At 66.4% G+C, this 57,671-nt stretch carries 50 protein-coding genes and 1 pseudogene (2 of these 51 cut by a window edge); 23 read left to right on the forward strand and 28 right to left on the reverse strand.

The annotated features are described in order from the left end of the window. Together AC4D2O_RS00550 and AC4D2O_RS00555 are read right to left on the reverse strand one after the other, a co-directional pair. Positions 1 to 1,132: the 5' portion of a fatty acid desaturase family protein gene (locus AC4D2O_RS00550; RefSeq protein ID WP_490904518.1), read on the reverse strand. Its footprint begins 32 nt before the window's first position; 1,132 of the gene's 1,164 nt are visible here — the first part of the coding sequence; the start codon lies at positions 1,130 to 1,132; the stop codon falls past the left edge of the window. Positions 1,133 to 1,284: 152 nt separating this feature from the next. Continuing rightward, positions 1,285 to 1,587: a hypothetical protein gene (locus AC4D2O_RS00555; protein ID WP_490904520.1), complete on the reverse strand. Its 303-nt coding sequence runs from the start codon at positions 1,585 to 1,587 to the stop codon at positions 1,285 to 1,287. A 230-nt stretch (positions 1,588 to 1,817) separates the two neighbouring features. Here AC4D2O_RS00555 and AC4D2O_RS00560 point away from each other — a divergent pair, with 230 nt between their 5' ends. The 4 genes from AC4D2O_RS00560 to AC4D2O_RS00575 all read left to right on the forward strand — a co-directional run bounded on the left by AC4D2O_RS00560 (position 1,818) and on the right by AC4D2O_RS00575 (position 6,209). Continuing rightward, complete coding sequence (locus tag AC4D2O_RS00560; protein ID WP_490905159.1) at positions 1,818 to 2,531, forward strand: TetR/AcrR family transcriptional regulator C-terminal domain-containing protein; 714 nt, start codon at positions 1,818 to 1,820, stop codon at positions 2,529 to 2,531. A gap of 135 nt (positions 2,532 to 2,666) precedes the next feature. After that, positions 2,667 to 2,978, forward strand: a complete 312-nt coding sequence (locus tag AC4D2O_RS00565; protein WP_490904522.1) for a hypothetical protein — start codon at positions 2,667 to 2,669, stop codon at positions 2,976 to 2,978. A gap of 221 nt (positions 2,979 to 3,199) precedes the next feature. Next, positions 3,200 to 4,156, forward strand: coding sequence for a GAF domain-containing protein (locus AC4D2O_RS00570; protein WP_490904524.1), 957 nt, complete (start codon positions 3,200 to 3,202; stop codon positions 4,154 to 4,156). Positions 4,157 to 5,573: 1,417 nt separating this feature from the next. Continuing rightward, positions 5,574 to 6,209: a PAS and ANTAR domain-containing protein gene (locus AC4D2O_RS00575; protein WP_490904526.1), complete on the forward strand. Its 636-nt coding sequence runs from the start codon at positions 5,574 to 5,576 to the stop codon at positions 6,207 to 6,209. A gap of 248 nt (positions 6,210 to 6,457) precedes the next feature. Here AC4D2O_RS00575 and AC4D2O_RS00580 read toward each other — a convergent pair whose 3' ends face one another. The 5 genes from AC4D2O_RS00580 to AC4D2O_RS00600 all read right to left on the reverse strand — a co-directional run bounded on the left by AC4D2O_RS00580 (position 6,458) and on the right by AC4D2O_RS00600 (position 9,849). Further along, positions 6,458 to 6,721: a WGxxGxxG family protein gene (locus tag AC4D2O_RS00580; RefSeq protein ID WP_490904528.1), complete on the reverse strand. Its 264-nt coding sequence runs from the start codon at positions 6,719 to 6,721 to the stop codon at positions 6,458 to 6,460. Positions 6,722 to 7,261: 540 nt separating this feature from the next. Further along, positions 7,262 to 7,927, reverse strand: coding sequence for a GAP family protein (locus AC4D2O_RS00585; protein WP_490904529.1), 666 nt, complete (start codon positions 7,925 to 7,927; stop codon positions 7,262 to 7,264). Then, positions 7,924 to 8,430 carry a TetR/AcrR family transcriptional regulator gene (locus AC4D2O_RS00590; protein ID WP_490904531.1) on the reverse strand — a complete coding sequence of 169 codons (507 nt, stop codon included), beginning with the start codon at positions 8,428 to 8,430 and terminating at the stop codon, positions 7,924 to 7,926. The genes AC4D2O_RS00585 and AC4D2O_RS00590 overlap by 4 nt, the downstream gene beginning before the upstream one ends. A gap of 106 nt (positions 8,431 to 8,536) precedes the next feature. Next, positions 8,537 to 9,001, reverse strand: a complete 465-nt coding sequence (locus AC4D2O_RS00595) for a recombinase family protein (RefSeq protein WP_490904533.1) — start codon at positions 8,999 to 9,001, stop codon at positions 8,537 to 8,539. 437 nt (positions 9,002 to 9,438) lie between these two features. Continuing rightward, a complete protein-coding gene (locus AC4D2O_RS00600) occupies positions 9,439 to 9,849 on the reverse strand; it encodes a hypothetical protein (protein WP_490904534.1) in 411 nt (136 codons plus the stop codon). A 255-nt stretch (positions 9,850 to 10,104) separates the two neighbouring features. Between AC4D2O_RS00600 and AC4D2O_RS00605 the strand changes: the two genes are divergently transcribed. After that, positions 10,105 to 10,329 carry a hypothetical protein gene (locus tag AC4D2O_RS00605; RefSeq protein WP_490904536.1) on the forward strand — a complete coding sequence of 75 codons (225 nt, stop codon included), beginning with the start codon at positions 10,105 to 10,107 and terminating at the stop codon, positions 10,327 to 10,329. Here the strand turns inward: AC4D2O_RS00605 and AC4D2O_RS00610 are convergent. Then, positions 10,308 to 10,787: pseudogene (locus AC4D2O_RS00610) on the reverse strand (transposase); the annotation flags it as partial. The gene AC4D2O_RS00605 and the pseudogene AC4D2O_RS00610 overlap by 22 nt on opposite strands. 306 nt (positions 10,788 to 11,093) lie before the next feature. After that, complete coding sequence (locus tag AC4D2O_RS00615; protein ID WP_490904538.1) at positions 11,094 to 11,888, reverse strand: hypothetical protein; 795 nt, start codon at positions 11,886 to 11,888, stop codon at positions 11,094 to 11,096. A 329-nt stretch (positions 11,889 to 12,217) separates the two neighbouring features. Between AC4D2O_RS00615 and AC4D2O_RS00620 the strand changes: the two genes are divergently transcribed. The 4 genes from AC4D2O_RS00620 (at position 12,218) to AC4D2O_RS00635 (ending at position 16,942) form a co-directional block, all read left to right on the forward strand. After that, positions 12,218 to 13,087, forward strand: coding sequence for a DUF389 domain-containing protein (locus tag AC4D2O_RS00620; RefSeq protein WP_490904540.1), 870 nt, complete (start codon positions 12,218 to 12,220; stop codon positions 13,085 to 13,087). A gap of 357 nt (positions 13,088 to 13,444) precedes the next feature. Further along, positions 13,445 to 14,986, forward strand: coding sequence for an arylsulfatase (locus AC4D2O_RS00625; protein WP_490904542.1), 1,542 nt, complete (start codon positions 13,445 to 13,447; stop codon positions 14,984 to 14,986). Beyond that, a complete protein-coding gene (locus tag AC4D2O_RS00630) occupies positions 14,983 to 15,912 on the forward strand; it encodes a formylglycine-generating enzyme family protein (protein ID WP_490904543.1) in 930 nt (309 codons plus the stop codon). The genes AC4D2O_RS00625 and AC4D2O_RS00630 overlap by 4 nt, the downstream gene beginning before the upstream one ends. 31 nt (positions 15,913 to 15,943) lie before the next feature. Next, a complete protein-coding gene (locus AC4D2O_RS00635; protein ID WP_490904545.1) occupies positions 15,944 to 16,942 on the forward strand; it encodes a haloacid dehalogenase-like hydrolase in 999 nt (332 codons plus the stop codon). A gap of 50 nt (positions 16,943 to 16,992) precedes the next feature. On the opposite strand, the gene AC4D2O_RS00640 is transcribed toward AC4D2O_RS00635, so the two are convergent. Then, a complete protein-coding gene (locus tag AC4D2O_RS00640; RefSeq protein WP_490904547.1) occupies positions 16,993 to 17,925 on the reverse strand; it encodes a YdcF family protein in 933 nt (310 codons plus the stop codon). Positions 17,926 to 18,282: 357 nt separating this feature from the next. Between AC4D2O_RS00640 and AC4D2O_RS00645 the strand changes: the two genes are divergently transcribed. Beyond that, the gene (locus AC4D2O_RS00645) at positions 18,283 to 19,233 is read left to right on the forward strand and encodes a phosphatase PAP2 family protein (RefSeq protein WP_490904549.1); all 951 of its coding nucleotides are present in this window, start codon (positions 18,283 to 18,285) and stop codon (positions 19,231 to 19,233) included. A gap of 569 nt (positions 19,234 to 19,802) precedes the next feature. Next, positions 19,803 to 20,258 carry a DUF1254 domain-containing protein gene (locus AC4D2O_RS00650; protein WP_490904551.1) on the forward strand — a complete coding sequence of 152 codons (456 nt, stop codon included), beginning with the start codon at positions 19,803 to 19,805 and terminating at the stop codon, positions 20,256 to 20,258. 108 nt (positions 20,259 to 20,366) lie between these two features. Here the strand turns inward: AC4D2O_RS00650 and AC4D2O_RS00655 are convergent, their stop codons facing one another. Continuing rightward, positions 20,367 to 20,915 carry a GNAT family N-acetyltransferase gene (locus AC4D2O_RS00655; RefSeq protein WP_490904553.1) on the reverse strand — a complete coding sequence of 183 codons (549 nt, stop codon included), beginning with the start codon at positions 20,913 to 20,915 and terminating at the stop codon, positions 20,367 to 20,369. 439 nt (positions 20,916 to 21,354) lie between these two features. Here AC4D2O_RS00655 and AC4D2O_RS00660 point away from each other — a divergent pair, with 439 nt between their 5' ends. Beyond that, entirely contained in the window at positions 21,355 to 21,492 is a 138-nt protein-coding gene (locus tag AC4D2O_RS00660) for a VOC family protein (protein WP_490904554.1), read from the forward strand. A 66-nt stretch (positions 21,493 to 21,558) separates the two neighbouring features. Here the strand turns inward: AC4D2O_RS00660 and AC4D2O_RS00665 are convergent, their stop codons facing one another. Then, on the reverse strand, positions 21,559 to 22,086 hold the full coding sequence (locus AC4D2O_RS00665; protein WP_490904556.1) for a MarR family winged helix-turn-helix transcriptional regulator: 528 nt from the start codon (positions 22,084 to 22,086) through the stop codon (positions 21,559 to 21,561). 89 nt (positions 22,087 to 22,175) lie between these two features. On the opposite strand from AC4D2O_RS00665, the gene AC4D2O_RS00670 reads away from it, so the two are divergent. Continuing rightward, positions 22,176 to 22,751, forward strand: coding sequence for an NADPH-dependent F420 reductase (locus AC4D2O_RS00670; RefSeq protein ID WP_490904558.1), 576 nt, complete (start codon positions 22,176 to 22,178; stop codon positions 22,749 to 22,751). An 82-nt stretch (positions 22,752 to 22,833) separates the two neighbouring features. Then, a complete protein-coding gene (locus tag AC4D2O_RS00675; protein WP_490904560.1) occupies positions 22,834 to 23,268 on the forward strand; it encodes a DoxX family protein in 435 nt (144 codons plus the stop codon). A 788-nt stretch (positions 23,269 to 24,056) separates the two neighbouring features. Here AC4D2O_RS00675 and AC4D2O_RS00680 read toward each other — a convergent pair. Beyond that, positions 24,057 to 24,203 carry a cupin domain-containing protein gene (locus tag AC4D2O_RS00680; protein ID WP_490904562.1) on the reverse strand — a complete coding sequence of 49 codons (147 nt, stop codon included), beginning with the start codon at positions 24,201 to 24,203 and terminating at the stop codon, positions 24,057 to 24,059. A 239-nt stretch (positions 24,204 to 24,442) separates the two neighbouring features. On the opposite strand from AC4D2O_RS00680, the gene AC4D2O_RS00685 reads away from it, so the two are divergent. Further along, positions 24,443 to 25,096 (forward strand): NAD(P)H-binding protein, encoded by a 654-nt coding sequence (locus AC4D2O_RS00685; RefSeq protein ID WP_490904564.1) that lies wholly within the window; start codon positions 24,443 to 24,445, stop codon positions 25,094 to 25,096. A 133-nt stretch (positions 25,097 to 25,229) separates the two neighbouring features. Here the strand turns inward: AC4D2O_RS00685 and AC4D2O_RS00690 are convergent, their stop codons facing one another. From AC4D2O_RS00690 to AC4D2O_RS00705, 4 genes are all read right to left on the reverse strand, one after another. After that, positions 25,230 to 26,111: an ABC transporter permease gene (locus AC4D2O_RS00690; protein WP_490904566.1), complete on the reverse strand. Its 882-nt coding sequence runs from the start codon at positions 26,109 to 26,111 to the stop codon at positions 25,230 to 25,232. Between the two features lie 2 nt (positions 26,112 to 26,113). After that, positions 26,114 to 27,070, reverse strand: coding sequence for an ABC transporter ATP-binding protein (locus tag AC4D2O_RS00695; RefSeq protein ID WP_490904568.1), 957 nt, complete (start codon positions 27,068 to 27,070; stop codon positions 26,114 to 26,116). Between the two features lie 214 nt (positions 27,071 to 27,284). After that, on the reverse strand, positions 27,285 to 28,040 hold the full coding sequence (locus AC4D2O_RS00700) for a MerR family transcriptional regulator (RefSeq protein WP_490904570.1): 756 nt from the start codon (positions 28,038 to 28,040) through the stop codon (positions 27,285 to 27,287). 110 nt (positions 28,041 to 28,150) lie between these two features. Further along, the gene (locus AC4D2O_RS00705) at positions 28,151 to 28,675 is read right to left on the reverse strand and encodes a small multidrug efflux protein (protein WP_490904572.1); all 525 of its coding nucleotides are present in this window, start codon (positions 28,673 to 28,675) and stop codon (positions 28,151 to 28,153) included. 363 nt (positions 28,676 to 29,038) lie between these two features. Here AC4D2O_RS00705 and AC4D2O_RS00710 point away from each other — a divergent pair, with 363 nt between their 5' ends. Beyond that, entirely contained in the window at positions 29,039 to 29,446 is a 408-nt protein-coding gene (locus AC4D2O_RS00710) for a RidA family protein (RefSeq protein ID WP_490904574.1), read from the forward strand. Positions 29,447 to 29,542: 96 nt separating this feature from the next. On the opposite strand, the gene AC4D2O_RS00715 is transcribed toward AC4D2O_RS00710, so the two are convergent. The 4 genes from AC4D2O_RS00715 to AC4D2O_RS00730 form a co-directional block, all read right to left on the reverse strand. Further along, positions 29,543 to 30,310 carry a type 1 glutamine amidotransferase domain-containing protein gene (locus tag AC4D2O_RS00715; protein WP_490904576.1) on the reverse strand — a complete coding sequence of 256 codons (768 nt, stop codon included), beginning with the start codon at positions 30,308 to 30,310 and terminating at the stop codon, positions 29,543 to 29,545. Between the two features lie 60 nt (positions 30,311 to 30,370). Further along, entirely contained in the window at positions 30,371 to 31,168 is a 798-nt protein-coding gene (locus AC4D2O_RS00720; RefSeq protein ID WP_490904578.1) for a hypothetical protein, read from the reverse strand. A gap of 15 nt (positions 31,169 to 31,183) precedes the next feature. Further along, entirely contained in the window at positions 31,184 to 36,895 is a 5,712-nt protein-coding gene (locus AC4D2O_RS00725; RefSeq protein WP_490904580.1) for a DUF6531 domain-containing protein, read from the reverse strand. A 293-nt stretch (positions 36,896 to 37,188) separates the two neighbouring features. Beyond that, the gene (locus AC4D2O_RS00730) at positions 37,189 to 37,470 is read right to left on the reverse strand and encodes a pyrophosphorylase (RefSeq protein WP_490904581.1); all 282 of its coding nucleotides are present in this window, start codon (positions 37,468 to 37,470) and stop codon (positions 37,189 to 37,191) included. Between the two features lie 218 nt (positions 37,471 to 37,688). Between AC4D2O_RS00730 and AC4D2O_RS00735 the strand changes: the two genes are divergently transcribed. The 4 genes from AC4D2O_RS00735 to AC4D2O_RS00750 all read left to right on the forward strand — a co-directional run bounded on the left by AC4D2O_RS00735 (position 37,689) and on the right by AC4D2O_RS00750 (position 48,545). Further along, positions 37,689 to 40,775, forward strand: a complete 3,087-nt coding sequence (locus AC4D2O_RS00735) for a hypothetical protein (protein ID WP_490904583.1) — start codon at positions 37,689 to 37,691, stop codon at positions 40,773 to 40,775. Further along, positions 40,772 to 42,118 carry a hypothetical protein gene (locus AC4D2O_RS00740; RefSeq protein WP_490904585.1) on the forward strand — a complete coding sequence of 449 codons (1,347 nt, stop codon included), beginning with the start codon at positions 40,772 to 40,774 and terminating at the stop codon, positions 42,116 to 42,118. Before AC4D2O_RS00735 ends, AC4D2O_RS00740 begins: the two co-directional genes overlap by 4 nt. A gap of 61 nt (positions 42,119 to 42,179) precedes the next feature. Then, the gene (locus AC4D2O_RS00745; RefSeq protein ID WP_490904587.1) at positions 42,180 to 46,478 is read left to right on the forward strand and encodes a type VII secretion EssC family protein; all 4,299 of its coding nucleotides are present in this window, start codon (positions 42,180 to 42,182) and stop codon (positions 46,476 to 46,478) included. Positions 46,479 to 46,565: 87 nt separating this feature from the next. After that, complete coding sequence (locus tag AC4D2O_RS00750) at positions 46,566 to 48,545, forward strand: serine/threonine-protein kinase (protein ID WP_490904589.1); 1,980 nt, start codon at positions 46,566 to 46,568, stop codon at positions 48,543 to 48,545. Between the two features lie 19 nt (positions 48,546 to 48,564). Here the strand turns inward: AC4D2O_RS00750 and AC4D2O_RS00755 are convergent, their stop codons facing one another. From AC4D2O_RS00755 to AC4D2O_RS00780, 6 genes are read right to left on the reverse strand one after another with little or no spacing between them, the layout of a single operon-like run. Continuing rightward, positions 48,565 to 49,473 (reverse strand): phosphodiesterase, encoded by a 909-nt coding sequence (locus tag AC4D2O_RS00755; protein ID WP_490904591.1) that lies wholly within the window; start codon positions 49,471 to 49,473, stop codon positions 48,565 to 48,567. 5 nt (positions 49,474 to 49,478) lie between these two features. Next, positions 49,479 to 50,615 carry a glycosyltransferase gene (locus AC4D2O_RS00760; RefSeq protein ID WP_490904594.1) on the reverse strand — a complete coding sequence of 379 codons (1,137 nt, stop codon included), beginning with the start codon at positions 50,613 to 50,615 and terminating at the stop codon, positions 49,479 to 49,481. Further along, positions 50,605 to 51,945, reverse strand: coding sequence for a family 1 glycosylhydrolase (locus AC4D2O_RS00765; RefSeq protein WP_490904596.1), 1,341 nt, complete (start codon positions 51,943 to 51,945; stop codon positions 50,605 to 50,607). The genes AC4D2O_RS00760 and AC4D2O_RS00765 overlap by 11 nt, the downstream gene beginning before the upstream one ends. Further along, positions 51,942 to 52,193 carry a hypothetical protein gene (locus tag AC4D2O_RS00770; RefSeq protein WP_490904597.1) on the reverse strand — a complete coding sequence of 84 codons (252 nt, stop codon included), beginning with the start codon at positions 52,191 to 52,193 and terminating at the stop codon, positions 51,942 to 51,944. Before AC4D2O_RS00770 ends, AC4D2O_RS00765 begins: the two co-directional genes overlap by 4 nt. Then, positions 52,190 to 53,719, reverse strand: a complete 1,530-nt coding sequence (locus AC4D2O_RS00775; RefSeq protein WP_490904599.1) for a class I SAM-dependent methyltransferase — start codon at positions 53,717 to 53,719, stop codon at positions 52,190 to 52,192. Before AC4D2O_RS00775 ends, AC4D2O_RS00770 begins: the two co-directional genes overlap by 4 nt. Then, the gene (locus AC4D2O_RS00780) at positions 53,716 to 55,176 is read right to left on the reverse strand and encodes an SDR family NAD(P)-dependent oxidoreductase (RefSeq protein ID WP_490904600.1); all 1,461 of its coding nucleotides are present in this window, start codon (positions 55,174 to 55,176) and stop codon (positions 53,716 to 53,718) included. Before AC4D2O_RS00780 ends, AC4D2O_RS00775 begins: the two co-directional genes overlap by 4 nt. A gap of 268 nt (positions 55,177 to 55,444) precedes the next feature. Here AC4D2O_RS00780 and AC4D2O_RS00785 point away from each other — a divergent pair, with 268 nt between their 5' ends. Further along, complete coding sequence (locus tag AC4D2O_RS00785; RefSeq protein ID WP_490904601.1) at positions 55,445 to 55,900, forward strand: 23S rRNA (pseudouridine(1915)-N(3))-methyltransferase RlmH; 456 nt, start codon at positions 55,445 to 55,447, stop codon at positions 55,898 to 55,900. A gap of 75 nt (positions 55,901 to 55,975) precedes the next feature. On the opposite strand, the gene AC4D2O_RS00790 is transcribed toward AC4D2O_RS00785, so the two are convergent. Then, on the reverse strand, positions 55,976 to 56,344 hold the full coding sequence (locus tag AC4D2O_RS00790; RefSeq protein WP_490904603.1) for a hypothetical protein: 369 nt from the start codon (positions 56,342 to 56,344) through the stop codon (positions 55,976 to 55,978). Here AC4D2O_RS00790 and AC4D2O_RS00795 point away from each other — a divergent pair. Both AC4D2O_RS00795 and AC4D2O_RS00800 read left to right on the forward strand, forming a co-directional pair. Further along, a complete protein-coding gene (locus AC4D2O_RS00795; protein WP_490904604.1) occupies positions 56,334 to 56,738 on the forward strand; it encodes a DUF4232 domain-containing protein in 405 nt (134 codons plus the stop codon). The genes AC4D2O_RS00790 and AC4D2O_RS00795 overlap by 11 nt on opposite strands. A gap of 201 nt (positions 56,739 to 56,939) precedes the next feature. Beyond that, positions 56,940 to 57,671 carry the beginning of an Lhr family helicase gene (locus AC4D2O_RS00800; protein ID WP_490904606.1) on the forward strand. 4,230 nt of this gene lie beyond the right edge of the window, so 732 of the gene's 4,962 nt are visible here — the first part of the coding sequence; its start codon is at positions 56,940 to 56,942; its stop codon lies off the right edge, out of view.

Here is a 57,671-nt window from a genome sequence, read left to right on the forward strand (position 1 = left end):
AGTCGAACGGGTCGCGGGCGGCGAGGCCCACCCGGTTGAGGTAGGACACGACGGCGCCGTACGACGCCGCGACGCCCACCTCGGTGTACGGCACGCGCAGGCGCTCGCAGTGCTCGCGGACGATCACGGCGGCGCGGCGCAGGTGCGGGCGGGGCATGTCAGGGAAGAGGTGGTGCTCGATCTGGAAGTTGAGCCCGCCGAACGCGTTGTTGACGAAGGATCCGCCGCGGATGTTGCGCGAGGTCAGCACCTGCTTCTGGAAGAAGTCGAGCGTGCTGTCCTTCGGCACCACGGGCATGCCCTTGTGGTTGGGCGCGAAGCTCGCCCCCATGTAGATGCCGAAGACGGCCAGCTGAACGCCGAGGAACGCGAACGCCATGCCCACGGGCAGGAACCAGAACAGGACGCCGAGGTACGCACCGAAGCGGGCGCCCAGCAGGGCGAGCTCGACCCATCGACCCTTGATGGTGCGGCGGGCGAAGAGTGTGCTGATGGAGCGGGCATGGAGGTTGATGCCCTCCATGGTGAGCAGCGGGAAGAAGAGGTAGCCCTGGCGGCGCGTGATCCAGGCCTGGACGCCCCTGGCCTTCGCCGCGTCCTCCTCGAGGAACGAGATGGTGTCCACCTCGATGTCCGGGTCCTTGCCGCGGGTGTTGGGGTCGTTGTGGTGGCGCGTGTGCTTGTCCATCCACCACGCGTAGCTGATGCCGACCACCCCGGCGGCGAGGATGCGTCCGGACCAGTCGTTGGCCCCGCGGGTCCTGAAGATCTGGCGGTGGGAGGCCTCGTGGGCGAGGAACGCGACCTGCGTGAGCACGACGCCGAGCACGGCGGCGACGAGGAGCTGGAACCAGGTGTCCCCGAGGAGCGCGAACCCGGTCCACGCCACACCCATCGCGAGGACGAGGATCGCGAACACCGAGACGTAGAACCGGCGACGACGCGTCAGCAGGCCCTCCTTGCGGACCTGCTTCAGCAGCACGGAGTAGGAAGCGACGACGTCGTTCGGCCTGGAGACACGAACAGAGCGCGAGGCCGGCGGCACTGCCTGCCCCAAAGCAGCAACAGGGGCAGCAGCAGGGACAGCAGCAGGGACTGAAACTGGGACGGCAGGGGTGGCGAGATCGCTCATGAGTGTCCTTGGTGCTATCGGGAACTATCGGGAGGTGTGTGCACTATCGGTATAGGTGCTGATCGAACGAACTTGGGGTCGGCTAGATCATCCGGGTACACGTCATCCCCGTACCGGAGTGGGTGGCTCCGGTACGGGGATGACAGGGATTGCTAGACGTTGTAGTACTCGCGGCTGCCGGACTTCGCCAAGCCGCGGGCCACCATGTAGCCGATGGTGAGGAAAGTGATCAGTTCCATGCCCTGATGGGCGTTGAACATGTCGATGCCGTCCTCGCCGTCGCCGTCTCCGACGACCAGCGCGGTCACGACGGTTGCGATGACCATGGCGATGTAGGCGAAGAACTCGGTGGTCTTCGTCGAGGCTTTCGTCTCGGTGGAGCGGCGGGTCTCGACCCGGTTGCCGGCGTCGTTGTGGTCACTGTGGGCGTTGCTGTGCGTGGTGCTGTTAGCCAAGGGTTTCTCCTGAAAGATGTGGAGCCGAGATTCGGCAGGTGAAGGCCCGAACCGGGCGACTTCAGAGATGTGAGCAGAAGGTCGCGGTGTACTCCACGACTTCTCTACGCTGTAGACTCTACGGTGTAGAGGTAAGAATAGCAAGCAGGCTTACAAGCGCCCAACCGAGAGTGGTGTTCAGGATCGCCAAAAACCGGAACAATCGACCCAGTGATGCCCCGTCCGACGAGGTGGCGGGCCAAGCAGCGGATACGACACGACGAGGAAACACGCGGGGCTCCCTGAATCGGGAGGCGGTCCTGCAGGCCGCCCTGGACCTCGTGGATGAGGACGGGCTCGATGCCCTGTCCATGCGACGCCTGGGTGCGAGGCTCGGTAAGGATCCGATGGCTCTCTACAGGTACGCAGCCAACCGGGACGCCCTTCTGGACGGGCTGACCGAACTGTTGCTGGATCAATGGACGATTCCCGCACCCGATGCGACCACCGATGCCTGGCAGGACCAACTCCGTCTGGCTGCACATCGGTTCCGTGAGTTGACCCTGCAGCATCCCCACCTCGTGCCGCTGCTGGTCACGCGCCCCCTGTCGACCCCCCTTGGGCTGCGCCCCCTCGGCGCGCTGCGACCGCTCGAAGGCATTCTCACCATCCTTCGAACGGCTGGTTTCGATCCGCCTGGGGCCCTTCATGCCTACCGCGCCTACTACGGATACCTCTTAGGGCACCTCCTCAATGAACTTGAAGAGGTTGTGGTCAACCCAGACGAGGACGAAGTGGGACTGCGCATGGGACTACACCGACTTCCCAAAAGGGACTTCCCCCACCTGCGCGACTTGGCGGCACTGCTGCTCAACTACGACGGTAAAACCGAACTCGACCAAGGCATTACCATCCTGCTCGAAGGACTCGACGCCCAGCTACGCCCTCCCCCGCCTACTAACTAGAAGAGTTCGAGCAACTCCGAACGCTACGTTGCATCACTGCCGCCATCCTTCTGCAACGTCCGTGAGCACGGCACCCGTGGCACCACTGGCAGCACTCAAGGACGACCCCCATGACGAAGATTGGACGATCAACCGATGAATAGCCTGACCCCGGAGGCGCCTTTCCCTGATGACCTCGAAACCTTACCCACTGAGGATGTCGAGATACTCAACAGCAAGGTGCACCGCGAGCTGGAGTTCGAGTACGAGCACAACCTTGAAGCAGCACCCGAGACCGAGTTCCGGTTGGAGAACCTGCACGATGAACTCGACGTTCGCGAACTCCTTGATGACGCCCTGTCAACGGTGAGACATCCTCTTAGCGGCTTTCAGAATCCGTTGGGTGCCACCCCTGAGCAAGCATCTGATGACGAACCCGGCGCCGAGCCGGAGCGCCTTCGAAGCTGAACGCCAAAGGTGCCAGGCGTTACACGCGCGGGCTGACCGACCTCACGGTGATGATGCGTCTGCCCTTGGGTCATACCTACGTCGCTCTGTCCACGCCCCGTCCTGTCCGGGCGTGATTAGGACTCTTCCTCACGGAGCAGATCCTGGCGCCTAAGGTAGACGGCGGACGTGATCCGGCTCCTTCCATGCCGGGAACGAAAACAGCCAGAAAAGGAAACGCCGTGCTCGACAGACATGTGCAGCAGTGGAGTGCCCTGCAGACCCTACGAGCGGCGAAGCTCACCACCGACCATGTCATCCACGAGTACTTTGATGCCGGTGGCGAAGCCGACGAGATCGACATCTGGGGCTACCTTGCTGCCGTGATCATGCTGCCCACAGCGGAGCGTGACCTGGTTGCGCAGGCAATCAATGAACTGCTTGACCTCAACGGTTCACTGGCAGACGGCGCCCATTACAGCACCGACGAGGTCGCAGCGGCCTCCGGGTACGCCGACTACCTACGCGCCCTCATCCTTTCCCCTGACGCCTACGACTTCGTCGCCGCCCCTGTCGGAGACATGAGCACCAGCACGGACCGCGCACCTGGAGCCTTTGGCAACACCACGTCACGCCCCGGATCATCGATGGCTCTTCTCGGTCTGCCCGATGGGCAGGACGGTGCTGACGGTACCTATGGTGCTGATGACGTCGACGCCTTCGGGAATGACGATATCGAGATCCAGCGGTGCCACGCCCTGTACGAGTCCGGGCTGCTCGACGCCGGAAGTGAGGATCGCTTCGATCAAATCACCGCGCGGGCACGGGAGCACTTCGGAGTGAGCTCCGCGTCGATCGCGTTCATCACGGAAGACTTCCAGATCATCAAGTCCGTCGTCGGGCCTATCGGTCAGGACCTTCCACGGCACCTGGCCTTGTGCGCGACGACGATCGAAACAGACAGAACTTTGGTCATCCCCGACGCCAGCACGAGCCCAGATTGGCGGAACCATCCCCTGGTCACCGCGGGTCCGAAAGTGCGCTTCTATGCCGGTCACCCCCTGTCCACGGTCGATGGGTGGCGGATCGGCACTCTCTGCCTCATCGATGACAAGCCACGCGTATTCACCGAGGACGACCACACCACCCTCCGGGCCCTCGCACACCAGGCCCAAATCCAGATATGGGTCGGCCGTTGAACAACATGGGTGTCTCGTACTGTAGCGCTAAGGCTCTGGTGGCCTTCCGCGGAGCCCAGCCGCAGGTGTAAGTCCACTCGTTTCCCTTCCATGTCGAAGTGGTTACTGTGCGAAGGACGCCGGGTTTTGAAGCAGGCCGTGGTTCTGACAAGCACAGGAATGCTCATGAAAGATCTACTTCACCCCGCCCAGAATCCCGCGGACTTCACGCCCACTGACGACCTCCTGGCCGCAGGCGCTCCGCGAGCACAGAAACGGCCCGCTCCTGGCTCGATGACGCCGTATCGCTGGAAGACCTCACATCCCCGTCGAACCGGCAACTGCGCATCATGTCGAACCATCTGTTCAAGGTCCTCGACGCGGACTTCCCCCTACCGGCGCAACGAACCAGTACGAGGCCGTCACTGAGGAACTCAAGCTACCGGGACAGACGGCACGGGAACGGGCGCCTCAACAAAAGGCCAGAGAGTCCTTCCGCGACAATGTCCTGTCCTGCAGGTTCGAGCTCTTCGTCGACGGCGACCTCGCCGTGTACATGAAGTACACGATGACCGGCGGGCAGGTGAACCTGATCGACGGCGTCGAGCAACCCACTCACCGCGACCTCGGCTCCGACACCACACCAATGCGTCATGTGATGCTCAACGCCCACAAACGACGCCTCAGCATCATTCCCCACTCCACCATGGCCTTCGCGTTCCTGGCCAACAACTCTCAGTACCAGTTCCTGGCCTCACAGCACCGACCATATGCCAACGTTCCAACGGAAGGAGGGGCGAACCACGTGCTCCACCCGTCCCCCATCACTGTCGCGCTAAGGGACTCCGTAATCTTCTCCGCGGCGGGTATGCAGCGGCTTTGTTGGCCTAGTGGTGGCCGACTTCCGTAGTACCGAACACGAGGATCCCCCGCTGCACGTCGCAGCAGCTGAGGGTGGAAGAAGCAGGATCATGATTGGTGCGGTGCTCGGCGTTTGCGTGAGCGTGTAGCACGAAGTTGTACGTCAGACGCACGAAAAATGCCTCACCTCAAATCTTGACCTTCCCCTGCTACCCCATGATCAACTGATCAGTAGGCTTAGTAGTTGGTCAAGAAGCCGGCTGATGCTACGCCTGTCGGGCAGGGGTCGGTGTTTCTCGATGAGTCAGCCCGACCCCTGCCCCCTATCGTTACTCTTCACTCGTTCCAGGCTGTGGCGCGTTTGATGTAAGAGGTTGCCGCGCAGCTGGGTACAACGTCTACCAGCTGGGCTTCCTTGTGTCCGATGCTGAGTATCCGAGCGTTTGATGGTTTCTGTTAGTGTGCTGTTCTAGGTTCGGGTTAAGACGCTAGCCCGTTCCCCTTTTCGTCGAATGGCTTACGTATGCCCTCCACCGCTGGGACTTCCCCCTCATCCGGATCCGAGCCCGCTGTACCTGTGTCCGGGGCCGTGTCCAGCGTCGAGCACTTCATTGACTGCCCGACTGGCACCGTCGAGCACTACTTCGCCGACGACACCTACAACTGGTCCGATGAGCTGTACCGGATCCACGGCTACGAACGCGGCGACGTCGTCCCCACCCTCGAACTCGGCATGTCCCACATCGATCCGGCCGACCGGGACGCCGTCCGGGCGTTCTGGACCAAAGTCACCACCACCGGGGGCCCATCTTCTGTCTACGCGTCCCTACGCGATCTGCACGGGCATACACACAAACTTCTGATCTCCGCGGATCTCATCCACACCGAGGACGAGCAGCCCGTTGGGGTATGGGCCCTGGTCGTGGATCTCACCCACTCCATCCACGTCGACACACACAAGATCGCCAACGAAGCCGTTGCCGCGTCCGCACTCAGTAGGGCCGTGATCGAACAGGCCAAAGGCATCCTCATCGGCCGCGCCGGCCTCAACGCCACCGAAGCGTTCAAACGCATCAACTCCTACAGCCAGCACACCAACCGCAAAGTCGTCGTCATCTCTCAGGAGATCATCGACCGGGCGCTGCACCTGACCCGCCAGCACTCCCACCAATCCTCACCCGATGCGATGATAGAGCTCTTCAAAGCGCTCTAACCCATAAGAACCCCGGTAGAACCCCACTGCCGGTGCTTGGCCCCGCGGGGAATCACCATCGCGGCGGTGATAGTCGCTACTGGTGATCCTGGTGATTTTTGCAGGACTCTGGATATGACAAAGGCTCCTCATAGGAGCGGGCCTTTGTCATTGCCCAACACTGCTGATGAAAGCAGCGCCGCCAGAGGAATTAGCATCTAAGCGCGCTGGTCTGTGCTGGCCGTGGCGCTGACTGGTGCTGGTCGGAATCAGTGTCCGGGGCCATTGACGTCATTCACGCGACTCGCGCCGGCGGGACGGACGTGATCGACGTGCTCCTTCTTGTTCCGCTTCAGGAGACCGGCCAGGCCGAAAAGGCCGAGAAGGCCCCACAGACCGGCGTCACCGTTGTCGTCGGCCTCTTGGGTCTGCTCGGTGGCAGGCGCTGTTTCATCCGCGGCCGCGGCAGGAGCTGCCACGCCCATCAGGGCGGCGAAGGACAGGGCTGCAGTAGCTGCGCTTTTGCGAATCATTGCTTCTCCTTGAGACTCGGGCAGGATCCCCTGATGGAGGCCCAATTAGTAAGCCTACTTCCTATCCCGGGCCTTAAGGAGGAATTTCTCACGAGCGCCCACTCCAAGACTGTTCTTACGCGGCCTGGTGCTGACCATAACGACGTCATACAGACGACCGTCCATGAGACATCTGGGACAGCTGCTTTCAGAACGGTGGGTCGTGTCTCACGGGTCGTGTCCGAGAACTACATACCGCACCCCCTGTCTGCGGCACGCGGTCGTTTCACACCTACATAGCCAAGATCTTCACAGTGTCTTGCAAATCTAAGCTTCCTGAGACACTTAAACGGCTCGAGCACCACGCAACTACTCCCTTGTAATTACAGGCCTGCCTCTGTGTCGGAATCTGTCTCGCCGCCACTCGTCTCAAAAGTCCTCGTACTCGGGGTACCTACGACCCCCTTGTGGCCACTTTCTATCCTCGCCTTCGAGGACATGAGCGGAATCGCGAGATTCGCCGTAGGCCCATGCGTCGCACGTCCCTGAAGGGCGACCGACCTACGGCCAGAGTGCGATGGTGAGAACTGCGGCGGCGAGGAAGAAGAGTGTCATCGCGATCGGCAGGGAGCGCCTGATCGTGCCGGTTGAGAACCGATTGAGGACCTTCTGCAGGCGGGCCCTTACCTTCTTGCCGTGCGCCATGCCGAGGACCAGGAGTATCAGGCACGGCAGGCAGTACACGAGGGAGTAGGCGGCGAGGACCAGAAGCCCAATTGGAATGCTGATGTCCGCGTCGACCATGCGCTCGATCGCGATGAAGTACGGGAAGGCATTGGGAAGGTCAGCGCCGGTGACGATGATGCCGAGGGGAAATGCCGTCCACACACCGAACCAGGACGGAAGTGCTATGCCCTTCCTTTCCCGGTCCTTGAACCTGCGCGTGCCGGCGATCACGAGGGCGATCGCGGCAACGAGGAACACACCACGGCGCAACCAGACCAGTCCTTCCCCGACGGCATCAGCAGCGGCGCTGGCCCCCAGAAAGATCGCCATACCGAGGATGAAGACAGTGCTCATCGCACCCAGAACGAAGGTCAGAGCAGAACTGACAGGACGATGCCGGACCGTGAGAAGGATGAGGGTGATGACCACGATCGTCGCCGGATTCAAAGCATCCGCCAATGCAAGACCGGTGATGCCAGCCAGCAAGGGCCCACTGATCACGTTGTGAACCTGCGATTGAGCCAGCTGAGGATCCCGTCGACGTCCTGAACAGTGTCGTCGGCGACACTGTTCAGCAGCAACCCGTCCCCCAAAAGACGGACAACCGTCGCGGTCACACGATCACCTGTCTCGGCGGCGAAAAGCCCCTCCCACTTCTGCGTGAACTGCACCGCCTGCTCCAGTAGCGCACTCGTGCTGGATGAAGAGTCCGTGAGGATGATCGACATCGCCCGGTACAAAGCCGCATCCTCCCGGGACGTCGACAGTCGCAACCACGTCTCCACCACTACTCCCTGACTGGCCGCCGTCACCAAAGCGACGTCCATGTCCTGCATCGCCTCCAAAGCCAGGCCTTCGACCAGGGCTGCACGGGACGCGAAATGGTGCATCATCCCGCCCTTGGACACGCCCGCCGCCCGCGCAATGACATCCATTGACGGCACCACACCAGATTCGATCGTCAACATCCGCGCTGCACTCAGAATCTTCGCCCTATTACTCATGTGTCGAGTATACCGTACAAACAGACCGACTGGTCGGTCGCACGATCACGCTTCGCGTCAGTGGGAAGTTCACTCGCGGCTTTTCAGCACCTAGGATCCTCAGCGCTCAGATCGCGTCGTTCATGGCCAGGCTGAGGTAGCGGTACACCGTCGCCCGGCTGGCACCGATGATCTTCCCGATGTCCGCTGGGGCCAGACCTTGTGCTTTGAGGTCCCTGGCTCGCTTGACCTTTGCGTGGTCGGTGGTCACTTCTCGCCGACCGGCCTTCCGGCCGTGTTGTGCGGCCATGGCCATGCCGGCCCTGGTCCTTTCAGCGAGTTGGTCGCGCCCGAGCTGCGCGAAGGCGGACATCACGGTGAGCATGGCCCTACCCATGGGTCCGGTGGTGCTGATGCCTTCGGTGACGCTGCGGAAGTGCACTCCCCTGTGCTCGAGGTCATCGATGAGGGCCAGCAGGTTGCGGGTGTTTCGCCCTAGCCGGTCCAGCTCCCACACCACAACCTCGTCATCCTTGCGGAGGTGATCGAGGAGCTTGTCGAGCTCTGGCCGACTAGCCGTCGTTCCGCTCACACCGTGATCGGTGAAGATCTGATCGCAACCAGCTGCCGCCGCGCTGCATGCTGCAGATCAGCGTTCTGCTCCAGGGTACTGACCCTGGCATACCCGACTCTGCCCATCCTCATGCTCATCAAAGGCTTGTTTTTGCTTTGATGAGCATGAGGAGCATGAGGAGCATGAGACACATTGCTGAGACACTACGCCTGCTCACAATTCCACGCCGGTGCTGAGAACTCTCTGACCACTCGGGAGCTCAACAACTTGTCTGGTCAAAGGATCCTTTGATTGGACTACTCGTCGGCAGTCGGGAGCTCTCCTTGGTATACGTATATGGCACTTGGATTCTGTTGGTCGAAGCAACACCCAATTGAGGGAGTTTCTTCGATGTATCAACGGTTCGATTCGCCTACGGGGCTAAGTTTCTTGCGTTCATCCGGGAGGGTGAAGTTTTAGAAGAGCGGGTTCGAGTGGGAGGAAGCAATAAAAAGATTTGCGAACGGTTCACGTTCTTCCTTTAATGGGCCGGTCCTTCTCGTCCGTTGCGCTAAAACTAAACCCCCAGCATCACCTGCTTCATAGGCGTCAACAAAAAGTGTTTCCATTCGCTCACCGTCGTCGGAGGTAAAATAACCGTCGAAAGCCAGCGCCGCCCGGTACGGAGCGGGTTCCGTCTGAAGAGTTTGCCGAGCGATGTCTACGCAGTCCTCGAGCCGGTCAGCAACAAATCTCCTCATACTTCGACCCTCCTTAGTCTCCCGCATCACAAAGGGGATGAGATCCCCGCCGTCGGTCACGGAAAGGATGGCATGGTTCAATGCATCCTCGGCAAGAACGAGAAGGTCATTCGAATATCCCGTCATAAGTAGAGAGTAACAACGCCTATCCTGCGCTCGGAAATGCAGGTGCCATCACTCAGTGTCGTATCGGGACGTGCAGGCCCGGATTTCCGGGGTGAGGTTCACATCCTTACGGACATTGACGTCGACGGTCAGGGTCTGTGCGGTGCGGGATCGGCTAACGGACGCGCTGGAGAGTTGCTAGCGTGACGCTAGAGGGGCGTGTGATACTCAGCGGATGGGTGTGTGGGGATACGGAATTTTGATAGCGATGATGCAGTGGATGTCCAGGAGACGTTCAGGGACCTGATCGGTAAAGGATTCGACCCAAAGCTCGCATCACAGCAAACCATTGACGAGTATTGCTTCGGGCCGATCGAGAACATCGACAACAACCAGGTCGTTCTCGCTCTGGCCAGTGTCGAACACGATCTCGGCATCCCAGACGACTTGAACCGCGCTGGGTTTGATGGAGACTCGCGTTATGTGATTTCGACCAGCTGATAGCGGTCGGTTTGCCCAGCATAGAACCCCTGCTCGAACTCCGCAGGCGGAACATCGCCGAGGTAGCCGTGAAGGCGCTGCGTGTTGTGCCAGTGGACCCATCCGAGCGTCGCTAGCTAGAGATCCTCGACCGTCTTCCACGGACCAGGGCGGACTGGACCACGGACGAGCTCGGTCTTGTAGTAACCGTTCACCGTCTCGGCCAGAGCATTGTCATATGAATCGCCAACAGTCCCGATCGACGGGGTCGCGCCAATCTCAGCAAGGTGTTCGCCGCACCGAATCGACGTGAATTGGCTACCCGCATCGCTGTGGCAGCGCAGGTCCTCGTGATGACGGCCCCGTGACCAGCGGGCCATTTCGATCGCGTCGAGGACCATGCCCGTGCGCACATGAGAGGCGCACCGCCACCCGACGATCATCCGCGAGTACGCGTCGATGATGAAGCAGACATACGCGAACGCGTCAACAACTCCAACACCGAACGCCGGAACGCCGCCCTGGACCTCGGCGGTCGCCGCCCCGTCTTCTTTGACAGCCAGATTGCCAACGCCTGCCGACTCGTCGACCAGGGCCGGCCCGCATCCCATGTCGCCCGTGATCTTGGCATGTCACGGCCCACCCTCGACCGGCGGATTGCAAATCTCGACGCCCGGCAATGGATTACCACTCACCCGGATGCTGCAGGGCCCTAGGACCTTGGCGACTCCGCCCTGCCACCTCAGTGGGTCTTCGTCAGAAATTCGGCAGGGCATTCGGCCGGCCTAGGACCTGTCCCGTCGAAACAATGCTCTGATGCGACCGAAGCCTTGGGCGGTTTCGGTGTTCTCGGCCACCGCGGCCTTCACCTGATCGGAGCCCTCCGCCTGGGTGTCAGGCTCAATTCTGACAGTGTCAGCCGATGCGGCGCCCGCCGCTATGGAGTCAGCGGAGGAATCTTTCAACGCAGTCCTTGATGCCCGATATGCGGTCATCGACGCCGGCACCTCATCCAGGGCCCAGTCGACATGCTCAAACAATCGGTTCCAGTGGTGGCAGAAGTAGGTGCTGCGCCGCCACCGAGCACTGGTCTCTTGCCAGTGATATTCCGGGATAACGATCATTCGCGGGTACGGCATGGGATGGATGCGGACATCGAGGAGCTGCAGGTGTTCCTTCTTGGGCTTCCGCCCGAACACGATAGAACCCAACACCTGCTTTCCCCAACGGGTCTTGATCGGCCGCATCAAATCCGCATACGGCAACGCGCTATCGTCCCCGTTCCAATCAAGGATCAGGACCACCGGCGTCCTTCCGCCCGCATCGTCGTGAAACTCTGAAACCCGCAGGAGGATCCGCGCCCCAGTCTCTGGGTCGGTCACGACCAGATGCTGGCCCAGCAACAAATCAGTGGTGGACAATCGTTTCGGGCGGATCACCTTCGGTGCCGGCGCAGGCTCGCGCAACTTCTCCCCAAATCGCTGCAGGACCTTTACACGCGCTTTCCGGTCAGACGGCCCCTCGAACCGCTCAAGATCTTCCTCGGGGGACTCGATCTTCCGCAGCGCCAAATCGATCATCCGGGGCACAACATAACCGCTCTGATGCTTCCTCCGCAGAAGCACCCCCACCGATCAGAGTCCTAAACTCTTCCCGAACATCAGCGGCGTCATCGCTGGCGAAAATACCAGTCCCCCATGTACCCATGCGCCTGAGTATCACACGCACCACGAGCAACACCTCGCCCCCACAACGGTGTCGCCACCCCAAGTCATTGGTAAATAGCGGCCAAGCCCAGCAATGGACCACGATCAGGGGCGATGATCGTCGCCCCTGATGACCCCAATCCTTGGTGTCGTCCTGGCCACCGTGACGGGCGACCGCCACAACCTGCTGCTGAGTTGGGGGGGTGGTCGTCGCCGACGCGGTGACCGCCGTCGCGATCGGCTACCTGGCCGGCCTCCTCGTAGCTGCCCCGGTGCTGGCCGAGACGAACGCGCAGGTCGCCACCAGGGTCTCGCCGAGACTGACCGATCTGCTGGCAGCACTCGCCACCGGCGTAGTGGGGGCGATTGCGCTGGTCAGCGAAGACATCTCGAACGCGGTGCCCGGCGTGGCGATCGCCATCTCGCTCGTCCCGCCGTTGTGCGTCGCCGGGTTGACGCTGGAATCGCACGCCCGGGGCGTGGCGGTAGGCGCCCTAGTTCTCTTCGCCGCCAACGTGACCGCGATCCTCGCAACCGGCGTCGTCATCCTGACCCTCTACCGGGTCGGCCGTACAGTCCAGGACACGTCCCACAACCCCTCCATCTCGACTGCCCATCCGGGATGGGGTCGACGGAACCGCGCGATCATCACCATTCTGGTCACGCTCGTCGTCATCGGCATCCCTCTGGCGCTCTCCTCGATCCAGGTCACTGCTCAGGAACTGCTGGAGAGCTCGATCCGGCAAGCCGCCGAACCCTGGGCGGCCACCAACGGTTGGGCCATCACCCAATTGCGAGTCGACGGCGCTACTGCGACGTTGACTCTTTCCGGCGCACCCCTGTCCCCGACACAGCGGACCTTGTCGCCGCGCTGGAAGATCAGGGTGTCGATCCGTCACAGGTCGCCCTCGAATTCATTCCGGGGTACGAGGTCCATCTGCGGCCGTCGGACTGACCCCAGGTCGGCATCACCGCTGTCCCCATCGATGATCAGGACGCGTGCGAAGAACATCGACGGCACCGCGAGGATCGAGCCGACCGCTTTGGAAGAACCGGTTCAAGGAACCACCTAGAAGAAGGTCAGGGTTGCGTTCTGCCTGACCGTTTCTCCGATGAACTACGGATGGATCAGAGCCTGGTGGGTGATGTTGAGGCCATATTGGGCACTGGAGTAGCACTGGAAAACGGGATCATCACCCGCTTTGGGTGACGTGAGCAGGAGCGTTGTGAAGCTATCGTCAGGGACACTGCGACGCCGCCAAAATCCTGACACAGAAAGAGCCAATTCATGAATGTCTCGGACATTGCCGTGCACTTTTCAACCCGAGGGAGTTCGACGGGCCTAATCGGCGGGCATTGTTTCGATGGCGGTCTGATCTGCACCGTGTGATCAAAGGTTCTTTCTCGTCAATCGTTTTGGAAAGGTAACAATGCCGAACGGAAAGCCCAACGTCCTGGTCATCTGGGGAGATGACATCGGAATCACGAACCTGAGTTGCTATAGCGATGGCCTGATGGGCTACCGCACCCCGAATCTCGACCGCATCGCCGACGAGGGGATGCGGTTCACCGATTCGTATGGTGAACAAAGTTGCACCGCGGGGCGCGCGTCGTTCATCACCGGTCAGAGCGTGTTCCGCACCGGTCTGAGCAAGGTGGGCATGCCAGGGGTCGACGTCGGGTTGCGTGCCGAGGACCCGACAATTGCCGAGGTGTTGAAACCACACGGTTACCTGACGGGCCAGTTCGGCAAGAACCATCTCGGCGACCGGAACGAGTTCTTGCCCACGGTGCACGGCTTCGACGAATTCTACGGCAACCTCTATCATCTCAATGCCGAAGAGGAACCGGAATCGGCGAACTGGCCCTCGAGCGAGGAATTCCCAGCCTTCAATGAGCGAGTCCGGCCCCGCGGTGTGATTCACTCCTGGGCGAGCGAGGACGAGGATGACACCGTCGATGAACGGTACGGTCGGCTGGGGAAGCAGCGGGTTGAGGACACCGGCCCGCTGACGAAGAAGCGGATGGAAACCATCGATGACGAGTTCGCTGCCGCGGCGAAGGATTTCATCGGGCGCGCCAGCGGGTCCGGCGACCCGTTCTTCGTCTGGATGAACACCACGCACATGCACTTCCGCACGCATCCGAAACCTGAGAGCGTCGGGCAAGCCGGCCGCTGGCAATCGCCGTATCACGACACGATGATCGACCACGACAACATTGTGGGCGGGCTCCTGGATCACCTTGAAGAGCTCGACATCGCCGATGACACCATCGTGATCTACTCGACCGACAACGGCCCGCACATGAATACCTGGCCCGACGGAGGAATGACGCCGTTCCGCAGCGAGAAGAACACCAACTGGGAAGGCGCGTTCCGCGTTCCTGAGATGATCCGTTGGCCCGGCCATATTCCTGCCGGCGTCGTGTCGAACGAGATCATCCAGCATCACGATTGGCTGCCGACGCTCCTCGCCGCCGCAGGCGATACCACCACCGTAGACCGACTCAAGCAGGGCACCACCATCGGCGACCGCACCTACAAGGTGCACATCGACGGGTTCAACCTCCTCCCCTATCTCACCGGCGAGGTCGCGCAGAGCCCCCGGAAGGGCATGGTGTATTTTTCCGACGACGGAGATGTTCTCGGGATCCGGTACGACAACTGGAAAGCTGTGTTCATGGAGCAGCGCACCCTGGGCACTCTCGCCGTGTGGCTGGACCCGTTCGTTCCACTGCGGGCACCGAAGCTCTACAACCTGCGCACCGACCCGTTCGAACGCGCCGACGTGACCTCGAATACCTACTGGGATTGGGTCTTTGACAACTCCTACATGGTTCTCGCGGCACAAGCGCTCGTGGTGCAGTTCCTGCATACGTTCGAGGAGTTCCCGCCCCGCCAGCGTCCGGCGAGCTTCGGTATCGATCAGGCGGTGGAGAAGCTGCAGTCGTTCCTGACCAGCGGACATTGACTGCGCACCCGGCCAGGGCGGCCGTTACTACCGAGTTCGCGCACATCGGTGGCGGCGACTTTCTCATGGGCTCGAACGAGCACTACCCGGAAGAAGCGCCAGCGCACAGGGTTCACGTCGACGCCTTCTCGATCAGCCGCACCACGGTCACCAATCGGGAGTACTCGCACTTCGTCAGGGCGACCGGCTACCGCACAGTCGCCGAGCGCCCCATCGATCCCGTTGAGTTCCCAGACGCGCCACCGGAAAACCTGCAACCGGGCTCGATGGTGTTCGTAGGCACCAGTGGCCCTGTCAACCTCAAACACCTCAGCCAGTGGTGGGAGTGGAAACCGGGAGCGAACTGGCGGCGACCCTTCGGGCGCAGGTCCACGATCGGGGATCGCGCGGATCATCCGGTCGTGCACGTGGCCTACGAAGACGCCGAGGCCTACGCCACGTGGGCCGGCGCCCGGCTGCCCAGCGAACCGGAATGGGAGCTCGCCGCGCGTGGGGGGCTGGACGGCCAGCCGTACACCTGGGGCCGCGAACCTGAGCTGCCCGGGGAACGGCTGGCGAATTACTGGCACGGCGATTTCCCCTGGCGATCCGCGCGGGGGTATGGGTCCACAGCACCCGTGGGCTCCTTCCCCGCGAACGGGTACGGACTCTTCGACATGGCAGGAAACGTATGGGAATGGACCACCGACTGGTATCAGGGACATCAGGATGACCACGGATGCTGCGCCCCCGCCGACCCGACCGGTGGAACACGCCAGGCCAGCATCGACCCGGCAGATCAATTCGGTGTGCCCCGCAAGGTCGTCAAAGGCGGCTCGTTTCTCTGCGCGGATAGCTACTGCAGGCGCTACCGACCGGCCGCCCGCCGACCCCAGATGATCGACACCGGGATGAGCCACATCGGCTTCCGGGTAGCCCTGCCCTAGCACCGCCCGCCCACTGAAGGAGACATGGTCCATGGACGCGACAATTAGCCCGCTCACCTCCTGGCGGGACGGCGCGACCCGAAAGGCCGTCCTGGAATTCATCGACGCCGTTTCGACGGGCCCGGACGCCATCCCGGTCGCCGAACGCATCGCGGTGTTCGATAACGACGGCACGCTATGGGCGGAGAAACCCGTGCCCGTGGAGTTGCACTATGTGGTCGGGAAATGGGCCGCAGCGGCCCGCGCCGACCCGACGCTGGCCGAACAGCAGCCCTACATATCCGCCGTCACCGGAGACCTGTCCTGGTTGGGCAACGCACTCGACCAGCATTACGCCGGCGATGACTCGGACCTGAAGATTCTGCTCGCCGCCCTCCTCAGCACGACACTGGACCAGAGTGTCGACGACTACCAGAGCGCTGTGGCTGCCTTCTACAGGGAAGCGAAACACCTGACCCTCGGTCGGGCATACTCGGCCACCGTCTACCAACCCATGATCGAACTGCTGCTCCATCTCGAAGCTCATGACTTCACTTGCTACATCGTCTCGGGCGGCGATCGCGACTTCATGCGCCCCATGACGCTGGACTACTACGGCATCCCCCCTGAGCGGGTGATCGGATCCGCCGTTGGCCTCCGTTACGACGCCGACAGCAACAACATCAGCTACGGGGCAGACTTCAGTTTCCTCGATGACGGCCCCGAAAAACCCGTCCGCATCTGGAGTCGAATCGGACGGCGGCCGGTATTGGCCGCCGGCAATTCCAACGGCGACATCCCTATGCTCCGGTATGTGCAGAAGCATCCGCGCTCCCTCAGCCTCCTTGTCCACCACGATGACCACACCGAAAGAGGCGATCAGCCCTACGACAAGGGAGCCGAGGAAGCCCTACGCACAGCTGGGGCCTTTCACTTCACCGTCGTCAGCGTCCTCAACGATTGGGAATCCATCTTCCCCACCGCGTCCAGCGACGATGCCTCGAAACGCGGTCCTCTCTTGAAGGGTGAGTCTCATCCGAGGTCTACCTGATCGGTCTCAGTGATCGGCTACGTCGGGTTCGCATCGCATTCCTGTCCGGTTCAGGCTCGGGCGCTGAGCGAGAGCCAAACAAGGAGCATCATGATCCCAGTGGATAGGCCTGCCAGGCCAAGGAGAGGTCTGTGGCCGGTCATGACCGCAATGAATTCTCGAAGGTACGCGCTGGGCCAGAAATACAGGGCAGTGGGTGAGCCTATTGCTTGTGCGTCGACACCTACTTTTCGGGCCAGCATCGCCGCGCGTGGGGCATGGTAGTTGTTCGTCACGATCAGGTAGGGCGGATCTATACCGACCTCCTGCAGTAGCCCGGCGCTGTAACGGAGGTTCTCCTCAGTGTTCCGGGCCCGGTCCTCCACGAGGATGTCGCGGTCGGGTACCCCATGCTCACGCAACCACTCAGCCATGGCTTCGCCTTCCGGACGAGACTCCTCGGCGCCCTGTCCTCCGCTGGGGACGATGGGGATCCTGCTGCTTGTCTCCTTCTGTTCCTGTCGTTGTTGTGCTGCGGCGAGGGCTTGCTGAAGGCGTCCCGCCAGCAACGGCGGTACCTGCCCTGATAGGAGGCCGGCTCCGAGCACAATGATCGCCTGGGCGGGGGCCCGTCGGGCCACGAAGGCGTAGAGCACCGTATGAGCTACGAAGATCAAAAACAGCAGACCCAGGCATGCCTGCGCGGTCAGTAAGCCGACCGCAATCGTCCCGGTCACCGTGTTCTCGTGTCTGATCAACCACACGACGATCAGAGGAAGAACCAGAAGCGCGATCCCTGCCACCAACGACAGCAAGTTACTTAGCGAGCGATGCTCCCGGCGAATCATGAAGATCCCGTTGACAATCAACATCAAGGGCAACAGCAGCAGGCCCACGGCACCTGCTACTAGGACCGCGACTCTGATCAGGTCAGCGGCGAACTCGACGGTGGGTATCTTTGCGGCCACGAACGACACCAAGCCCAGAACATAGTAGATAGTCACTACAGCGAGGAAACCGTTGCGTAGTGGCCGAGGATCCCGATTCAGGGACCACCACAGCAGACCCCCGCTGATGAGGGCCCCGAGGGAAGCGACGACGGTCTGAGTAAGAGCGACCTGCCACGACGCAACTTCCATGAGCGGCCCCCACGACCTCACTAAGCGGCGTCAGTCATGCCATCCGGGTGGCGCCGCCGGTCACGCTTACCCTCATCGACCATATCTCCACGCCGACCTTGCCCGGCCGGAGGAGGAGTCCCTTGCCCCAGTAGCCAGCCGCCTTCCTCCCACCAGAACTCTCTCACTGAAAACGGTGAAGTTCGAGGAGGCTCCGGTGAATGCCGTTGCTAGGGTCGAGCCATGAGCCAAGCGATGCGGGCGAGCGGCCCCACCCATCCTCAGCTTCGAACCCGGCGTTGGCTCCTGGCGGCCGGTGGAGCTTCCGTCGTCCTGATCGTCAGCTATCTACTGGCGGTATGGACTGCGCGTGGTCAAGCGCTGGAGAACTCAGCCCTGCGTGGCGCGGACCAGGTCGGCAGTGATGACCTCACTGCTGCATCGGAAGCGCTGGGCCAGATCACCGTGTACTCCCTCGCTCTCGCCGTTGTCCTCATCGGACTGGTGGGGCTGGTACGGAAACGAGTCGATCTGGCAGTCGCAGGCGTTGCTGTCATCATGCTGGGCCAAGTGCTTACTCAAGGGCTCAAGCGCTTCGTTCTTCCACGCCCGGAACTCGTCGACGTCAGTGCAGGCTTCACGCAGAACAGCTTCCCCAGCGGACATACGACGATCGCGATGACCGTGCTTTTCGCCGTCTTCATCGTCGTCCCACTCCGGTGGCGGGGTCTTGCTGTGTTGATCGTCCTGTTCTGGGCTATCGGAATCGGCGCCTACACAACGACCGCGAAATGGCACCGCTTCAGCGACACACTAGGTGCTGACGCTGTCGCCCTGATCTGTGCCTGTCTTGCCTCCTGGTGGCTGATGCGACGCGGCAGCGTCCACTTCACCAGCGGTCCGGTCCGGGGAGGCAGGGTCATTCTCGCCGGTCTACTCACACTCTCGACTGCACTCCTGCTCGTGCTCGGCGCGATCCTGTGGGGAGTGCCGCTCCTGCGTGGTTGGGACGTTGCAGCCCCCGACCCTACGCAGGACTACACGGTCTATCTTGGAGCGCATTCACTGGCAGCAGGTTTCTCCGGATTGACCGCTCTCATCTTTTGGCGTCTCTGGCACCGGCTCGACACCATCCGAACAAAAACACCCGGCCGCATGGTGGCAGAGAGCCACGTACGCCCGGACAACGCCTGACACAGCAGACACCGACGCAGCCCAAGCTCAGACACACTCCCTCACGGCGAGTGAAGCAAGGCGAAACCGTCCAGAGCAGTCAGGCGCTGGTGTAGACCAGAACGGCGTAGACCGTGAATGCAGTCACCACCCATACAACGACACCAAGAACGACGACCAGCGCGACGGACAACGTGCCTCGTTCCCGCCTCGGCGCTTCGTGCTGTGGCGAGAAACGACTGTCAGTCACGACGTCACCTCCCAGCCTGAGTGGCAAGGCGTACCTTGAGCGGGTAGCACAATCCGTCGCGCTCACGGCAAAACGACGATGACGCTTCGCACGCGGGTTATGCACCACCTTCGAGCCCGCCTGCCTGATGTTGAACCGGGGCCGGAAACCGAGCATTGCGAACAGGTGGTCGACGTCGATAATGGCCGCGGGTCGACACGTCGTCGACCCGTTTCGCGCGTTGTCGGAGCATAGGACCGGGCGCAAGTCACTTCTGGAGATCATCGTCACCGCGCTAGTAGCAATTCGGTCTTCTCGGTACGCATCGACCATCCGGAGTCGTGTCACGAAGGGCCAAGCCATGAGCACCGAGAAATCACCTTCGACCGTCGAGCCCTTGGGCGGTCAGCCTCCAGCTGGCATCAGCCCCTCGATGATCGACTTCGACTACCAGCTGAAGTATGGGCGGGCCTTCGAGGCGGCCCTTTGGGCCATGCCAGCCGCATGCATCTACCGGTTTCGTGCCGCTGCGATCGATGACCTCGGTCTCCGTGGCAACGACATCATCGCGTATTCAGCCCAGGCCACGCCGCTCCTAGAAGCGCTGACGCCAAACAGTTCGACACCGTACATCGCGGCCTATGCCGACCTCCGGAACGGTCCCGTGATACTCGAAGTGCCCGCCGCCGACGACGTCGCAAGAGTCTACGGACAGGTCGTGGATGCCTGGCAGTACACGAGTGCCGATGTCGGCCCCGCGGGCCTCGATCAGGGCAACGGCGACCGGCTTACGCACAGCTCACTTTTCGACTTTTGATGTTGTCGGTACAGCTGGCCGAGAAGAGCACCAGCTGACAGTTCTGGTGTTCGCAGGTCAACGTCCATGAGTTGCGTCCTCCTCTCCCAAACGTGCAGCCATGGAGCATTACACGCTGAGATCCTCCCAGATCAGATGTGTAGTCTGTCCCGTCTCCCAATCACGTCGAAGAATGGCGTAGGCGATTGAAGCACGCAGCGTTCCGTCTTCGCTCGGCCAGGACTCGCGGTAGTGAGCTTCTTTGACCCACCCGCAGTGGAGAAACGTCTTGCGCATGGCCACGTTGTCCTCCCTGGTTTGTCCCTCAAATCGGTTGACCGTCGGCATGGTCGTGAAGACGTGATGTGTGGCCGCCCGCAGAATCTCTGTTCCAAGGCCACGCTTGCGAGAAGGTTCGTCCAGACGAAGGTCGAACAACGGACTGCCATCACTGAGGTCCTCGAACCGGAAGAAGCCAATACGGCCGTGCTCGCTATGGTCTATCCAGAAAGAGTCATTGTCCTCATCGCGGAAGCGCCCCTTTCCGATGGAGGTTTCTACCTGGTCGCGGGTGAGGTGAGAACCGACGTGGAAAGGGAATTCGTTGCGCGTCATGAAAGATATGAGAGGCTCGCGGTCGGCTCCGACGGGATCAATGCGTGTGAAGGTGATCGACATAGTGCCTCACCATACGGTGTGCCAGCTCAGGACCAACTGAACCCCGCTCTCCATGAGTACCTCCTGCCGCACGGATGAAGCATCACCTCGAACGTCGACGCCTCGATGTGGGTCGTGCTTCCGACGCCGATGGGGCCCGGCGCGTACACGCAGGCCCTCTGGAGCACGATACAGGCCGCCTTGTAGAACTGCGGGAGCAGCGAGCTTTTGAGAATTACCGAAGAACCCGGCGACCCCAGGGATAGTCCCGTTCAGGCCGGCATCTATCACTCGGCTTTCCTTATGACGATGGGGCCTCTCTAGGGTTTGCAGTGACAGCCGAGGACAACGGGGCACTGTTCTTTGCCGTAGGTGGCTAACACCACCATGTCGGCACCATCGTGTGGACTAGTCAAGGGCCGGAGTACGCAGCAGCGAGTTGGGACTTGGGTCCCTCACAGTGCGACTCGAGAATGCAGAGGAACGCACGGACGTCGAAGCACGCCCGGACACCGCAGGCCTCGACTACCAGAAGGCCGGCGACGATATTGTCACCGAGGACCCCTGGGGTAACACCGTCATCGTGACGGCAGCCTAGCTGCGCCCAAGTAGTCAGCAGATCGCAGCCGCGAAGCAGCCCTGAGTGTCAAGGTAAGGAAAGGTTTCAACGAGCCGGGTGTTGTGGCGCTAGTTGGTGAGGTTGCGCTTGCTCGCCCTGCGTGGCGAACATGCGACCTTCTGGATCGAGTCGCGTGAGCAGTGCTGCCGCAATATCCGAGAGTTGACTTACCTGTTCAGCGCTGAGCTGATCGAACACCAGGGTGCGGACGTTCTCCACATGGCCCGGAGCTGAGTGCACGACCTTCGTCCAGCCGACCTCCGTCAGGGTGACATTCGTTGCCCGCCGGTCCTCGATACATGGGGATCGCTCAACGAGACCCTTCCGCTCCAGACCGGTCAGAACCCGCGACAGCCTGGGTAGGGTCGCGTTGGTCAGGGAGGCGAGTGCCTTGATACGCAGGGTTCTATCGGCCACTTCCGACAGGGACGCCAACACGAAATATTCGAAGTGGGTCAGATCCTCATCGTGCGTGAGTTGCGCATCAAGAGCACCGGGCAGCAACTCCAGTACAGCCGCTACGTGCACCCATGCGGTGTGTTCGTCAACTGTGAGCCATCTCGGTTCCCTCATACGCTCATCCTACGCTTGAGTTGTAGCTACAACTAATGGGTGCTAGCTTGTTCGTTGTATCTACAACTGACATCCGAGGGAGCTTGACTATGACGGCGTTCACCCTCTTCGGTAAGGGCAACATGGGTGCTGCGATCGCTGGCGTGCTCGAGGCGGGTGGAGCAGCCGTCGAGCACATCGACACCACGAGCATCGATGCACGCATCAAGGGCGATGTGGTGATCCTCGCGGTTCCCTCCCCTGCGCTCCAGGACATCATCGCCAGGTACAGTGATCAGTTGGCCGGCAAGATCGTCGTCGACATCACCAACCCGCCGAACTTCGAGACCTTCAACTCTCTAGTGGTTCCAGCCGATAGTTCCGCCGCCGCAGAACTGGCCGCTTCCCTGCCATCGTCGAAGATCCTCAAGGCCTTCGACACGAACTTCGCCGCAACGCTCGCCTCCAGGTCGGTCGGCGCGAACAGGACGACAGTGCTGATCGCCGGTGATGATATCGACGCCAAGAGAACCCTCGCCGCCGCCGTGGAAGAAGGCGGGGTCGGCGCCCTCGACGCCGGCCCGCTGGCACGCGCCCGTGAACTCGAGTCAATCGGATTCCTGCAACTGACCCTCGCCGCCAGCGAGCAGATCTCCTGGACGAGCGGCTTCGCACTCGTCCGCTAGAGCATTGCACTGCGGCACCGATCAATCGGTCAACGCCGCAAGGGCACACGATCCCATCTCCCCCTCATCGAATAGGACTCCCATGAAGAACCCCACTATGACCACCACCGCCCAAACCCTCCTGCGGGTAGTTGTCGGATTCCTCTTCGCCGCCCATGGCTGGCAGAAGTACACAGAATGGACGATCGCCGGCACACAGGCCGCTTTCGGCGAGATGGGCATCCCCCTCGCCGAACTCGCCGCACCTGCCGTCGCGACACTGGAACTGATCGGTGGCATCGCGCTCATTCTCGGCATCCTGACCCGGCCAGTCGCGCTTCTGCTGGCCCTCAACATGGCTGGCGCGCTGGTGCTCGTCCACCTGTCCTCCGGCGTGTTCGTCTCGGACAACGGATACGAACTGGTCCTGCTCCTCGGAACCGCAGCCCTGGCAATCGGCCTCATTGGTCCTGGGCGGTTCTCGCTCGACCACGTTTTCTTTGCCAACCGCACCTCCAGGGCAAAAGTGCTGGCCTAACGCGCCACCCGCCCCAAACAGCCTTAGGTAAGCGACCCAGCGCTTTCCCACCCCACTTCGGCGGGTCAGGCCCGCCCCGTGAAGCACTGTCGATATGTGTCATCGCTCAACCTCAGGCGCCACCGGAATCCACGTTTGTGGCACATAGACACCCGGCTGGCGCCTGATCGTATTCACCGGGCTCATCTTCAGCGACGTCGGACCTGTGTACCGGGGCGTTGACATTCTGCTGCGCTTCTTCGAGATCGCCGTGTTCCTCGAGACCGGATCCCTGGCCGCGATGGGCCACGAGGTCGATTAGGCACCGCAACTCAAAGACCTCGCGGACGCGCCACGGCCGGGAGCAATAGGTGAGGGGAAGGACGGTGACGCTCCCCCGCTGCGGATTGAGTACGTGATCATGGTGTCGTGTCAGAGAGAGACTCGACCCTCGTATCCGACATCGCGGAACGACCCCATCCCGCCGCGGTACAGGGTGAGCGACTGGGCTGACGCTTCACGGAGACCGCGTCGATCCTCGACGTCCGCGAACTGCTGGTCGAGCCAGCAAGCGGCACGGGCCCGCTGCTCATCCTGGCCCAGCAGCGCGGCGGCGCGGACCTCGGCGATGGCCGCGATGATCTCGTCCCGGACGGCTTCGACGGTGCTCTGCGCGCGGCTCGTGGGTCAATCACAGGGTGGCACCCACGCATCCGGCAGAGAGTGCGCGGGGCAGGTGGGTGCGCCGGCGACAATCCTGGGGGGCTTGGAACGTGTGACACCTTCCTCAGGGAGTGTCCTCCGAAAAATCAGGCAGGTTTGGCGTAGACGGCCGCACTCATGACCTCGTAACCCACGAACGTCTCGTCGTTCCCGACCCAGGCATCATGACCGGAAGGGATCGAATAAGCGTCGCCGGCGTGGATGGTGGTGCGGGTGCCGTCTTCCATTTCCACTTCGAGCGTCCCAGCAGTGCAGACCCCCAGGTGGTTGTTCTGGCAGCTCCCGGTGTGCACCACTGCCCATGGGTCCGGAGGAGAGACCGAGCGCTCCAGCGATGAAGGTTCGGCGGCGCCCGGTCGGGGCCGCCGAACACGTGCGAGCGAGGCTCACAGCGTGCTCTCGGCAGGAGCGGATGTCGACGCATGAGGTAGACGTAGCCTGAAACACACTTCCAACGCGAAGGAGAAGATTCGTGCACGTATTCATCGTCGGAATCAGCGGTGCAATCGGGGGCCTCGTGGCCGAGCGACTCCGGGTGCGGGGTGATCAGGTGTCCGGTCTGGTTCGCAGCCGGCAGCAGGAACGCCGTCTGTCGGATGCGGGAATTCGCGCTCACGTCGGTGATGTGTCCACGCTGACAGCGGATGATCTGATCCCCCTCCTCGATGGCGTGGACGTCATCGTCTTCACAGCCGGCTCTAACGGTGGCGCGCGTGCTGTCACTGATGCAATCGACAGCACTGCAGTCGAGATGAGCCTTGTCGCTGCTGAGTCCGCCGGGCTTCGACGGTTCGTCCTGGTGTCGGTCTTCCCCGAAGCATGGCGGGAGCGCACGCTGAGCGACGACGAGGAGCACTACTTCGCGGTGAAGAAGGCGGTCGACGTCCGGGTCAGTCGGTCGTCCTTGGAGTGGCTTGTTCTTCGACCCTCGCTGCTGACCGACGAGGCGGGTTCGGGCCGTGTGACTCTCGGCCCTGCCGCGCATCACGAAGAGATTCCTCGTGACGATGTTGCCGACGTGCTGGTCGAACTCCTGCACCAGCCCTCCATCAACAGACGGATCCTTGAACTGACGCGAGGGGAGACGCCGTTCGCCGAGGCGGTTCGCGCTCAACTAGCCGGCTGATCACGAACGGGACGCCTCAGACGTTGCCTGAAAGGGTCGGCCGGTGACGGAGGCTCGTCGGGGAGCTGCGGCGTCCGCTCCGCGGCTTCCCCGACGAGGGTTCATTCTCCAGCTGGGACGGAGGGCTTGGAGGTCAGACGTCGCGCTTCTTGGTCACGACAAGAGCTGCTGCCATGAGGACGAGCGCCCAGGCGGCCATGGTGAGCCCGCCCTGAAGGGGGGTCAGTGCGCCGTCGGCCGTGGTGACGGCAACCATCGCCTGGCCGGCCTCGCCCGGGAGGTAGCGGCCTGCGTCCGCAACCGACTCGGCCAGTCCGCTGAGAAGCTGGAGGACGACCGGCAGGACGAAGAACAGGCCCACCGAGGTGACGATGCCGCCTGCGGTGTTGCGTAGCAGGATGCCGATCGCCATGGAGATCAGCGCGACGAGCGCGAGGTAGGTCCCGCTGTTCACGATCGAGAGAAACACTTTGTCCTCCGTGAGGGAGAAGGTCAGGTCCGCTCCGCCCAGGATCGGCTGCGCGACGACGTAGGACAGCAGCGCACTCGCGAATCCGACGAGGAACGCGATCGCCGCGACGACGAGAGCCTTCGCGAGAAGCGCCTGGGTGCGTCCCGGTACCGCCACGAGCGTGGAGCGGATCATGCCCGTCGCCCATTCGGAGGCGATCAGGACCACCGCGAGAGAGGCCAGGAGCAGCTGGCCGAAGATCAGCCCGGACGAGGGGACGGTCAGTGCCATGAAGGCTGCACTACCCGATCCTTCCGCTGGTACCTGTACGTCCGGTGGCAGTTGCGCGTCGGATTGAGCCAGCACGACGAACGACCATGCAGAGAGGGCGGCCAGGCCAATCATGACGATGACGGTCCCCAGAAGCAGGATGACGGTCGAGGGGACGGTGGTGACCTTGATCCATTCGGACTTCAGCACCCGGCCGAAGGTGATCCCCTGGATGGTCCGGTGCATGCTTGGCCGAGCTTCTTGTGGGGTCGGGGTGGTGGTATTCGTGGTCATGGTCAACGTGCTCCTGCAGGATCGGGGACTGAGGTGGTGTTCGTGGGGTCCGTCGCACTGCGGGAGTGGTACTCGACGTCGTGGTTCGTGAGCTGCATGTAGGCGTCCTCGAGGGACACCTGGATGGGGGTCAGCTCATAGAGGAGGAGGTCCTCCCGGAGCGCGACTTCGGCGATGCGGCGGGGCTCGACGCCGGTGATCTCCACGAGTTCGGGTTCGATGACCTGCGAGGTGATGCCGTGACTGCCGAGCCTGGCGAGGAGGTCCTGTGGGCGCTCGGCGCGGACCCGGACGCGCGTCTTGCTCTGCCCGTCGATGATCGACTGGATCGGGGCGTCCGCGATGATACGGCCGCGGCCGATGACGATCAGGTGGTCGGCGGTCAGGGCCATCTCCGACATGAGATGGGAGGAGAGGAAAACCGTGCGCCCCTCCGCGGCGAGATCCTTCGCGAGGTGCCGGACCCATTGAACGCCCTCCGGGTCGAGGCCATTGACGGGCTCGTCGAGGATGACGGTGCGGGGGTCACCGAGGAGGGCGACGGCGATCCCGAGTCGCTGGCCCATGCCGAGGGAGAACCCGCCGACGCGTTTCGTGGCCACGGGGCCGAGCCCGGTGAGTTCGATGACCTCCCTGACCCGGCTGTCGGGGATGCCGTGCGTCGCCGCCATCGCCCGGAGGTGGTTGTACGCGGAGCGCTTCGTGTGCACGGCCCTGGCGTCGAGGAGGGCACCAACCTCATGTAATGGCGCCTTGTGCTGAACGTAGGGGCGCCCGTTGACGGTGACCCGTCCGCCGCTGGGGTTGTCCAGGCCCACGATCATGCGCATGGTGGTGGACTTTCCGGCGCCGTTCGGGCCGAGGAAGCCCGTCACCTTCCCGGGTTGCACGGTGAACGAGATGTCGTCCACCGCCGTCTTGGCGCCGTACCGCTTGGAGAGGCCTCGAACTTCGATCATGATGCTGTCCTTCGTGATTGTCGTCTGGTGGTGTGTGGACACAGGTGTTGCGGGCTTACCGGGAGGCCCGCTCGAAGGCAGGACGTGACAGGCGGGGCAGGAGTTGGTGCCACGTCGGGGCCTGCCTGCACCGGGAGTTGTGTCAGTTCGACGTGTCCGTTGTTCCCGGCGTCGCGTTGACCGAGCGTCCGATAGAAGCGTGGGTGCCCCGGCCTCAGGGCGTGTGTTCGTCCTTCATGCCCTGTTCCTTCTTGAGGAGTTCGCCGGCGATGACGCTCGCCCGCGCAAGGACGTCGAGCTGTGCCGGGTTGTACAGCGCCGTGAGCGATTCGACGACTGTGGTCCGGGTGACCTCGAGGCTTTTGGAGAGGTGCTTCCCGGGTTCCGTGAGCCAGGGGTAGTCCCTGATGGCATCGGCGATGGTCGGTGCGTAGCGGTCGGCGAGTTCGGCGCGTGCTGGTTCATCGGCGTCAGGGGCCAGCTCGTCGAATTCCTTGCTCGGCGACTCCGGATCCTGCCGGATCATGGTCCGTAGGTCCTGCATCGCATCGTCGTCGTACAGCTGGGAGTAGATCAGCATCAGTGACTGGTCCGGCTCGGACAGCCGGGGAGCCACGTCCTCGAATCCTGCCGGGACGCCTGTCACCGAGGAGCCGTGGAGGATCGCCTGGATCTCCGCCCTGGCGCGCTGCAGCCTCTCGATGCTCACGGCCAGGTCCGCGTCGATCGCCCTCAACGCCTCGAACGATGGATCGCCCTCGAGGGCCACGTCGTCGATCTGGTCGAGCGGGACGCCGAGATCCCGCAGGCGGCGGATCTTCAGGAGGCGGACCAGATGCCTGACCTGGTACTGCTTGTAGCCGTTGGACGTCCTGTCCGGCTGCTCGAGCAGCCCGACCTGGTGATAGTGACGTACGGTATTCACGGTCGTTCCCGCCAGCTCGGCGATCTCCCGGGTGCTCCACGCCATTCTCGTCACTCCGTCCGCGTCCTCGTCCACCGGTTCATTCGCTGTGCCCGTCCGTCAGCCGGCCCGTGGGAAACCCATCGTCCCACCGGCCGAAGACGTTCCGGCTTCCGTTACCAGCCCAGGAATCCGACGAGTCCGGTTGCAAGAGCCGCGATAACGCCGGTCCACAGGACGATGGCGATCGCCTGCCAGAACAGGACCCGCTCCTTCCGGACCCCGGATGCTGCGAAGAACGCGGCGGTGAGCTGCGTGGGAAGCGCAAGCGGAGCGAGGAGACTCGCGCCCGGCACGCCGAACCGGGAGAGCCAGCCCTGCAGGCGGCGCTGCCCCTTCACGCGGCGCGCTGATGGAGCGGCGGATGCGGGATCGGACGCCTCGCGCTCGTCCCTGCGGCCGGCCACGACCTTCTCGCGGACACGTGAGCTGACGGTGACGACGGCGAGCACGCTGAGGAAATTGCCGATCATGGCAGCGAGGGCCGCCACGACCGGATTGATCCCGAGGATGATGCCGATGCCGGCGGCTCCCTCGCCCTCAATATAAGGGACCATGCCGGCGACGCCGACGCCGAGCGGTTGAACCAGCTCGGGCAGTTGCTGCACCCATTCCCTGATTCCTTCATACGGGTTGTCCACGGTGTTCTCCTTCGTCTCTTCCGCGGTGGATGCTGATCACCCCGCCGCTCTATACCATGTCTTGGTTGCGGGGTCAAGAGCGTTCTGCCGGTCCGGTTTATTCCAGATGCTGACCATTGAAGAGGGTGTGCCAGGAACAGGGTCAAGGCCGCGGGAGGAGTGATACGTCACACCGCTCGTTGAGGGGCGATGCGGCCTCCCTGTTGCTCACGACGTCGAGGGCGCCCGCCTTGACCGTGTGGTGGGCACACAGTGTCTCCTGAGGACAGACGCCCTCGGCAGGACCGTCCTGGTGGACGCCCACCGCCGGCGGCACTCTCCAGCCATGGGGTCCCCGATCCCCGTCGACCGAAGGAACCCCTGATGACCGTGCACCTCCGCCATCCCGACGGTCTTCTGCAGCAGACCGACTACGCGCCGGTCGCCGTGGCGACGGGAACCCGGTTCCTGCTGCTCGCAGGACAGGCGGGAGTGACACCCGCCGGCGCACCGACCGCAGAGGATCTGACGGGCCAGGTCCACTCCGCGCTGCGCAATGTCGCCACGGGCGTGAGGGGCGCAGGGGGCGACGTCGGGGACATCGCCCGATTGACGTTCTACGTCGTCGACTGGACGCCGGACATGGCTGACGACCTCTGGGCGGGTACAGCGCGCGCCCAGGAGTCCGAAGGCTTCACCTCACCGTTGCCACCCATGACGGTCATCGGCGTCCAGGCGCTCTGGGTCCCCGCTCTCCTCGTCGAGATCGAGGCGACGGCAGTCCTGGCCTGAGGTGGGGGCACATCCCTTCGGCGCAGCCGGACCTAAACACTCTCGTCGGGGGATCCGCGGAACGGACGCCGCGGCCCCCGGCGAGACCATCCGACCTCAGTCCTCGTCGCCGGCCGCCGCAGCCTTGACCGCATCCTTCTCGGCGCGCAGGGCCTCCGTCTCGTGCTGTTCCTCGGCTTTCTCCTGGCGGATGACCACCGCGAAGAGCTTCTCCATCTCCTTGGCCACGCCCCCTGCCGACGCAGGGTTCTGGCCAGTCACGAGCCGGTCGTCGACCACGACCTTCTCCTCGAAGACATCCGCGAAGACGTGGGTCGCGCCCTGTTCCTCGAGACGGTCCGCCAAGGAGAAGGGGATGACCTTGTCCTTGCCCGCGGCGACCTCCTCGTCGTTGGTGAAGGCGGCCACCCTGCGGCCCTCGACGAGGCGGAACCCGTTGTCCAGTTCCACGTTCACCAGCCCGGCGGGCCCGTGGCAGACCGCGCCGACCAGACCGCCTCCGTCGTAGACGCCGGCCACGAGCTTCTGCAGGCCCTCGCTGTCCGGGAAATCCCACATGGTGCCGTGCCCGCCCACGAGGTAGACGGCGTCGTACTGGGCGGGGTCGACGACGTCGACGCGGGCCGTGTTGTAGAGACCGGCGCGCGTGGTCTCGTCCTCCGTGAAGGCGACCTGCACGGGATCCGCCGTGTCCACCTCGTCGCGCGGGGGCTGCCCGCCCTGGATCGATGCGAAGTCGACGAAGTGCCCGGAGTCCTTGAAGACCTTCCAGGGATGTGCGGCCTCGGCAACGTTGTAGCCGGTCTTCTCTCCCGTGTCGCCGATCTCGGAAACGCTGGTCAGAACCATGAGGATCTTCTTCATGGGTTGCTCCTCTCGTCAGCTCTCCACCCTACGCCCGGGCACCGGCACTCGGGCCGTCGTCTACGTGAAGCGGAGCTCCTGGGCTTGAGCGCCGCGTTCCCATGCCCAATCGGTGAGGTCCTTGGCCCCCTGGGTTTCAAAGAATCCGTTCAGGGCCTGCTCCGCCACCTCAGTGGGGACCTGCACTCCTTGGGGCACCCAGGCAGTCAGACCATGCGTGTCCACCGCGATCGACACCTCGTCGTCCTGATGGGGAAGATGAGTGAGTACGGACAGTGTCTCAAGGTCTCGATCGTCCGAAGCGACGTGGACAACGAAGCCTTCGGCAGCAGCGCCCCAGGCCTCGAAGCGACGGTGACCGAGGACGACGACGAACCGGCCATCCTTCCGACTTTCCCAACGTCCTAGGTGGGAGAGTGCCCTTTGTTTGGCTTCCGCGACACTCTCGATCGCCTCTCCTGCCACGACCCAGGTGGACGGTGAAGCCTGGTGACGACGGTTGTATCCGAAGAAGGCGATCTCTCTTCCGAACGCATACCCGATGGCGGACACCGGAACGGACAGGAGGGCAAACCCCCGCCAGGGGGCAGGCAACATGAGCAACAAAGCCAGTTCAGCAAGTATCACTCCGTAGATCAGCCACGCCGGCCCCCGGATGCCCGTAAGCACACCTACAGCGCCACTTATCAGAAGCCCAGCTCCCACGACCACGACCGCCGGCACAAGCGCCTCGCCTGGCACATAGCCGACCAGCAGGAACAACAACAGGACAAGGAGGATCGCGGGAATCAGTAGCCGGAGCCAAAAGTCACGGGATTCGCCTGCCCCTCGCACTCGAGCAGATTTACGGTCGTCCATCAATTTCCCCGCATCTCAGTTTCCAGCAACGACAAATTTAGCAACATCCAGTCCGGATCCCGTTGTCATTCCATAGAACGAGGAACGCAGCAACGCCACAGAGTTCGGACCGCCGCTCGCAAGCCCCGACAACGTACTGACGTTCGTTCGTGCCGCTTGCTGGAGTGTACTGGATGGGCTGGGTCCGCCAGGTACGTGGGTGAGAGCACCGCCCGTAACGCCGGCCCAGCCCACGTCACCCCAGGTGATTGCTTCCCCGGAAATGAACTTGTCGGTTGCGGTTCCCGCGATTGCACCACTACTTCCCAGTGCAGTCGTTGCTGCCGCAGCCTGAAGTGTGGGCCTGGCGCCTGCGGCAGTCAGCGTATATGCGCCGTAACCTCCTGCACGGGCCAGAGTTCCGCCAGCAGGTCCCGCCAGGCCACCCACAGCACCGCCCACCGTACCGCCGACTACCGATCCGGCGAAGGACCGCCAATTGTCGATCCGGCCTCCGTTCTTGACCAGGTGAGTCGCAGCGCCACCAACGGCACCCGATGCCCCATTGACGCCCGCGTTGATGGCGACGTAGCTGCCGAGCCTTGAGGCCGATGACGCAGTAGCAGCGGCAGCGCGCCCGGCAGTCAACGCCCCGCCTCCGAGCAGTCCGACAGCTCCCATCGCAGCGGACTGCGCCCAGTTGACCTGGCCGGTGGTTGCTTTCTGAATCACAACGTCGGCGCCGAAACTGATCAGTCCCATGCCGGCGATCTGCCCGCCCGGGACGAACATCAATGCTGCGCCAGCCACGACGGCTAAGCCGCCGACGAGGTACGCATTATCGTCCGCCCACTTCTCGATCGCGGCGACGGCTCCGCCTGCAGAGCCGTCGTAGGCCTTGAGGTCGTCGTCGGTGAGGGGGCGGAGTCCGGTGGGGTCGGTGGTGTTAAGTGGGTTGTTGCCCGCGTACGCGTAGGGGTTGCCGTCCCAGCCCGCCCCCAGGACCGGGGCCAACGGGTCCGTGGACAGGAACCCCCGTGTCGTGGGGTCGTAGGCGCGTACCCCGAGCCATTCCAGGCCCGCGATATCCACGCCGCCCTGACCTGTCAGGCCGACACCCGCCGGGAGCCCACCGGCCGGCCCGGCACCGACACCGGCGACCCCGCTTGTCATTCCGCCGGGGGTGGGGACGGCGGGGGTGCCGAGGACGGCCCAGGGGTCGGTCTCGTCTGTGGGGCGGGCGGCCCGCCACCCAGACGCGGTCCAGGCGTCGGCGATACCTGTCACACCGCCGGGCAGGGACAGCACCTGACCACCACCAGCGACACCAGGAATTTCGGCGTCTGCGTTCCTGTCGCTGGCTGGGGTGATGTGGGTGAGGGTGGGGATGGGGTTCGCGGTGTCCCACCAGAGCCGGGTGCCGTCGATGCCGGCGAGTTCGCCGAGGGCGTCGAACCACAGTTCGTGCCGCGACATGACGTCCCCGTCGGGTGTGCGCTCGCAGGTGCTCTTCAGCTGGCCGGTGGGGCCCCAGGCGTATTCGGTCCAGGCCCCGTCGGCGCTGATGAGGCGGGTGCGCCGGCCCAGGCCGTCGTGGACGAACTCCGCCCGTGACCCGTCCGGGTTCGTGATCGTAAGGAGCTGTCCTGCGGCGTCGTAGGTGAATATCCGCGACCCTGCCGGGGTGGTCTCGCGGATCAGGCGTCCGCCGGCGTCGTACTGCCACTCCGAAGTCTCTGCCGATGGGGCATGAGGCCCGGGCGCCGGAGTCTCCCGGCCTTCGATCAGCGTGGTGGCGGCGGTGATCATCTGTCCGGCGTTGTCGTATCCGTAGCGGGTGACGGTCCCGGCGCGGGTCAGGGCGGTGATCCGACCGTCGTCGTCCCGCCCGATCAGCGTCACATCCGTGCCGCCGCCACCGTCCGAGTTGTTGGTGCGGCTGTGTTCGGTGAGGTTCCCGCCCCGGTAGGCCCATTCCTGGACGAGGTCCCCGGCGGTGACGCGGGTGAGGCGCCCGGACGCGTCATGGGTGAATACCGCGTCGCCCAGGTGCGGGTTGGTGACGGTGCTGATCCGCCCGGCGGCGTCCCGGGTGTAGGTGGTGGTCGTGCCCTGGGCGTCGGTGAAGGAGGTCCGGTTCCCGTCGGCGTCGTACGCCCACGACAGGCCCTGCCCGCCCCGGGTGCGGGAAGTGAGCTGCCCGCGCCGGTTGAAGGCGAGTTCGTGCTCCACGACCAGCCCGTCGGCGTCCGCGCCGGCCCCGGCGTTGCCGGTGTGGTCACTGATGACGACCCGCCGGTTCATGACATCGCGGTCGATCGCGGCCAGGAGTTTCCCGTCGACGCTGGTGGTGGCTTCCTGGCCGGCGGCGTCGTAGGTCCAGGTGGTGGTGTGCCCGTCGGGGTCGGTCTGGGAGAGCTGCCTTCCGGCCGGATCGTAGGTCGCGGTCGTGACCCGGCCCAGCGGGTCCGTCACCGAATCGACCTGATCGGTGGCCGTGTAGGTCCGTGTGGTCACCCCGCCCAAGGGGTCGGTGATCCGGGTGAGCCGTCCGCGGGTGTCGTACTCGAAGCGGGTCCGCCCGCCGACCCCGTTGGTGGTGGAGGTCAGTTCCCCGGCGGTGTTGTAGGTGAACCGTCGGGTCCCGTACCAGGTGTCCTGCGAGAACGTCAGTCGCCCACACGCGTCGTACCCGTACCGGGCGGTCCCGTTGCCCGGGGTACGACGCAGGATCAACCTGCCGCACGCGTCGTAGCCGAAGGTCTCGACCTCACCCGTGGGCAGGGTCCGGGATGCTACGCGCTGATCGGCGTCATAAGCCAGCACGGTGGTCGCGCCGGTCGGGTCGGTGGTCTTCCACGGGCGCCCGCACGCGTCGTACTCGTACCGGGTCACCGCGCCGGCGGGCGAGGTGATGGAGGTGATCTTCCCCGCGGTGTCCCTTCCCAGGACGGTCAGCCCGCCCTCCCCGTCGAGGAGTTCCACCGGGTTCCCAGCCGCGTCGTACGTGATGAGCTCCGCGGCGCCGTCCGCGCCGCTCACCTTCGTGGGCCGCCCGTACTGATCAAAGGTGTAGGTGGCCGTGGCGAAGGCGTCGGTGATCGTCGCCGTCCCGTTCCTCCGGTCGGTGGCGGTGTCGGTGCGGACCCCGGTCGGATCCACGACCGCGGTCAGCGCACCCACCTTGTCGTACTCGCGCACCCAGTCGTGCCCGGCCGGATCCGTGATCCCGACCAGCCGCGACATCGCGTCATGGGAGAACCCCCAGGACGCGCCGTCGGGCAGCACCGCCGCGGTCACGTTCCCGAGCTCATCGACCACCCGCTCTATGCTGCGTCCCAGCGGGTCGATGGTGCGGACCAGCTCACCGTTGGCGGCATATTCCATCTGGGTCCGTCCCCCGTCCGGGGCAACCGACGCCGTCGGACGCCCCGCCGGGTCGTGCTCGAACAACCACACCGCCCCATCCGGGTCCTCACGGCGGACCAGCAAACCCCTGGCGCCATAACCGAACCGGGTCTCGGCCCCGGACGGGCTGACAGCCGCGACCGGGCGGCCCGCCTGGTCCCGGACAATCCTCGCAGTGTCGCCGACCGCGTTGCGGGTGGCGACCAGGTCCCCGAACCCGTCGTACTCGAAGCCAACGCTCACGCCGGCCGGGTCCGTGACCCGGACCAGCTGCCCGTTATCCCAGTCCAGCACCGTCCGCCCACCCAGGGCGTCGCGCACCACCGACGGGTCCTGGGTGACATCGTCGGCGTAGTCGTAGCTGACCACGGACCCGGTGGCGGTGACCAGGGTGGTCAGGCGGTCGTGCTCGTCCCACCCGTACGTCAGGTCCGCGCCCTCCGGCGCCACCGTCCGAATCCGCCGGCCACGCTCGTCGTAGGCATGGACCGTGACGGAGCCGTCGCGCTCGGTGAAGGACACGAGGTTGCCGTGCTTGTCGTAGGCCATGGACTGGCGTCGGTCCTCCGAATCCAGGACCCCGACCAGGCGGCCCTTGGCGTCCGCGACCCAGGAGTTGGACCGGGTGCCGTCCTCGTCGGACACGACCGTGACCCGGCCCGGCAGGTACGCGAACCGGACCCGTCTCCCGTGCTGCGTAACCTGCAGGACGACCCGGCCCTGCTCGTCGTACGTGTTTTCTGCCTCGAGGACCCCCGCGGCGGAGACCACGGCGGCGATCAGGCCCTGCTCGTTCCACCGGTACGACCGGGTCCCCGTCTCCGTGGTCACAGCCACCAGCCGGCCGGCGTCGTCGTACCCGTACTCCACCCGACGCCCGTCTGAGGACCGCACCACCGCCACACGCCCGGCTACGTACTCGACGTCCAGGAAACGCCCCCGCCCATGGGAGAGTCGGCTGATCAGCCCGGTCTCGCCGTCGAACGTCAGCGTCGGGGTGCCGCGGTGGACGGAAATGGTGCGGCCCGGTCCGGACCCGGCGCCCAGCCATACCCCTGCGAGGGAGTAGGCCCACCAGCCACCTTGATTGTTGCGGACCACCAGGAGCTCGGAAGAACCCTTCGTGGCCTCGGGCACAGAGTCCAGGTCAGACAAGCCCATGGCGGGTTCGCGGGTGAGCCAGTAGTTCTCCCCCACGGCCCGGCCCCACCCGGTGCCCTCGCGGGGGAAGTCGACGGCGCGGCCGTCGGCGAGCACCCAGCGGGCGCCCTCGTCCGACAGGGACACATGCTGGTCCAGGATCGAGGCCCAGCCCGGACCGAACACCCCCGGGGTGCCCAGACCCGAACCCAGCGAGTTGTACATCCGCGAGAGCACCAGGTTCGAGGCCGGACCGGTGAAGCCGAGGTCGGTTTCGGGTTCGATGAAGTTCCCTGTCGCGGTGTTCACCGGATCATTCGCGTACCCGCTGGTCGGCATCGCCCCGGCCGCCGTCGGCGGGTCAATGCTCAGCGCGGACCGGGACGCGCTGACCCCGGCCGCGGCCAGCGCCTCGTTCAACGCAGCATCCGACACCGTCGAAACGGCACCCTCGCCACCGGCTGCGGCGAACGCGTCAGCAACAGTGACCGCCCACACCGCGTCGTTCTCATTCGCCCGCAGATACTCGCGGTACGCGCTGATCACCCCGGAGGCCTCCAGGGACCCCCATGAGCAACTCGACGCGAAGGAGGACAGGTGCCCGGACAGGGCGCCCGGGGCCGATGACAGACCCTCGTCCAGGCCACGGGCATTGGTGGCGAAGGAGCGCAGGCGCTCCGGCCGGGCCGAGGACGTTCCACCCCCGTACCCGCCGCCACCGGGTGCAGGTGTCTGCCGGGATCCCGTGGACGCCGACGCAGGCGCGAACGACGGAGCCGCCCCCGGGTCCATGTTCGGCCGGTCCCCCTCACCCGCGAAGAAGTCCCAGCCCTTCTCGATCAGGTTCCGGTCGTTGTGCTCACGCACCCACTCGTTGTTCGCCCGACGCCGGGCGTCCTCCTCGTGCCCGGCGTCGATCATCTGCCCCACATACCCGGCCACCGTCCGCAACGCCGCAGCCAACGCGGTCGCGTCACCGGCCGCGGTCGTGGCGTTGGCCTGGAAGATCTCCGAGAACCGGCCCTTGAAATCCTCTTTCGCCGCCGTGACATAGGAGGCCCGCGTCCCCGCCTGGTTCTCCAACCGGGACGCCGCCGACTCGAACGCCCGCCGCACCGTTCCCGCCACGGAGTAATCGAACCGCCCACCATGGGAGGCATCCGATTCCGGCAACAACGGCATCTCCACGAAATCGGTCACGACCAACGCCCCCCAGGCAAAGAACAACAGCAAGAAAAACAACAGGAAAAATCATCGAACCCGCCGGGCAGAGACCCGCACGGGACAGACAGAAAGAAAAAGGACCTACAGGAAAAGAGACCAGGAAAAGCAGCACCGGCGCGGACAACACCACGCACCGGGAAGAAAACCTGAGAAACCCCGCCCAGGGGAAACCCTGACCGGGGGAACCACCGTTTCCGTGACGGTCCGGCTGACCGGGCCACTCCAACGAGTGGCGCGGTCAGCCGGAAGTCACCGCGAAAGGCTCGTGCTCAGGCGCCGCCGCCGGCGGAGAAGATGTCCTGGGAGATCTTCTGCAGCTGCGTCCGCAGCTCCTCGAGCTCCTGGCGGGCCTTGTCCAAAGCGGCCTTCGTCTCCGGCCACGTCGAACCGCGGAACTGCGAGGCCAACGGCCCGTCCCAGATATTCGGATCCGACAGGATCTTGCCCTGCGCATCCAGCGCCGAGATCTGATCCGTGAAACCACCATTGATGATCGACTGGACCTGACCGATAGCAGCCTTCGCTTGCTCGGTAGACAACACACGCGACATGAAAAACATCCTCCCCAAGAGACCACCGCTTCAATGCCGGATAAGAGAATCACCAGCGAGCGGACGCACGCGACGCTACCAACACCTGTTGGTAAAAGCCACTACCAATGCAAAGCCCACCTCGGAATACCCGAAACAATCCCGTAGGAGCGCCGGACGAAGAATGTGTTTGCGCGTGAGTATGATGCTCAAGGCATCGAACGGAATTGGGGACGATCATGGCCGCACGGTCTCGCACGCACCAGCACAACTTCAGAGGCGGCATAGCGCCCAAAAGAGGGCTGGGTGCTGTCCTCATCGCCGCGGGACTGATCGCGACGACGTCCTGCACGCCCACTCCCGAGCCGGAGCCGGTATCCGACCCCGTCAAGCTCCTGCAGCACGTCCGCGTGGGCCTCTCTCCCGCCGCCGGGATCGAGACGATCGAAGGAGCCACCATCTCGGTGGCCGCGACCGGTGAGTCCTCCACGGAGAACACGGAGTACAGCACTGCCGACACAGTGGGCGAGCTGCCGGTTCGGGTGAGCCTGCAGTACCGGGCCGGTGGGAAGTCCGGTTCCGACCTCGCCGAGCTGCAGGGCCACACCGGACCGGTCGAGATCGACCTGACACTCGAGAACCTCACCGTGAAACCTCGGACCATCGAGTACGACGCCGCGGGCCAGACCCGCTCCGACACCGCCCTGGTGGGTGCACCTCTGACGATCGCCGCCTCGACGACGCTCGAGGGCGTACGGGCTGACGACGTCACCCCGGGTTCCGCCGACGGGACGGCCGGCACCAACGGCGTATTGAGCAGCACCGAGGACGGCGCCGCCGTCGTGCAGTGGGCCACGGTGCTGGCCCCGCCCCGCTCCGGAGCCAGCACCACGCTGCGCCTCGTGGCCGACGTCGAGGATTTCCAGGTTCCCGCATTCGATCTGGCGGTGCAGCCGGGCCTCAACACCGACCTCACCGCGGACGGCGTGGTCGCCGGCGCCTTCTCCTCTGGCAGCGGGTCCGAACTCGACCTGCAACGCCGCACCATCGCCCTCGTCGCCGATGTCAACATCGTGCTGACCAGGGCAGGAGCCACCATCACGGACGTCCGGCAGAACCTGGAGACGACCTCCGAGACCCTGGGTGTCGAGACTGCCGGTGAATTACGCGACCACTCCCAGGCCCTGGCCCGGACGATGCAGGACCTGGAGGACCAGTTGCAGGTCCTCGGTGCGGATCTGACAGCCGCGACGAGCACGACGCAGTCCACCACCATGTCCCAGCTGCAGCAGACGGTGTCCGCCGTGGACTCCATGCTGGGCGATACTTCGGCCGCACCCACGACAATCCCGATCAACGGGGACGGCTGTACCGCCGAGGTGCCCAGGCCCGGGCAGACCGCCACGGTGTACTCCAGCATCCTGACCATGGCGGCGCAGCTCGACGCCTACGCGAAGGTCAGTGCTGACTGCCGGGACTCCGTCGCCGACTCCCTCAGGATCACCGTGGGGCCCGAGAACCCGACGCCGGAGGAATGCGCCGCGCAGGGCTCGGTGACGTGTTCCCTCCGCGGCTCCGCAGTGACCGTCACCGCGGCACTGCTGGGCCTGGTGGCGGAAGGCGACGAGCTCGTGGAAAGCCTGGACTTGAAGTCGCTCCCACTGGCGATCAAGAATCAGGAAGCTTCCAGGGATGCACTGGAGCAGGTGCGCATCGACCTCGATACGCTGCTCGAGAGCGCGGCGGCCGACGACGACTACATGTTGGCCCTCGCCGATGTGAAGGACGCGATCGCGTCCGCCCGTGACTCCGTCACCGCGACCCGCGACGCGTCCCAGGCTGCCCGTGACAGCATCGACGGACTCCGGGACAGGCTGACCGCCATCGGCGACACCGCGACGGCCGCGAGGAGCGAGTTGGGTGAGGGCTCGCTCCTGGACGGGTCGATGATGCAGCAGAGCCAGCGGCTCGCCGATGAGCTGTGTGAACTGGCTGAAAAGGGCCGGATGTCCACCAGGGACGCAGACCAGCTGCGCTCCTACCTGACGGCCACGCCGTGCGCACCGACCGAACCCGCACCCGATCCCACCCTGCCGACCCCGACGCCCACCGGGACCGCCCCTACGCCCGGACCCACCGAAACCGCGCCGGGCGACCCCGCACCCACGCCCACGCCCACGCCCACGGACTCCGTGCCGGACGTATCCGTGCCCACCTCCCCCGCGCCGGACGACTCCGCGACGGACGACTCCGCGACGGACGAGCCGATCACGGGTGAAGCTGCCGCGGTCCCCGCAATGGACAGGGTCATGCAGGTCACTGTGATCCCTCCGCGGGACCTGCTCCAGCCGGTCGGCTTCCAGGATCCGCTGGACGTGCGGCTCCGCGATCAGGCGACAGCCTGGGACTCGGTCCTCGCCGCCGTCGACACCACGGACCCCGATCAGCAGATCGCCCAGGCATTCGACGCCCTGGACACCACGATCGACGACACCGACGCCGCGCTGGACGCGGTCGACGAGGCCGTCGCGGTGCTCGACACCGCCGCTACGAAGAACACCACCAGCACCCAGTCCGAGCTCGAGAACCTGAAGGACTCGCTCGGGAAGGCGATCGGGCCCTCCGATGACATCGGGACGACGCTCGAGGAGCTGCGGAAGCAGCAGGAAGGACTCGGGGACAGGATCATGAGGTCCCTCGGTGAGGTCTCAATCGAGACCGCCACCGAGATCTACAAGGCCGTGGATGACCAGGTGCGCGAGGTCGCCGACATCGGCGACGCGGGCTCCGCGTCCGTGATCACCGCCTTCGACCGCTCCATCTCCGGGTTGAAGTCGACGTCGGACCAGGTGGTGACCGACGCCGGAGGGACGGTGGACAAGCAGCGGAACGAACTGAACCAGCGGGGCGACGTCCTGGCCGAGGGCCTGGACAGGAGCACGCAGGCCTCGCTCGTGAACATCGCCTCCAGCACGTCCGGCTCGAGCCGCGACGTAGACGGCGCCGGTGCCCTGCTGGCCTCGAGCCTGAACAACGTGATGCTCGACCTCGGCGACCGCACGGTGAACGGTTCCGGCCTCCTCGGTTCCATGGCCACCAGCGCAGCCAAGGCCGATACCGCCGACTTCCAGCTGGCCCTCGCCTCCCAGAATGCCGAGGGGTACACCAACATCCGCTCACGGGATGTGAACGGGCTGCTGCTGCGCCAGGCACAGTTCAAGGCTTCCCTCGCCGCCGTCGAGGAACTGCCGCCCTTCCACCTCGAGGTGCCGGAGGGCGCGACCTCGCAGACCCTCTACACCCTGACCATCGGTGCCGGCATATGAGCTCGCGCACCAGGCTCATGACGCTGCTCGTCGCCGCGGCGGTCGTCGTCGTCGCGGCCGTGATCGCCTTGACCGTGATGCTGAACCGCCCCGCGGAGGCCATCCGGCCCGACCCGGTGGCCGCAACGGTTCCCGTGGCACTGCAGGCCGAGGGCCTGCCCGAGGACGTGACCATCGGCGTCGTCCTGACGTACGGCCAATCCGGCGAGCCCGGCTCCGAGTACAACCGGGCCGCCCAGGGCGCGGTCGTCGCCGCCCAGCGCTTCCTCCAGGGAGGCGCCGCCGTCGCCCTGTCCACCCAGAACGACCGCGGCACGGAGGACGGCGCACGCGCTGCCGTCCAGGCACTCGCCGAGCAGGGCGTGTCCGGTGTCGTCGTGGCGAGCGCCGGCCCTCAAGCCCAGGCAGCGGCCCGGGCCGCAGCGGAGCTCGGCCTCCCGACGATCCTGCCGTACGCGCAGCCGTCGGAGGCCGCGCCGTCCCTCTGGACCACGGTGCCGTCCAGCACCTCCGTCGAGGTGGCCCTCCGGACAGCGGTGAACGGCAGGACCAGTGTGCTGCTCGTCAATGACGGCGGCACGACGTCCGCGGATGTACCGGTTGCGCAGACCCTCGACCTCCAGGACTTCGACGACGTGACGGGCCTGGCGCAGGAGGCCGCCATCCTCACCGGCAACCAGCAGCGCGCGCCGGACGCCCCCGCAGGCGGCGGGTCCACCGGCGTCGCTGGTCTGGCGGACGCCGTGGTCGTCTCCGCCGCCACTCCGCAGCGGTTGGCCCGTCTGGTTCAGGCCCTGCAGTCCCGTGACGTCTCCGTACCCCTCATCCTGCCCGACGGCGCGACCGCCCCGGACTTCGCCTCCGCGCTCTCCGATCTCGACGGGACCGCCTCGGGGCAGCTGGTCGGCATCGCACCGTCCGCCGGCGACAGCACCGCCCTGCAGCAGGACGCCCAGGGGCGCGGGATGTCCGCCTTCCTGTCCGCCGTGCGCCTGGCCGCGGGCGACACCGACATCAAGAACCTGACCGGTGACGCCCCCTTCTCGGCCGATGCCTGGGCAGCTGACGCGGCCAGCCACGACGCCGTCGTCGCCCTGGTGCGGGCGGCCGCCCTGGCCGGCAGCGGCGACTCGTCGGAGGTCGGCGAGGCGCTACGCTCCGTCTCGCTGGGCCCCGGCGAGGGGCTCGCCGGGCCGCCGCTGGACTTCTCTCGCCCCGAGGCGCTCACCGCCAAGGCCGTGCCGGTCTACGCGTCCCCCCAGGACCTGGGCCTGCGCCCGGCGGACGAGAACGCCCCACGCCTCGTCTGGGTGCCGGCGCCGGCCCTCACGCCCAGCCCCTGACCGAACCTCCCCGGCCCACCCTCCGTGGACGGGCCCACTCCACGACAGAAGGAACGCCACCGTGCGTGTGCTGATCGATCTGGACGAGCGTCGCTTCGAGTGCGAGGTGGCGCACGCCGCACCGGCCACCACGCTGGCGGACCTGGTGGAGATCGCCGGCGGGCCTCGCCTCGCGCCCGACGGGTCCGTGTTCGTGGACGAGACCGAGGTCCGCGGGTCCACCCCCGTCTCGGAGCTCGTCCTCCTGGAGGGCAGCCGCATCGCCCGGGCGCCGTGGCCGGCTCCCCTGCGCGTCCGCGACTGGAGCGTGACACTCGCCGGCGGCCAGCACACAGGCACGGTGATCGACATCCCTCGCAGTCGCGAGATGCTCATCGGCCGGTCACCGCACGCCGATCTCACCCTGCCCGCCGAGAGCGCGTCCTGGGAGCACTGCCGCCTTCGCCGGGAGGACGACGGCGTGCGGGTCCTGGACAGCGGCTCCACGAACGGCACCCTCGTGGATGGGGAGCCTGTGGGGGACGACGGCGTCCTCGTCACCGAGATCGCCACGATCACGGCGGGTGGGACAGTGCTCCTGCTGCGCCGGTTCCTCGACGAGACCCCGGCTCCCGCACCGGGCAGCCTGCACAACCTGACGCCTGCGGCGACGGCGCCCTTCAACCGGCCACCCCGTCCGGGTCAGGCTCCGGCGGCCGACGCGCTCATCCCCCCGAGCCCCAAGGACGTCCCACCCGCGGGCAAGTTCAGCTACATCAGCGTGCTCGCGCCCCTCGTGATGGCCGTGGCCATGGTCCTCATCCTGCGGGACCTCCGCTTCGCGATGTTCGCCATGCTCAGCCCGGTCATGGCCGTGGGCATGTGGTTCGAACAGAAACGCCGTCACGCCCGCGGCCTCAAGGACGAGGACGCCCGCTTCACCGGAGCGATCGAGGAGTTCGAGCAGCAGATCCGTGCGGCAGCGGAGACCGAGACCGCCCTGCGCCACCGGCTGATCCCCGACCCCGCGACCGTCGTGCGGCGCGCGGCCCTCCCCGCCACCTCCCTGTGGCAGCGCCGCGCCGACGCCGACGACTTCCTGGCCCTGCACGCCGGAACAGGGGACGTCCCGTGGAAGCCCCCGGTGGAGCGGTCGGGCGGCCCTCGCATGCACGAGAAGGTCAAGGACTCCCTCACGGCCGCGCGCCTGCTGGCCGCACCCGTGCTGGTGGACCTGACCGACGCCGGCGTGGTGGGCATGGTGGGACCGCGGGAAGGGACCCTGGCGCTCGCACGGTCCCTTCTCGCCCAGGCCGCGGTGCACGTGGGACCCGCGGACCTGACCGTCGGCGTCTTCTGCGACGCCGGACGCGCCGACGAGTGGGAGTGGGCTTCCTGGCTCCCGCACACCCGCCAGGCCGGCAGCAGCACGGGCCAGCGGTGGATGTCCGATCACCGTGAGACGAGTCTCGCCATGCTCCGCTCGCTCAAGGACACGGTCACGGAACTGCCCACGCCGGCCCTGATGGTGGTCCTGGACTCCGAAGTCCTCACCGAGGGCCGGGACGCCCCGGCGCGCGCGCTGCTCGGCATGGGCCGCTCCGTGCCCGGCGCCTCCCTGATGGCGCACCAGCGCACGTCCCGGGTGGCGGGTATCGTCATCGCCACCTCCGAGGAGCAACTGCCGGCGGCCTGCACCACCATCATCAGGGTGGGGGCGGACGCAGCGGCCACCGTGGAGCAACCGGAGGACCTGGTCCGCGTGGATGACGTCATCCTCGCGGGTCTCGACGAGGAGGAAGCCCTGCGCTGCGCCATGCGCCTGGCGCGCTTCGACGACCCGGAACTGAGTGTGCCCGGCGCCTCGCTCCCCGCACTCGTGCGGTTGCCCCGGCTCCTGGGCTACGAACGCCCGGACCCGGCCACCATCCGCCGCATGTGGGAAGCCTCCCCGGGGGTGTCGACGCCGATCGGCACCGACGAGAACGGGACCCTGACGCTGGACCTCGTCAAGGACGGCCCGCACGGCCTGGTGGGCGGCACCACAGGCTCCGGCAAGTCCGAGTTCCTGCGCTCGCTCGTGGCAGGCCTCGCGGCGCGCAATGATCCCACCCGCCTGAACTTCATCCTCGTCGACTTCAAGGGCGGGGCAGCCTTCAAGGCCTGCGAACGCCTTCCGCACACCATCGGCACCATCTCGAACCTGGACGAGCAACTGGCCGACCGCGCCCTCCTGGCCCTCGAGGCGGAGATGGAGCGCCGCCAGAGGGTCTTCGCGGCGGCCGGCGAGGGCATCGACAACCTGAACGCCTACCTCGCCACCAACCCTGCCGAACCCATGCCGAGGCTGCTCCTCGTGATCGACGAGTTCGCCATGCTGGCCAAGGACTTCCCGGACGTGCTGAAGGCGCTCGTCAGCGTAGGGGCTGTGGGCCGGACCCTGGGCGTGCACATGATCCTGGCCACGCAACGCCCCGCCGGCGTCGTCAGCGAGGACATCCTCGCGAACACCAACCTCCGGGTGGCGCTGCGGGTGCAGAGCCGCGAGGACTCCAGCAACGTCATCGGTGTCCCGGCGGCCTCGGCGATCGGCCGGGCCCAGATGGGCCGGGCCTTCGTGAAGCTGGGCCAGGACGAGATCACGCCCGTGCAGACGGCGCTCGTCACCGGACGCGCGCAGGCCGGCGGGGGCGCGGCGGTGGATGTCCGCGAGGTGCGCCGATTCGGCGTCCCTGTGGCTCCGAAAGCGCCGTCGGCAGCCGCGACGTCGGACGAGAACGACCTCGACCTCCTCATCGATGCCGTGGTCGGGGCCAACGCCGACGCCGGCTACGCGCCGCCGCGGCAGGTCTGGCCCGAGGCCCTCGGCGAGCGCGTGGAGCTGAACGGGTTCCTCCCCGAGGGGGACGACGACGGCTCGGCCGAGCCGGGCCCCCTCCACCTGCCGAGAGTGGGCGGCGTGCGGGGCTCCTCCGTGCTGGTGACGCTCATGGACGAGCCGGAGCTGCAGCGCCAGTCCGCGGCAGGCTGGGACCTGTCTGCGGGCAACCTGATGCTGATGGGCGTGGCCGGTTCCGGCACGACGACCGCGCTGGCGTCCATCGCGCTGTCCCTCGCCCGGGACACGGATCCGGCCGACCTCGACCTGATGGTCCTCGACCTGGGCTCGCGGGCCCTCGAGGCCCTGGAAGGGCTGCCGCACACCGTCGCCTACGTGGGATCCGGGGCCGGCGCCAAGGAGCAGCAGGCCCGCTTCCTGCGGCACCTGCACGGCGAGCTGGAACGGCGCCGCGCGGAGCCGGGCACGCACCGCCGCACGGTGGTTCTGCTGGACGGCCTGGCCTCCCTGCGGGATGAGCTGCAGGACTACGAGGGACAGCAGCTGCTGGACCTGCTGTACCGTGCGTACGCCGACGGCCCGGCGCTCAGGCTCTCCTTCGCGGTCTCCACCACACGCGCCAAGGCCGTGCCCTCGGCCATGAACGAGGTGACCCTCCAGCGATGGCTGTTCCGGCTGGCGGACACCTACGACTATTCCTCCCTCGGCGTCCGGGGCAAGCAGATCCCGGCCGCGCTCCCGGGCCGCTGCGTGGACCCCCGCACCGCGCTCCAGATGCATGTGGCCACGCCCCGCATCGGTGTCGCGGCCGCGGTGGACCGGGTACGGCAGAACTGGGCCGACGCCCCCGCGAAGTCCCGGGCGATCCGGCGCCTGCCCGCGGACGTCACCCTGCAGGACCTGGGGGTGGAACCGCAGCTGGACGCCGAGCCGTGGCGCATCCCGATCGGGCTCCAGGAGTCGGACCTCTCCCCCGCGTTCCTGGAGATCTACGAGGGTGAGCATGCGCTCATCACCGGGCCCGCCCGATCAGGGAAGTCCACACTGCTCATGGCACTCGCCGCGGCCCTGCGGGGAGCAGCCACACCCCAGGGACCAGCCCAGGTCTGGGGCATCTGCGACCGCCGCTCACCCCTGGCCTCCGCCGCCCTCGACCGCACGGCCGTCGGCGCGGACGAGGTCCCGGCCCTGCTGGCGTCCCTGCGGCTCGAGCGCGGCCCGGTGTTCCTCCTGATCGACGACGCGGAGCGCTTCGAGGACCCCGACCAGTCCATCGTGGGCATCGTGGCCTCCGGGAAGTCGGGGCTGTGCGTCATCGCGGCCGGCCGGGCCGCGGATCTCCGCGGACTGTACGGACACTGGACCAAGGCGGTTCGCAAGTCACGCCTCGGCGTGCTGCTGCAACCGGACGTGGACTACGACGGCGAGCTGCTGGGTGCGGCGCTGCCCCGGAAGGCGCCGGTGGCGATGACCGCAGGACGCGGCTACCTCGGCGTGGGCGGGCAGGTAGCGCTCATCCAGTCGATCAGTCCCGCAGGCTGACCGGAACCGACGATGACAGGGGCCCCGACACGCGGGAGCGCCCGGCAGACCAGACCGACGGCGTCGGAGAGAGGTGGAGGGAACGGAATGCAACTCGCACAGACGGGTCAGGCGCTCGGCGCGTCCTACCGCTTCGGTGAACGGGTCGGCTCCGGTGCCGTCGGTGAGGTGTGGACCGTCACCGCGAGCGACGACCGGGTCCTCGCCGCGAAGGTGCTGCGCCCCGAACACGCCGATGATCCCTCGCTGGTGGAGCGGTTCGTCCGTGAGCGGTCCGTGCTGCTCGGGCTGCAGGACTCCTCCATCGTCACGGTGCGCGACATGGTGGTGGAGGGTGCGCGGCTGGCCATCGTCATGGACTACGTCGCCGGCGGGTCACTGCGGGACGTCGTGCGGGAGGCCGGCACGCTGCGGCCCGCAGACGCGCTGGGCCTCACCGCCGAGGTGCTCGACGCGCTGGCGTTCGCCCACTCCCGAGGCGTGACGCACCGCGACATCAAGCCGGACAACGTGCTCCTCGCCCGGCCCTGGACCGGATGGACCCCGGGTGACGTGCGGGTCTCCGACTTCGGCATCTCCGACGTCGTGGGCGAGAGGGTCCGCCAGACGACGGGCCTCATCGGCACTCCGCAGTACATGCCGCCCGAACTCATCAGCCAGGGCCGCTCGGGCCCTGCGGGTGATGTCTACTCCACGGGGGTCCTGCTCTACGAGCTGCTCGCCGGACGCACCCCCTTCGCCGGCCCGGGGACGGATTTCAGCGTCGCCTACCGCCATGTCTCCGCTCATCCGCCGCGGATCCCCGTGGACGACGCCCTCTGGGACGTCCTGGCCGGGCTCCTGTCCAAGGACGCCGCGGAGCGCCCCACCGCCCCCGAGGCGGCAGCTACGCTCCGACGCCTCGCGCTTCGCGTCGCTGCGAGCGCGCCCCTCGCGCGCGGGGAAGCCCCGGCGGACTTCGACGACGTCGAACGCCCCGCCACGGTGGTCCGGGGCGCCTTCACGGACGCGGACCTGGCAGCCCTGGCAGCCGCCCCGCCCACCGACGACACGGAGGTCCCGCGGCTCGGGGACGCGGGCAACGCGACCATCGCCCGTCCGATGCCGCGCCGCGAGGTGCGGCCGGTGGCCGAGACCCGGCTCGAACCCGCGCTCGCGCCCCCGTTCTGGCGCACACGCAAGGCCCTCCTCCTCGCGGGAAGCGCGGTGCTCCTCCTCGTGGGGATGGTCGTCGGATTCGTGGTCCTCAGTCCTGCCGAGCAGCCGGCGGTGTCCGCCGGCGCCGGCGAGCCGCTGTCGGCCCAGGGGCAGGACACCGCCCTGCCCACCGGCCTGACGATCACGCGGGCCGCCTCCTACGAGCCCTCCTCCGGCCGGATCCGGCTGACGCTCACCTATGCAGCACAGAAGGCGCCGCTTTCCGGGGAGTTCCTCGAGGTGGTCCCCGGGATGGCCGAGGGTGAGGCGTGTCCAGCCGTCACCTGGGAGGGTGCCCCCGCGAAGCGCAACCAGGCTTCCATCACCGGGCTCGACGTCGCATGCGGCTGGACGCTGTCGGACCTGCAGGTCCCGGCGGGAGGGTCTGTTCAAGTGACCGCCTCGGTATCGGCGCAACCCACCGACCAGCAGGCGCTCGATGCATGGGTGCGCGGCGCGTCCGAGGCGACGTCGGCCGCGACGCAGGACCCGGCCGTCACAGGCACCGCCTACCCCGTTCAGCGTCTGACCGGCGTGGATGTCCGCACCCCGGCGCGCGTCGTGACGCCGAGCCCTCTGAAGATCACGCTCATCCCCGTGTGGGCCGGTGGCCCGGACGAATTGAACCCGCTCTACGTCAGTCCGGCGTCGGGCAAGCCGTCGCAGATGTTCGCCGCGGTTGCAGGCGGCGAGGACGGGGTGCGGTTCTCCGACGGCTGCGGCGGGGCGCTCGCCGTCGACAGTTCGGGGCTCACCGTCACGGCACTGCAGATCACGCCGGGGTGCACGGTGCGCGCCACCGTCGGCAACTTCACCGAGCTGCAGTCCCCGAGCTTCGGCATCACGTCCCGCGAGGACGCGGACGGCTGAACCCGGCCGGTTCCCCCGCTCAGCGCCGCGTCCGGGTGATCCCCTCGACGGCGGCCAGGCGCCGGCGTGCCTCCTCCGGCCGGATGTACTCCCCCACCGTCGGATCGGACCCGATGGTCGCGACCGACGAGACGATCGTGTGCGGATAGATGTGCACGAGGTTGAACGCCTGCGCCCCGTCCCTGCCCCGGATCCCGCCCACGGGGACGTTGAGGTCCTGCGTGTAGCAGGTCGACGACGCGACCGACACGGGGATCCCGGCGAAGAGCGAGGACGAGGGGAAGTGCACGTGCCCGCCCAGGATCAGGCGGATGTCCGTCCCCGTCACGATCTCCGCCAGCCGATCCTGCCGGCGCAGCTCCGTCAGGACGGCGAGGTCCTGCACCATCGGGATGGGCGGGTGATGGAGGGCCAGGATGCTGCCTTCGGGTGCGGGCCGCGCCAGTTCGGCCTCCAGCCAGGCGAGCTGCACGTCGTCGAGCTCCCCGTGGTGGTGCCCCGGCACGGATGTGTCGAGCGCGATCACGCGCAGCCCGCCGAGCCGGTGGCTGCGGTACAGCGGGGTGTCCTCGGGGGGTTCGCCGAGCAGCGCTGCACGCAGGGCCGGGCGCTTGTCGTGATTGCCCATGAGCCAGATCACGGGAGCGTCCAGCTCGTCGGCGAAGGGCTCGACGAGCCCGCGCAGGGCCCTGTAGGCGTCGGGGTCGCCCTTGTCCGTGAGGTCGCCGGTGAAGACGAGGGCGTCGGGGCGGACCCCGGACCGCCCGATCTCCGCCAGGAGCTGGGCGAGCCGTTCGCGCGCGTCCACGCCGCCGTAAAGCGGCCCACCGGTCACGAAGTGGGTGTCGCTGAAGTGGAGCAGGAGGTGGTCGGCGGGAGGATGTTCCCGGGACAGCGGAGCATCCTCCCGCCTGTCGTGGGTCGGCATGGGTGCTAGGCGGTCGCCTCGGCCGTGGCCTGTACCGGCGCCGCCCGCTCCTGGTCGAACACCGTCTTGTCCATGAGCTCGGCGATCCGATCCCAGTCGTGGCGCCTGAGCAGCTTGCGCAGCTCGGGCGTCGGCGGTCCCCCGGCACGGCCCCTCAGCGCCTCGCAGGCCGCGGCGAAGCCCTCGGCGTCGTCCTGCAGCTCGACGACGCCGGGGAAGTCCGAGACGACGTCGGGCACGCGCGTGGACACCACGGGCAGGCGGGACGCCAGGTATTCGAGCGTCTTGGTGGGGCTGATGGACTTCGTGGCCTCGTTGAGGGCGAACGGCATGAGGGCGACGTCGAACTCCGCCATGTGCGCCGGCAGGTCCTTGTAGTCCTGCTGCCCGTAGTACGTGATGTTGGGCGCCTGCGGCAGATCCGACTCCTCGATCTTGCAGATGGGCCCGATCATCCGGATCTCCCACTCGGGCAGGCGTTCCGCGAGGCCCGCGACGAGGTCGAGGTCGATCCGCTCGTCCAGTACGCCCACATAGCCGGCCACCGGCTTGCTGCGGTCGGGCTCGGCCGCCCGCGCCGCCGCCGCGTAGTGCTTCACGGACACACCGCTCGGCACCAGGTGGGCGTCCTCCCGGCCCTGCTTCACCACGGACCGGTGCAGCGAGCGTCCACCGGCGAACACGACGTCGGCCCGCTTCAGTGCCTGGCGCTGGCGCACGAGCAGCTCGGCGGCCGCGTTCCTGAACGCCGCGAGGTCGTCCATGACGTCGAACACGAGCGTGGTCGGTTCGAGGGCGAGCGCTGCCTCCAGGACCAGGGGCGTGTAGATCCAGACGACGCGGTCGCCCGTGGGCGGGCCCAGGAGCTGGGGCAGCTGCGCCACGTAGTCGGGCATGACCTCGTCGAAGAAGCCCACGTGACGGCCCTGTTCCGGGATCTCGAGGTAGACGCGCGTCAGGCCGTCGATCTCGGTGGTGCCCAGCCGGTTCTCCGCCAGTTCGACGCCGGGGGGCGTGAGGGGTTCCTCGACGAAGAAGGTCCTGCGTCCCGGCGCCCGGTTCAGGCGTGAGACGATCTGCTGAGGCCGCTGCCAGACCCATTCCCACCGCAGGTGGGACATGACAATGAGTTCACTTTGCATCGACGATCCTCAATTCCATTCGAGTTGTTGTACGGGGGAGACGTGAGCCGAGATCGGTCTCGGGGGGCTGCTGCCAGTCCCAGTGGGACATCTGCTGCCGGTAGCCGTGCAGCCAGGTGGCCACGGGTTCACCGAGGGTGTAGGCCGGGAGCTCGCCGGAGCGCACTCCTCCGGCCGCGAGCGCGTACGACGTCGACATCACCGATGTGCGCCGCTCGAGGTCCTCGTCGAGCCAGTACACGCCCACGGGGTCCACGTGGCCCTCGCAGCGGAAGAGCAGCGAGTTCCAGTCGGTGGAGTCGACGACGGGGAACCAGCACACGCCCTCGAGCACGACGCCGCGGGCCTGGGCCTGCTCGCACTGCTCGAGCACGTACTTGAGCCACGTGGCGCGGTCGGAGGTACGGCCGCGGACGTTGGTCTCGGTGAGCATGCACGGCAGCCCGTAGCGCTCCCAGTACTGCTGGATCTGGTCGGCCAGTGGGAGCGGGGTGGGCGTGGGCGCCGTCCCTCCCTCCTCGCCGAAGTTCCACTGGCAGTGCGCGTAGTAGTCCAGGCCGAGGACGTCGATGGTCCCCGCCGGCAGGGCGAGCAGGCGCTCACCGCCCACGGGGGCGAGATCGCGGCCCAGCTGGCTGTCGACGTCGTACCCCCGGCCGAGGAACGCGTCGAGGGCGAGGAAGCGGCGGTCGTTGGCCATGTCCGCGTACCGCTGCCCGGAGGCGTCGGAGCCCGTGTGGAACTCGCAGGTGTCGACCCAGACGTGCCGGGCGTCCGGCAGCAGCCGGCGGTACAGGGTGCTCGCCCCGGCGACTGCCGGCAGCACGTTGACGAGGAGGTCCACGAACCCCTGCAGCCCCGAGTGGTAGGGCGGCCAGATGGCCTCGTGCCCGCACAGGAACAGCGTGGCGAACGGCTCGTTGAAGAGCGTGTACTCCTCCACCCACGGGTAGCGGCGGGCGAAGGCCTCCGCGTACCGCAGGTACACCTCGCCGAAGCGGGCGTCGGCGAACCCGTCGGTCAGCCAGGCCGGGTAGCTGGTGTGGTGCACGAGGTCGATGATGGGCCGGAAGCCGTGCTCGCGCAGGTACCCCAGCACCTCGTCCGTGGCGGACCAGTCGAAGACGCCCTCGGTCTCCTCGATGCGATGCCACCGCACGGGGTAGCGCAGCCGGGTGATGCCGGAGCGCGAGAGCAGGGCGAGGTCCTCGCGCCAGCGGGTGTCGTGTTCCGTGGTCTCGAAGATGTCCCGGTCGTGCGCGGGCATGAAGGTGCTCTCGAAGCCCCCGATGATCTCCAGCGGTGGCCCGCCCTCGCCGGGCGCGCTCACGGTGCGTCCTCCCGCGGGGTCCGGCGGGCGCCGAGTTCCTCGTAGACGACGTCGAGCAGCTCGGCGGCGCGCAGGTTCAGCCTGCGTGACTCGTCGAGGTCGGCGTCGAGCCGGACGACGTCCGCCCGCAGCTGTTCCACCTCGCCGCGGAGCGCCAGGATCTGCTCCGCGAGGCCCTCCGGCTCGGCGAACTGCAGCTCCATGTCCTCGGCCGTGGCCTGGGTGCCTGCCTGGGTCGTGTCGGTCATGCCCTCTCCCTCCTCACGAGCACGCGGCGGCTCATCGCCCCGCCTGCTCCGTCGTCGTCCTGCTCCTCGGCACTCAGCGAGTACCGGTGCAGCTGTTCCTGGAATCGCGTCCAGTCCACGGGCTGGTACTCCACCCAGCTCGCCGACCCCTCCTTCCCCGCCACCCCGACCTCGAGGAACGCCGTGCTCCCGGGGGCCGCCAGCAGGTGCCTGACGAGCATCAGCGTGGTGTCCCAGCCGAGCGGACTGAGCGCGTTGAACAGGTGGTTGGCGTGCACGTGCACCGTCGTGTCGAGCTCCGCGCAGCGCCTCCGCAGGTGCAGCGCGTGACGGGCCATGGTCAGGTTCGCGCGCTCGAAGGTCAGCCCGTCGTCGGCGAGGTGCTCCTTCGCCCAGGCGAGCGCAGGCCGGCTGTAGTCGACGGCGAGGACGCGGTGGCCGCGGTCGGCCAGGTGGCGGGCGTCGGCGCCGAGACCGCAGCCGAGATCCAGCACGGTGGACGACGGCGGCAGCTGTTCCGCGGCGGCGACGGCAAGGCCCGACGGCGCCCGTTCCGCGCCCCCCTCGATCGCGACGCGGTGGTGGTCCTCCCAGTTCTCGCGGTCCACGTCGAAGTGGTTCAGCCACCAGTAGTAGCGGCGGAACGCGGCGGGCGGCGTGATGAAGGAGAACGTCGGGTCCGGGACCTCCCAGGACGGCCCGTAGATCGCGGCGAGGAGCTGCGCGGGCTCGGCCGGACCCGGCAGCATGCGGCCGTTCACGGGCAACGGCTTCAGCGGGTGGAGGGTGACGGTGTCCGCGGGCTCCCGGGCGTGGAACGTCCCGTAGAACCAGCCCTCGCACTCGAAGTAGGTGAAGATGTCGAGGTAGAAACGGTCCGTCACCGTGCTCCCGGGGAACAGCAGCTGCAGGTGCCCGCTCGAATGCCGGACCGTCTCGTACCCCTGCTCGGCGAGCGTCCGTTCGATGCGGAAGCTCTCGAGGACGACGCCCGAGGGGTTGGTGTGCGCACTCAGGTAGGCGAGGTCGGCGTCGTCGTCGTGCGGGAGGATCCGCCCGTTGCGGATGGGCCCGAGGAGTGTGCCGCCGGTGACGAACAGGTCGATCCCGAGCGTGCGGTGCAGCACCTCGATGACGCGCTCGGCCTCGTCGAGGACCTGCTCGATGAGCGCGGCGTCCCGGCCCTCGAAGGACCGGGCGATCCGGCCCCACTTGTTGACGACCTGCGGGATCCCCGTGCCCGGCTCCGCCAGGGCGAACTCCGATGGATCGTCGTCGAAGGCGACCGTCGCCGCGGCAACCTCCCGGCCCGCGTGCTCGACGGCGAGCCGGGCCCGGCCCGTGAGCCGTTCGGCGAGGGAGGGCGGCCACGGCAGGTTCAGGGCGCCGTCGTCGCCCGGTTCGGGCGCGCGGACCGTCCAGATGCGGCGCCCGCCGAGGAGCACGGAGCAGGCATCGCCCGAGGGGATCCGGGCGCCAGGGATCACCAGCCGCTGCGCGTCGGCTGTCAGGGGCCCCGCCCTCACCGGACGCTTTCGAACTGCGTGGCCAGGGGGTCGACCTGCAGCAGCCGCACGTCGAAGACCTGGCCCGTGATGTCGGAGGCGAGCACCTGGGAGCACACGCGGGCGACGTCGCACGCCTGCACGAGGGTGGTCTCGTCCTCGCGGCCGAACGCCTTCTGCCGCATGGGCGTCGCGGTGCGGCTCGGGCTGATGCAGTTGACCCGGATCGCGTCGCTGCTCCACTCGTCAGCGAGCGCCTGGGTCAGGTTGACGAGCGCAGCCTTCGTGGCCGAGTACACCGTGTACTGGGCGCGGCCGCGCGTGTAGGAGCTGGACGAGAACAGGAGCAGCGACCCGCGCGAGGCGGCGAGGTAGGAGTGGGCCTCCTGCGCCACGACGAACGCGGCCATGAGGTTCACGCCGACGTCGTGCTGGAGCTGCTCGTCGCTGAGGTCCACGAGGTTGCCGATGGTCAGGACACCGGCGGTGAGCACCACGTGGTCGATCCGCCCGTACTCGGCGGCAGCCGCGGCCAGCGCACGCGAGACGGAGTCGCGGTCCTCCACGAACGTGCCGCTGCCGGTCCTGCTGTGGGAGACGACGTGCGCACCCTCGTCCTCGAGCTGCCGGCCGAGTTCGCTGCCGATGCCCGAACTGCCGCCGAACACCACCACGACGGCGTCGCGCAGCGAGGCCGCCGCGAACGGCACCGGGTCCGCGTGCTGGTGCTTGAGCTGGAACAGCTTGTCGGCCAGATGGATGTCGATGGGGTGCGTGATCTTGATGTTGGCCTCGTGGCCGGGCACGACGATGATCGGGACGTCCGGGCTGTACTTCAGCACCACCGAGCAGTCGTCCGTCGCTGCGAAGTCCGGGTCGGCGTGTGCGAGCCCGTAGGCCTCCATCAGGGTGTCCCACCGGAAGGCCTGGGGCGTCTGCCCGCGGCGGAGGGACGCGCGCGGCGGCACGGCGCGGATGATGTCGTGCTCGTCCACCTCGATGATGGTGTCCGCGGAGGGGATGCCGGTGTCGACGGCATCGTACGTGTCCAGCGCGTCGACGCACGCGCGGATGATCGACGGATCCACGAGCGGGCGGACGGCGTCGTGGAAGACGACCTTCGCGCCCGGCGTGGCGATCTCCCGGAGGGCCAGGTAGGAGGTCTCGTTGCGGTCGCGGCCACCCGGCAGCAGCCCCGAGAGCTTCGGGAAGCGGTCCCGCGTCACGAGCCGCTCCGCACGGTCCATGGTGCCGGGATCCATCATCACGATGATCTCGTCGATGAAGGGGCACTGCTGGAAGACATCCACGGTGTGCTCGAGGCTCGTGCGGCCCGCCACGGGCACCAGCTGCTTGGGGATCTCGAGGCCCATGCGGGTGCCGATGCCGCCGGCGAGGATCACGCCGACCGTTCGTCGGGGGCGTGCCTTGTTGTCCGCTGTGCTCGGTACGTCCATTCGGTCGGTGATGGTCGACATTGCCGCCTCCTTCTACGATTCGTGGTCCGATTCGGTGGTCCGATTCGTGGGCTCCGGTGAAGTTCCGTCAGCGTACTGACGGTTTCGGTGGTCCGGCAGGAAAAGTTCGGCCCGCGAAATCCTTGTGCAGGCGCTCGTTCTTTGCCTCGTGTTCGCCCGCCGTTCACCTTCGGAGGCCTCCTGACGCCCGTCGCCGGCACGTCGCGCCCGCTCGGAACTTCCGCCGGGGGCCCGCACGAGGCGCCCTCCAGAGCGATAGCCTGAGGTCATGGCAATCCGGGTGCTCGCTGTGGGCCGCAAGCACGAGAGCTGGGTGTCCGAGGGCATCGGGCGCTACGCGAAGCGCCTGAAGAAGCCGTTCGACCTGTCCTGGCAGCTGATCAGCCATTCGGCGCGGGAGCACGACGCCGCCCGCAGGGAGGAGTCCGAGCGGCTCCTGGCCCGGCTCGGCACCGACTACGTGGTCCTCCTCGACGAGCGTGGTCGGGCCATCGACTCGCCCACGCTCTCCCGCACCCTCCTCGCGCCGCTCGAAGCCTCGCGCAGCGTCACCGTGATCATCGGCGGCGCGTACGGCGTGGACGCGCAGGTGCACCAGCGTGCCGACTTCGTCTGGTCCCTCTCGCCGCTCGTCTTCCCCCACCAGCTGGTGCGCCTCATCCTGGCCGAGCAGGTGTACCGCGCGCAGGAGATCGCCGGCGGCCGGTCCTACCACCACGAATAGGCATCCCGGCCGGGCGGCGCAGGTAACGATCCCGGTACGGCCGTGTCCGCCTACTGGCGCTCCGGCATCCCGGGGCTAGGGTGAGGGCATGACTAGTCTGCTGGGGAGCAAGCGTTGGATCATGGCCGCTGCGGCCGCCGGAACCCTGATCGCGGTGAGCGGCTGTGCGTCGTCCGGGACGGACGACGGCGGGACGGCGGAACCGGCGTCGACCGCCGCGTCGGCGTCAGCGTCGGCGTCAGCGTCAGCGTCAGCGTCAGCGTCGACCGGGGCAGCGCCGTCGTCATCGCCGTCGGCCGACGCATCGGCGTCGCCGTCGGCCGACACCACGAGCGAGGCGCCGTCGAGCGCCCCCTCCGCGTCGGCGTCCCCGACCGCGGAAGCGCCGACGGCGCCGCCGTCGGAGCCCGCTGCAGGAGGGACCTGCACGGCCGTGCAGCTCACAGGAAGCATCGCGGACCAGCCGGGCGGCGGCGCGGCGGGCAGCGTGTACCGCACGCTCGTGCTGACCAATGCCTCCGATCAGGAGTGCACGCTGGACGGCTTCCCCGGGGTGTCCTTCGTGGATGCGGCCGGCGCCCAGATCGGGGCCCCCGCGGACCGCGACGGCTCGGCATCGACCCTCGTGTCGCTCGCCCCGGGGGCGTCGACCACCACCACGCTGCGGCAGACCAACGCCCAGAACTACGGCACGGACTGCGGGCTCACCACGGCCGCGGGCCTGCGGATCTACCCTCCCGGCGCCACCGATTCACTCGTGCTGCCCCAGCAGATCCCCGCCTGCTCCGCCGCGTCCGTGGTGCTGATGACCGTCGGGACGCTGCAGCCCGCGTCCTGACGGGTCGGCTCCGGTGCTCTGCGCCGCCCGTGCGATCTGACGCGCCCCGGACGCCGCCCGTGCGATCTGACGCGCCCCCGACGCCGGTCGTGCCGGCACGGCTCGTCCCTGAAACCTACTCCCGCCGTGCCCGCCACAGCGGCAGGTATCCGGTGCGCCGTCCCCCCATCGAGTGTCGGTGCGCTGGGGCATGATGAAGAGGTGACGACGCAGGTACTGACGAGGTTCACCCCGGCCACGCACGAGTGGTTCGCCGGTGCCTTCACCGAGCCCACCCCTGCCCAGGAGGGCGCCTGGTCCGCCATCTCCGCCGGTTCCAATGCCCTCGTCGTCGCCCCTACGGGCTCGGGCAAGACACTCGCGGCGTTCCTCTGGGCGCTCGACCGCCTGATCGCCTCGGGCGAGGGCAGTGGGGAGGCCGACGCCGACGCCCCTGCGCCGGCGTCCGGGAAGGGCCGGAAAGCCCCCGCGAAGCCGAAACGCACCACCCGCGTGCTGTACATCTCGCCCCTGAAGGCGCTCGGCGTCGACGTCGAGCGGAACCTGCGGGCGCCCCTGATCGGCATCACGCAGACGGCCAAGCGCCTCGGACTGCCCGCGCCCGGCATCACGGTCGGCGTCCGCTCCGGCGACACCCCGCAGGCCGAGCGCCGGGCGATGCTCACCCGGCCGCCGGACATCCTCATCACCACGCCCGAGTCGCTGTTCCTCATGCTCACGTCGAAGGCGCGCGAGACCCTGATGGAGGTGGACACCGTCATCATCGACGAGGTCCACGCCGTCGCGGGAACCAAGCGCGGCGCGCACCTCGCGGTGTCCCTGGCCCGCCTCGACGCCCTGCTGGACAAGCCCGTGCAGCGCATCGGTCTCTCGGCCACGGTGGAGCCCAAGGAGACCGTTGCCCGGTTCCTCGCGGGCAATGCGCCCGTGGAG

The organism is Arthrobacter sp. TJ-238 (assembly GCF_058269215.1).

Excerpts from the sequence above, each read along its gene's own strand:
- AC4D2O_RS00565 (WP_490904522.1), top strand. The coding sequence starts at position 2,667 with ATGAATAGCCTGACCCCGGAGGCGCCTTTCCCTGATGACCTCGAAACC.
- AC4D2O_RS00580 (WP_490904528.1), bottom strand. The coding sequence starts at position 6,721 with ATGATTCGCAAAAGCGCAGCTACTGCAGCCCTGTCCTTCGCCGCCCTG.
- AC4D2O_RS00590 (WP_490904531.1), bottom strand. The coding sequence starts at position 8,430 with ATGAGTAATAGGGCGAAGATTCTGAGTGCAGCGCGGATGTTGACGATC.
- AC4D2O_RS00600 (WP_490904534.1), bottom strand. The coding sequence starts at position 9,849 with ATGACGGGATATTCGAATGACCTTCTCGTTCTTGCCGAGGATGCATTG.
- AC4D2O_RS00615 (WP_490904538.1), bottom strand. The coding sequence starts at position 11,888 with ATGATCGATTTGGCGCTGCGGAAGATCGAGTCCCCCGAGGAAGATCTT.
- AC4D2O_RS00625 (WP_490904542.1), top strand. The coding sequence starts at position 13,445 with ATGCCGAACGGAAAGCCCAACGTCCTGGTCATCTGGGGAGATGACATC.
- AC4D2O_RS00635 (WP_490904545.1), top strand. The coding sequence starts at position 15,944 with ATGGACGCGACAATTAGCCCGCTCACCTCCTGGCGGGACGGCGCGACC.
- AC4D2O_RS00645 (WP_490904549.1), top strand. The coding sequence starts at position 18,283 with ATGAGCCAAGCGATGCGGGCGAGCGGCCCCACCCATCCTCAGCTTCGA.
- AC4D2O_RS00650 (WP_490904551.1), top strand. The coding sequence starts at position 19,803 with ATGAGCACCGAGAAATCACCTTCGACCGTCGAGCCCTTGGGCGGTCAG.
- AC4D2O_RS00655 (WP_490904553.1), bottom strand. The coding sequence starts at position 20,915 with ATGTCGATCACCTTCACACGCATTGATCCCGTCGGAGCCGACCGCGAG.
- AC4D2O_RS00665 (WP_490904556.1), bottom strand. The coding sequence starts at position 22,086 with ATGAGGGAACCGAGATGGCTCACAGTTGACGAACACACCGCATGGGTG.
- AC4D2O_RS00670 (WP_490904558.1), top strand. The coding sequence starts at position 22,176 with ATGACGGCGTTCACCCTCTTCGGTAAGGGCAACATGGGTGCTGCGATC.
- AC4D2O_RS00675 (WP_490904560.1), top strand. The coding sequence starts at position 22,834 with ATGAAGAACCCCACTATGACCACCACCGCCCAAACCCTCCTGCGGGTA.
- AC4D2O_RS00690 (WP_490904566.1), bottom strand. The coding sequence starts at position 26,111 with ATGACCACGAATACCACCACCCCGACCCCACAAGAAGCTCGGCCAAGC.
- AC4D2O_RS00695 (WP_490904568.1), bottom strand. The coding sequence starts at position 27,070 with ATGATCGAAGTTCGAGGCCTCTCCAAGCGGTACGGCGCCAAGACGGCG.
- AC4D2O_RS00700 (WP_490904570.1), bottom strand. The coding sequence starts at position 28,040 with ATGGCGTGGAGCACCCGGGAGATCGCCGAGCTGGCGGGAACGACCGTG.
- AC4D2O_RS00710 (WP_490904574.1), top strand. The coding sequence starts at position 29,039 with ATGACCGTGCACCTCCGCCATCCCGACGGTCTTCTGCAGCAGACCGAC.
- AC4D2O_RS00715 (WP_490904576.1), bottom strand. The coding sequence starts at position 30,310 with ATGAAGAAGATCCTCATGGTTCTGACCAGCGTTTCCGAGATCGGCGAC.
- AC4D2O_RS00720 (WP_490904578.1), bottom strand. The coding sequence starts at position 31,168 with ATGGACGACCGTAAATCTGCTCGAGTGCGAGGGGCAGGCGAATCCCGT.
- AC4D2O_RS00730 (WP_490904581.1), bottom strand. The coding sequence starts at position 37,470 with ATGTCGCGTGTGTTGTCTACCGAGCAAGCGAAGGCTGCTATCGGTCAG.
- AC4D2O_RS00735 (WP_490904583.1), top strand. The coding sequence starts at position 37,689 with ATGGCCGCACGGTCTCGCACGCACCAGCACAACTTCAGAGGCGGCATA.
- AC4D2O_RS00740 (WP_490904585.1), top strand. The coding sequence starts at position 40,772 with ATGAGCTCGCGCACCAGGCTCATGACGCTGCTCGTCGCCGCGGCGGTC.
- AC4D2O_RS00750 (WP_490904589.1), top strand. The coding sequence starts at position 46,566 with ATGCAACTCGCACAGACGGGTCAGGCGCTCGGCGCGTCCTACCGCTTC.
- AC4D2O_RS00755 (WP_490904591.1), bottom strand. The coding sequence starts at position 49,473 with ATGCCGACCCACGACAGGCGGGAGGATGCTCCGCTGTCCCGGGAACAT.
- AC4D2O_RS00760 (WP_490904594.1), bottom strand. The coding sequence starts at position 50,615 with ATGCAAAGTGAACTCATTGTCATGTCCCACCTGCGGTGGGAATGGGTC.
- AC4D2O_RS00770 (WP_490904597.1), bottom strand. The coding sequence starts at position 52,193 with ATGACCGACACGACCCAGGCAGGCACCCAGGCCACGGCCGAGGACATG.
- AC4D2O_RS00780 (WP_490904600.1), bottom strand. The coding sequence starts at position 55,176 with ATGTCGACCATCACCGACCGAATGGACGTACCGAGCACAGCGGACAAC.
- AC4D2O_RS00785 (WP_490904601.1), top strand. The coding sequence starts at position 55,445 with ATGGCAATCCGGGTGCTCGCTGTGGGCCGCAAGCACGAGAGCTGGGTG.